At 50.9% G+C, this 54,184-nt stretch carries 51 protein-coding genes and 4 pseudogenes (1 of these 55 cut by a window edge); 18 read left to right on the top strand and 37 right to left on the bottom strand.

From position 1 onward, the window contains the following. The 9 genes from G5S52_RS17005 to fkpA form a co-directional block, all read right to left on the bottom strand. On the bottom strand, positions 1-100 hold a 100-nt coding region (locus tag G5S52_RS17005; RefSeq protein WP_135300427.1), incomplete at its 3' end, for a GTP-binding protein. A gap of 104 nt (positions 101-204) precedes the next feature. Next, complete coding sequence (gene fusA, locus G5S52_RS17000; RefSeq protein WP_002535160.1) at positions 205-2,301, bottom strand: elongation factor G; 2,097 nt, start codon at positions 2,299-2,301, stop codon at positions 205-207. Positions 2,302-2,373: 72 nt separating this feature from the next. Then, positions 2,374-2,844 (bottom strand): 30S ribosomal protein S7, encoded by a 471-nt coding sequence (rpsG, locus tag G5S52_RS16995; protein WP_002535161.1) that lies wholly within the window; start codon positions 2,842-2,844, stop codon positions 2,374-2,376. Positions 2,845-2,942: 98 nt separating this feature from the next. Further along, positions 2,943-3,317 (bottom strand): 30S ribosomal protein S12, encoded by a 375-nt coding sequence (gene rpsL / locus G5S52_RS16990; protein WP_002535163.1) that lies wholly within the window; start codon positions 3,315-3,317, stop codon positions 2,943-2,945. Positions 3,318-3,496: 179 nt separating this feature from the next. After that, entirely contained in the window at positions 3,497-3,787 is a 291-nt protein-coding gene (gene tusB, locus G5S52_RS16985; RefSeq protein WP_165016327.1) for a sulfurtransferase complex subunit TusB, read from the bottom strand. Between the two features lie 9 nt (positions 3,788-3,796). Beyond that, positions 3,797-4,153: a sulfurtransferase complex subunit TusC gene (gene tusC, locus G5S52_RS16980; protein ID WP_165016324.1), complete on the bottom strand. Its 357-nt coding sequence runs from the start codon at positions 4,151-4,153 to the stop codon at positions 3,797-3,799. An 8-nt stretch (positions 4,154-4,161) separates the two neighbouring features. After that, positions 4,162-4,554, bottom strand: coding sequence for a sulfurtransferase complex subunit TusD (tusD, locus tag G5S52_RS16975; RefSeq protein WP_165016320.1), 393 nt, complete (start codon positions 4,552-4,554; stop codon positions 4,162-4,164). After that, positions 4,551-5,273, bottom strand: coding sequence for a helix-turn-helix transcriptional regulator (locus tag G5S52_RS16970; RefSeq protein ID WP_002535169.1), 723 nt, complete (start codon positions 5,271-5,273; stop codon positions 4,551-4,553). Before G5S52_RS16970 ends, tusD begins: the two co-directional genes overlap by 4 nt. 165 nt (positions 5,274-5,438) lie before the next feature. After that, complete coding sequence (fkpA, locus tag G5S52_RS16965) at positions 5,439-6,215, bottom strand: FKBP-type peptidyl-prolyl cis-trans isomerase (RefSeq protein ID WP_165016318.1); 777 nt, start codon at positions 6,213-6,215, stop codon at positions 5,439-5,441. 122 nt (positions 6,216-6,337) lie between these two features. On the opposite strand from fkpA, the gene G5S52_RS16960 reads away from it, so the two are divergent. Both G5S52_RS16960 and G5S52_RS16955 read left to right on the top strand, forming a co-directional pair. Beyond that, entirely contained in the window at positions 6,338-7,315 is a 978-nt protein-coding gene (locus G5S52_RS16960; protein ID WP_046307176.1) for a WD40 repeat domain-containing protein, read from the top strand. Positions 7,316-7,329: 14 nt separating this feature from the next. Then, positions 7,330-7,553, top strand: a pseudogene (locus G5S52_RS16955) (SlyX family protein). 50 nt (positions 7,554-7,603) lie between these two features. On the opposite strand, the gene G5S52_RS16950 reads toward G5S52_RS16955, so the two are convergent. The 5 genes and pseudogenes from G5S52_RS16950 to kefG form a co-directional block, all read right to left on the bottom strand. Then, complete coding sequence (locus G5S52_RS16950; protein ID WP_165016316.1) at positions 7,604-8,569, bottom strand: isoaspartyl peptidase/L-asparaginase family protein; 966 nt, start codon at positions 8,567-8,569, stop codon at positions 7,604-7,606. A 143-nt stretch (positions 8,570-8,712) separates the two neighbouring features. Continuing rightward, entirely contained in the window at positions 8,713-9,288 is a 576-nt protein-coding gene (gene slyD / locus G5S52_RS16945) for a peptidylprolyl isomerase (protein ID WP_002535177.1), read from the bottom strand. A 98-nt stretch (positions 9,289-9,386) separates the two neighbouring features. Then, positions 9,387-9,596, bottom strand: coding sequence for a YheV family putative zinc ribbon protein (locus tag G5S52_RS16940; RefSeq protein WP_002535178.1), 210 nt, complete (start codon positions 9,594-9,596; stop codon positions 9,387-9,389). 26 nt (positions 9,597-9,622) lie between these two features. Beyond that, positions 9,623-11,421: pseudogene (gene kefB / locus G5S52_RS16935) on the bottom strand (glutathione-regulated potassium-efflux system protein KefB). Continuing rightward, positions 11,421-11,948 (bottom strand): glutathione-regulated potassium-efflux system ancillary protein KefG, encoded by a 528-nt coding sequence (kefG, locus tag G5S52_RS16930; RefSeq protein ID WP_165016314.1) that lies wholly within the window; start codon positions 11,946-11,948, stop codon positions 11,421-11,423. Before kefG ends, kefB begins: the two are co-directional and overlap by 1 nt. Before the next feature lie 573 nt (positions 11,949-12,521). Here kefG and G5S52_RS16925 point away from each other — a divergent pair. Beyond that, positions 12,522-14,444, top strand: a complete 1,923-nt coding sequence (locus G5S52_RS16925) for an ABC transporter ATP-binding protein (protein ID WP_165016311.1) — start codon at positions 12,522-12,524, stop codon at positions 14,442-14,444. Continuing rightward, on the top strand, positions 14,387-14,908 hold the full coding sequence (locus G5S52_RS16920; protein ID WP_165016268.1) for a TIGR02444 family protein: 522 nt from the start codon (positions 14,387-14,389) through the stop codon (positions 14,906-14,908). The genes G5S52_RS16925 and G5S52_RS16920 overlap by 58 nt, the downstream gene beginning before the upstream one ends. Here the strand turns inward: G5S52_RS16920 and G5S52_RS16915 are convergent. After that, positions 14,905-15,507, bottom strand: coding sequence for a LysE family translocator (locus tag G5S52_RS16915; protein WP_165016265.1), 603 nt, complete (start codon positions 15,505-15,507; stop codon positions 14,905-14,907). The two genes, G5S52_RS16920 and G5S52_RS16915, sit on opposite strands and share 4 nt — an antisense overlap. A 123-nt stretch (positions 15,508-15,630) precedes the next feature. Between G5S52_RS16915 and G5S52_RS16910 the strand changes: the two genes are divergently transcribed. The 8 genes from G5S52_RS16910 to G5S52_RS16875 all read left to right on the top strand — a co-directional run bounded on the left by G5S52_RS16910 (position 15,631) and on the right by G5S52_RS16875 (position 22,832). Next, positions 15,631-17,013: an aminotransferase-like domain-containing protein gene (locus G5S52_RS16910; RefSeq protein ID WP_165016262.1), complete on the top strand. Its 1,383-nt coding sequence runs from the start codon at positions 15,631-15,633 to the stop codon at positions 17,011-17,013. 9 nt (positions 17,014-17,022) lie between these two features. Further along, a complete protein-coding gene (locus G5S52_RS16905; protein WP_165016259.1) occupies positions 17,023-18,009 on the top strand; it encodes a hydrolase in 987 nt (328 codons plus the stop codon). A 42-nt stretch (positions 18,010-18,051) separates the two neighbouring features. Then, a complete protein-coding gene (locus G5S52_RS16900; RefSeq protein ID WP_165016256.1) occupies positions 18,052-19,029 on the top strand; it encodes a DUF3187 family protein in 978 nt (325 codons plus the stop codon). A gap of 14 nt (positions 19,030-19,043) precedes the next feature. After that, positions 19,044-19,259: a YheU family protein gene (locus tag G5S52_RS16895; protein WP_002535189.1), complete on the top strand. Its 216-nt coding sequence runs from the start codon at positions 19,044-19,046 to the stop codon at positions 19,257-19,259. Between the two features lie 71 nt (positions 19,260-19,330). Continuing rightward, positions 19,331-20,200, top strand: coding sequence for a phosphoribulokinase (locus G5S52_RS16890; RefSeq protein ID WP_062667067.1), 870 nt, complete (start codon positions 19,331-19,333; stop codon positions 20,198-20,200). 167 nt (positions 20,201-20,367) lie between these two features. After that, the gene (locus G5S52_RS16885) at positions 20,368-20,787 is read left to right on the top strand and encodes a rubrerythrin family protein (RefSeq protein WP_002535192.1); all 420 of its coding nucleotides are present in this window, start codon (positions 20,368-20,370) and stop codon (positions 20,785-20,787) included. Between the two features lie 107 nt (positions 20,788-20,894). Further along, positions 20,895-22,220 carry a heterodisulfide reductase-related iron-sulfur binding cluster gene (locus G5S52_RS16880; RefSeq protein ID WP_165016253.1) on the top strand — a complete coding sequence of 442 codons (1,326 nt, stop codon included), beginning with the start codon at positions 20,895-20,897 and terminating at the stop codon, positions 22,218-22,220. Positions 22,221-22,235: 15 nt separating this feature from the next. After that, a complete protein-coding gene (locus G5S52_RS16875; RefSeq protein ID WP_165016250.1) occupies positions 22,236-22,832 on the top strand; it encodes a DUF3501 family protein in 597 nt (198 codons plus the stop codon). A gap of 60 nt (positions 22,833-22,892) precedes the next feature. On the opposite strand, the pseudogene G5S52_RS16870 reads toward G5S52_RS16875, so the two are convergent. Continuing rightward, positions 22,893-23,299, bottom strand: a pseudogene (locus G5S52_RS16870) (OsmC family protein). A 236-nt stretch (positions 23,300-23,535) separates the two neighbouring features. Between G5S52_RS16870 and crp the strand changes: the two are divergent. Beyond that, a complete protein-coding gene (gene crp, locus G5S52_RS16865; protein ID WP_002535199.1) occupies positions 23,536-24,168 on the top strand; it encodes a cAMP-activated global transcriptional regulator CRP in 633 nt (210 codons plus the stop codon). A 126-nt stretch (positions 24,169-24,294) separates the two neighbouring features. After that, complete coding sequence (locus G5S52_RS16860; protein ID WP_235956342.1) at positions 24,295-24,528, top strand: hypothetical protein; 234 nt, start codon at positions 24,295-24,297, stop codon at positions 24,526-24,528. A gap of 23 nt (positions 24,529-24,551) precedes the next feature. Here G5S52_RS16860 and G5S52_RS16855 read toward each other — a convergent pair whose 3' ends face one another. The 11 genes and pseudogenes from G5S52_RS16855 to rpe all read right to left on the bottom strand — a co-directional run bounded on the left by G5S52_RS16855 (position 24,552) and on the right by rpe (position 40,324). After that, positions 24,552-25,346, bottom strand: a complete 795-nt coding sequence (locus tag G5S52_RS16855; protein WP_165016247.1) for a DUF1338 domain-containing protein — start codon at positions 25,344-25,346, stop codon at positions 24,552-24,554. Positions 25,347-25,524: 178 nt separating this feature from the next. Continuing rightward, positions 25,525-26,999: pseudogene (gene astD / locus G5S52_RS16850) on the bottom strand (succinylglutamate-semialdehyde dehydrogenase). 12 nt (positions 27,000-27,011) lie between these two features. Beyond that, positions 27,012-28,028, bottom strand: a complete 1,017-nt coding sequence (gene astA / locus G5S52_RS16845) for an arginine N-succinyltransferase (RefSeq protein ID WP_165016244.1) — start codon at positions 28,026-28,028, stop codon at positions 27,012-27,014. Between the two features lie 43 nt (positions 28,029-28,071). Next, the gene (locus G5S52_RS16840) at positions 28,072-29,289 is read right to left on the bottom strand and encodes an aspartate aminotransferase family protein (RefSeq protein WP_165016241.1); all 1,218 of its coding nucleotides are present in this window, start codon (positions 29,287-29,289) and stop codon (positions 28,072-28,074) included. Positions 29,290-29,613: 324 nt separating this feature from the next. Next, positions 29,614-30,204, bottom strand: a complete 591-nt coding sequence (locus tag G5S52_RS16835; protein WP_438590726.1) for an aminodeoxychorismate/anthranilate synthase component II — start codon at positions 30,202-30,204, stop codon at positions 29,614-29,616. Between the two features lie 67 nt (positions 30,205-30,271). Continuing rightward, positions 30,272-31,240 (bottom strand): response regulator, encoded by a 969-nt coding sequence (locus G5S52_RS16830; protein WP_165016238.1) that lies wholly within the window; start codon positions 31,238-31,240, stop codon positions 30,272-30,274. Further along, positions 31,230-34,562 carry a PAS domain S-box protein gene (locus tag G5S52_RS16825; RefSeq protein ID WP_165016235.1) on the bottom strand — a complete coding sequence of 1,111 codons (3,333 nt, stop codon included), beginning with the start codon at positions 34,560-34,562 and terminating at the stop codon, positions 31,230-31,232. The genes G5S52_RS16830 and G5S52_RS16825 overlap by 11 nt, the downstream gene beginning before the upstream one ends. A gap of 208 nt (positions 34,563-34,770) precedes the next feature. After that, a complete protein-coding gene (locus tag G5S52_RS16820; protein ID WP_165016207.1) occupies positions 34,771-37,584 on the bottom strand; it encodes an ExeM/NucH family extracellular endonuclease in 2,814 nt (937 codons plus the stop codon). Between the two features lie 268 nt (positions 37,585-37,852). Beyond that, on the bottom strand, positions 37,853-38,869 hold the full coding sequence (trpS, locus tag G5S52_RS16815) for a tryptophan--tRNA ligase (RefSeq protein ID WP_046303478.1): 1,017 nt from the start codon (positions 38,867-38,869) through the stop codon (positions 37,853-37,855). 78 nt (positions 38,870-38,947) lie between these two features. Then, the gene (locus tag G5S52_RS16810) at positions 38,948-39,646 is read right to left on the bottom strand and encodes a phosphoglycolate phosphatase (protein ID WP_165016186.1); all 699 of its coding nucleotides are present in this window, start codon (positions 39,644-39,646) and stop codon (positions 38,948-38,950) included. Between the two features lie 3 nt (positions 39,647-39,649). Then, the gene (gene rpe / locus G5S52_RS16805) at positions 39,650-40,324 is read right to left on the bottom strand and encodes a ribulose-phosphate 3-epimerase (protein WP_002535219.1); all 675 of its coding nucleotides are present in this window, start codon (positions 40,322-40,324) and stop codon (positions 39,650-39,652) included. A gap of 187 nt (positions 40,325-40,511) precedes the next feature. On the opposite strand from rpe, the gene G5S52_RS16800 reads away from it, so the two are divergent. Then, a complete protein-coding gene (locus G5S52_RS16800; RefSeq protein ID WP_368737480.1) occupies positions 40,512-40,745 on the top strand; it encodes a DUF2970 domain-containing protein in 234 nt (77 codons plus the stop codon). Here G5S52_RS16800 and G5S52_RS16795 read toward each other — a convergent pair. The 9 genes from G5S52_RS16795 to pilM form a co-directional block, all read right to left on the bottom strand. After that, positions 40,742-41,575, bottom strand: a complete 834-nt coding sequence (locus G5S52_RS16795) for a Dam family site-specific DNA-(adenine-N6)-methyltransferase (RefSeq protein WP_165016183.1) — start codon at positions 41,573-41,575, stop codon at positions 40,742-40,744. The genes G5S52_RS16800 and G5S52_RS16795 overlap by 4 nt on opposite strands. Before the next feature lie 102 nt (positions 41,576-41,677). Beyond that, positions 41,678-43,186, bottom strand: a complete 1,509-nt coding sequence (locus G5S52_RS16790; RefSeq protein WP_165016351.1) for an AAA family ATPase — start codon at positions 43,184-43,186, stop codon at positions 41,678-41,680. A 30-nt stretch (positions 43,187-43,216) separates the two neighbouring features. Continuing rightward, positions 43,217-44,293 (bottom strand): 3-dehydroquinate synthase, encoded by a 1,077-nt coding sequence (aroB, locus tag G5S52_RS16785; RefSeq protein ID WP_165016180.1) that lies wholly within the window; start codon positions 44,291-44,293, stop codon positions 43,217-43,219. 16 nt (positions 44,294-44,309) lie between these two features. Further along, positions 44,310-44,828: a shikimate kinase AroK gene (gene aroK, locus G5S52_RS16780; RefSeq protein WP_039849459.1), complete on the bottom strand. Its 519-nt coding sequence runs from the start codon at positions 44,826-44,828 to the stop codon at positions 44,310-44,312. 282 nt (positions 44,829-45,110) lie between these two features. Continuing rightward, positions 45,111-46,895 carry a type IV pilus secretin PilQ gene (locus tag G5S52_RS16775; protein WP_235956339.1) on the bottom strand — a complete coding sequence of 595 codons (1,785 nt, stop codon included), beginning with the start codon at positions 46,893-46,895 and terminating at the stop codon, positions 45,111-45,113. 12 nt (positions 46,896-46,907) lie between these two features. After that, positions 46,908-47,423, bottom strand: coding sequence for a pilus assembly protein PilP (locus G5S52_RS16770; RefSeq protein WP_165016177.1), 516 nt, complete (start codon positions 47,421-47,423; stop codon positions 46,908-46,910). Next, on the bottom strand, positions 47,420-48,013 hold the full coding sequence (locus tag G5S52_RS16765; RefSeq protein ID WP_165016174.1) for a type IV pilus inner membrane component PilO: 594 nt from the start codon (positions 48,011-48,013) through the stop codon (positions 47,420-47,422). The genes G5S52_RS16770 and G5S52_RS16765 overlap by 4 nt, the downstream gene beginning before the upstream one ends. Beyond that, on the bottom strand, positions 48,003-48,590 hold the full coding sequence (locus G5S52_RS16760; RefSeq protein ID WP_165016172.1) for a PilN domain-containing protein: 588 nt from the start codon (positions 48,588-48,590) through the stop codon (positions 48,003-48,005). The genes G5S52_RS16765 and G5S52_RS16760 overlap by 11 nt, the downstream gene beginning before the upstream one ends. After that, positions 48,580-49,518: a type IV pilus biogenesis protein PilM gene (pilM, locus tag G5S52_RS16755; RefSeq protein ID WP_205743945.1), complete on the bottom strand. Its 939-nt coding sequence runs from the start codon at positions 49,516-49,518 to the stop codon at positions 48,580-48,582. The genes G5S52_RS16760 and pilM overlap by 11 nt, the downstream gene beginning before the upstream one ends. A gap of 146 nt (positions 49,519-49,664) precedes the next feature. On the opposite strand from pilM, the gene G5S52_RS16750 reads away from it, so the two are divergent. After that, positions 49,665-52,175 (top strand): penicillin-binding protein 1A, encoded by a 2,511-nt coding sequence (locus tag G5S52_RS16750; RefSeq protein WP_165016141.1) that lies wholly within the window; start codon positions 49,665-49,667, stop codon positions 52,173-52,175. A 63-nt stretch (positions 52,176-52,238) separates the two neighbouring features. Here the strand turns inward: G5S52_RS16750 and oxyR are convergent, their stop codons facing one another. After that, positions 52,239-53,144 carry a DNA-binding transcriptional regulator OxyR gene (gene oxyR / locus G5S52_RS16745; RefSeq protein ID WP_165016138.1) on the bottom strand — a complete coding sequence of 302 codons (906 nt, stop codon included), beginning with the start codon at positions 53,142-53,144 and terminating at the stop codon, positions 52,239-52,241. 147 nt (positions 53,145-53,291) lie between these two features. Between oxyR and G5S52_RS16740 the strand changes: the two genes are divergently transcribed. Together G5S52_RS16740 and G5S52_RS16735 are read left to right on the top strand one after the other, a co-directional pair. Continuing rightward, positions 53,292-54,023, top strand: coding sequence for a glutathione peroxidase (locus tag G5S52_RS16740; RefSeq protein WP_165016135.1), 732 nt, complete (start codon positions 53,292-53,294; stop codon positions 54,021-54,023). Positions 54,024-54,095: 72 nt separating this feature from the next. After that, on the top strand, positions 54,096-54,184 hold the 5' portion of the coding sequence (locus G5S52_RS16735) for a dihydrolipoyl dehydrogenase (protein WP_165016132.1). 1,363 nt of this gene lie beyond the right edge of the window; the window shows 89 of its 1,452 coding nt (coding positions 1-89); its start codon is at positions 54,096-54,098; the stop codon falls past the right edge of the window.

The raw sequence follows: 54,184 nt of genomic DNA, 5'->3' as shown, positions 1-54,184 counted from the left end.
TACAGATTGCTGCAGTCAGAGTGGTTTTACCGTGGTCAACGTGGCCGATAGTACCAACGTTAACGTGCGGTTTCGTACGTTCAAATTTTTCTTTAGACACGATCGTGTTCCTTCCTAGTTGTGAGCCGCACCCACCGTCGTGAGTGCGATCAGAAGTTTTTATTAATGCGGGCCAATAATGCCAGCATTAAAACCACCTATCAATCAAGAACGCTCTGCGATGATTGAATCAGCGATGTTCTTAGGAATATCAGCATAGTCACTGAATTCCATAGAGTAAGATGCGCGGCCCTGAGTCGCTGAACGCAAGTCAGTTGCGTAACCAAACATCTCAGCCAGTGGCACCTGCGCGCGAATGATCTTCAAGCCAGCTGGACCTTCATCCATACCACCAATCAGACCACGACGACGGTTCAGGTCGCCCACTACGTCACCCATCCAGTCTTCTGGAGTGGTAACTTCCACTTTCATCATTGGCTCAAGAATGACAGGTTGCGCTTCAAGTGCACCTTTCTTGAATGCCATAGATGCAGCGATCTTAAACGCCATTTCGTTGGAGTCAACATCATGGTACGAACCATCGAAAAGGGTTGCTTTGATATCAAGCACTGGGTAACCAGCAAGTACACCGCTACTCATCTGCTCTTCAACACCTTTAGCAACAGCGCCGATGTACTCTTTCGGTACCACACCACCAACGATTTCATCGACGAAGACAAAACCTTCGCCTTTCTCAGATGGTTCCAGTTTCAGCCAAACATGACCGTACTGACCACGACCACCAGACTGCTTGACGAATTTACCTTCGACTTCAGCCGAACCACGGATGGTTTCGCGGTATGCCACCTGTGGCTTACCTACATTACATTCTACGCTGAACTCACGACGCATACGGTCTACGATGATGTCCAGGTGAAGCTCACCCATACCTGAGATCAGGGTCTGGCCTGACTCGTCATCGGTTTCAACGCGGAATGATGGATCTTCTGCCGCCAGTTTGCCCAGCGCGATACCCATTTTTTCCTGGTCTGCTTTAGAGCGTGGCTCTACAGCGATCTGAATAACTGGTTCAGGGAACTCCATACGCTCAAGAACCACTTTTGATTCTTGTGCACACAGGGTGTCACCTGTAGTGACGTCTTTCAGACCAATGGCTGCTGCAATGTCACCCGCGCGAATTTCTTTGATTTCTTCACGCTTGTTTGAGTGCATCTGAACGATACGGCCAAAACGCTCACGCTTTTGCTTCACTGAGTTGTACACAGTGTCGCCAGTGTTAACCACACCTGAGTAAACACGCAGGAAGGTCAAAGTACCCACGAATGGGTCAGTAGCAATCTTAAATGCCAGAGCTGCAAACGGTTCGTTGTCGTCAGAGTGACGCTCGATCTCGTTGCCATCTTCGTCTTCACCTTTGATCGCTTTCACATCAACAGGGGAAGGAAGGAACTCAATAACAGCATCAAGAACCGCCTGAACGCCTTTGTTCTTAAATGCAGAACCACAAGTCGCCAGTACGATTTCATTATTCAGTGTACGTTCACGCAGAGCTTGCTTGATTTCAGCTTCGGTCAGTTCACCCTCTTCGAGGTACTTATCCATCAGCTCTTCGTTTGCTTCAGCAGCGGCTTCTACCAGATTCTGGTGCCACTCATCAGCCAGCTCTTGCATGTCTGCCGGGATGTCTTCGTACGTGAAGCTCATACCCTGGTCAGCTTCGCTCCAGTTAATCGCCTTCATTTTGATAAGGTCGATAACACCGCGGAAGTCTTCTTCAGCGCCGATATTCAGATGAATTGGCACTGGAGTTGCGCCCAGTCGAACTTTAATCTGCTCAACCACACGCAGAAAATCTGCGCCTGCACGGTCCATCTTATTGACGAAAACCATACGAGGAACTTCATATTTGTCAGCCTGACGCCAAACGGTCTCTGACTGAGGTTCAACACCGGAAGAACCACAGAATACAACTACTGCACCATCCAATACGCGCAGGGAACGCTCTACCTCGATGGTAAAGTCAACGTGTCCTGGGGTATCAATGATGTTGATGCGATGCTCAGGGAATTGCGCATCCATACCGCGCCAGAAAGTTGTAGTCGCAGCGGAGGTGATGGTGATACCACGCTCTTGCTCCTGCTCCATCCAGTCCATGGTTGCTGCACCATCGTGCACTTCACCAATTTTATGAGAAAGACCGGTGTAAAACAGGATACGCTCTGTTGTTGTAGTTTTGCCTGCGTCTACGTGCGCACAAATACCGATGTTACGGTAGCGCTCAATAGGGGTCTTACGAGCCACAGTAGTATCCTCTTACTAAGGGTATCCTTAGAGTGTGGTTTAGGCGCGACCGAAGTCGCGCCCAAAAAGGTATTACCAGCGGTAATGAGCGAATGCTTTGTTCGCTTCTGCCATACGGTGAACGTCTTCACGTTTCTTAACAGCAGTACCTTTGTTCTCAGATGCATCCAGCATTTCGTTAGCCAGACGCTGAGCCATAGATTTTTCACCACGCTTACGCGCAGCTTCAACCAACCAACGCATCGCCAGCGCGTTACGACGTACAGGACGTACTTCTACTGGCACTTGGTAAGTTGAACCACCAACACGGCGAGATTTAACCTCTACCGCAGGGCGTACGTTTTCAAGAGCGGCTTCGAACACAGACAGGTGATCTTTACCAGAACGCTCTGCCATGATGTCCAGTGCACCATAAACGATTTTTTCAGCAGTCGACTTTTTACCGTCAACCATTACGATGTTTACAAATTTTGCCAGCAGCTCTGATCCGAACTTAGGATCCGGCAGGATTTTACGCTGACCAATTACGCGACGACGTGGCATGGAAATTCTCCGTTGTCTTCTTCAGGTTTTATCCAAAACTTTTCAGTTTTTTCAAAATTACAAATTAATTAGTGTTTGGCCTTACTTAACGGATTCCATTAAGACTTAGGACGCTTCACACCGTACTTAGAACGACCTTGTTTACGGTCGTTAACGCCTGCACAGTCAAGTGCACCACGAACGGTGTGGTAACGCACACCTGGAAGGTCTTTAACACGACCACCGCGGATCAGAACAACTGAGTGCTCTTGCAGGTTGTGACCTTCACCACCGATGTATGAAGTAACTTCAAAACCGTTGGTCAGGCGAACACGACATACTTTACGCAGTGCCGAGTTAGGTTTTTTAGGAGTAGTGGTGTAAACACGAGTACATACACCACGTTTTTGCGGACACGCTTCCAGCGCAGGCACGTTGCTTTTTGCAACTTGCTTGATGCGTGGCTTGCGTACCAGCTGGTTAATAGTTGCCATTAAATAGCTCCTGATATTACTTACGTATAAGTGTGAAAAATCTATGCCCCACAAAAGTAGGGACGCGAAATTTTAGGCGTCGTCAAATGGGGTGTCAAGATTTATACAACGATCTTTGCTTTGATCGTTTTATAACCGCAACAATCCCAGACTATTACGCTAGTAGATAGACGGCTAAATCACCATTTCATTTGCGTGACATGCCGGGCTGTTAGCTCTACAAACCCTTCCATATCAATAAGTTCAAATTGTGAGGCGATTTGATGCTCGATGCCGCGGGCCATAGCGTCCTCTTGAAGCACGTAAATCCTGCGCCCCGACGAAACCAGTTTTTCCTGCCACTGCCCTCCGAGAATCCCGGCAACAACCGCGTCTTCGAGCAAAAGGATCTCACTGTGATTCTCGGAATATCGCAGACAATTCGCCAGAGCAGATGAGGCATAAGGGGAAATATTAACGGTATGAAGCATTGACGATCCTTAAAACTGGAGCACTTTGGCACATTGACCCAGTGAGGCTGCAATGTCCGTTGGTGAGACTTTTTCTACCGTAATAACAAGGGGATGGTCACTCAACCCACGCTCAGCTAATGAGTCAGCACACACATAGATTTCCTCCACATCGCACAGTGACAGCATTTTGAAGGTAGAAATATAGTCGCGACTCAGCACCTCATCCGGCTTTTGGCCCGCCAGCAATTGCATCACACCATCACCGACGAAGAACAGGACAAGATCTTCACTGTAATTGGAAGTTGCCAACACCGCATCGAGCCCTTCTCGACCAGACGCGCAGCCATGAGGCGCAGAAGAGAAAACAAAACCTATCTTTTTCATACCAGCACCTAGAACTGAATCACGCGATCAGCAGTCAGCAGAGCTTCTGAAAGCGCGCCAAGACCCGCCTGAGAGAAGCTATCCGCCATGTTGGATGATGTGAGAGCATGCTGTTTCGCCTCTTCTTCGCTCACCTGACCACGACGCAGTGCAGCGGCAACACAGGTTTCCAGCTCTACGCCACTTTCATTTGACAGTGATTGCCAAGCAGCAACCAAATCAAATTCGTCATTGGCTGGCACTGTCAGTGAGGAAGCGTTGGACACACCATCTTGATAGAAAAACACACGCGTTAACGTGTGTCCTTTTTCTATCAGTGCTTTGGCAAAGCGGAACGCGGTCAGCGATGACTGGCGCCCGTATACTGGGCCATTCACCACCAGCACATAACTCAGGCTCATTTTTCGCCGTCCTCACCTTTTCGCTGACGGATGTAGAGATAAACCGTGTGCTTGGAAATATTAAGGCGATCTGCCACGCGGTTGATGGCATCTTTGATATCGAAAATACCTTTATCGAACAGCTCCATCACAATCTGGCGGTTCTTGGTATTGTTCGACACAGATTTGTCTGCGTTGATCTCTTCGATGGTGCGCTCAACCGTTTGGTCTACCAGCTCGTCCACATCGCTGGCAAAGTTCACGGAAGACACAGCCTGACGAGCTTCTTCTGTCGGCATGAAAGCTTGCAGCACTTGAGAGAAAGGCGCATCCAGATTGATATTGATACACAGAAGGCCAATCACGCGATTGTCCGCATTGCGGATGGCCACTGTGATAGATTTCATCAGGGTGTTGCCTTTAGCACGCGTGAAGTAAGCACGTGAGAAGTTTCGCTCAGATCCTTCAATATCACGCAACATACGCAGTGCCAAATCAGTGATAGGCGAACCCACCTGACGGCCAGTGTTCTCGCCGTTGGCAATTTTGATAGCAGAGGTGTTCAAATCTTCCAGCGAGTGCAGCACGATTTCACAGTGCTGACCAATCAGGGCTGCAAGACCATCTACCACGGCTTCATAAGATTTCAGGATTACGCGATCGGTGTCGGTGAAAGGATTACTCTCGATAAAGTCACTTTCGACGATCACGTCCGCACCAAAGCTGTCTGTCGATACCACAGGTTTATCTTCCTTTGTGATGGATTTCGTTTACCGCAGGCAAAGATAAACGAAAGCTGCAAACTTTAAAATCTAGCGATAAGTCTAACAGACTTAGATCAAGAAAATAAAAAAACCCCGACAAAAGCCGGGGTTCTCTTTGTAAGCAAACGTGCAATCGAAGGATTAACCTTTCGCTTCGTCACCTTTGCCTTTGATTTCCAATAGCTCAACTTCGAACACTAGCGTCGAGTTGGCAGGAATCGCCGGCGTATCCTGAGAGCCGTATGCCAGCTCAGGCGGGATAACGAACTTGAACTTAGAACCTACAGGCATTAACTGAACGCCTTCAGTCCAGCCCGGGATCACGCGGTTTAGTGGGAAAGTCGCTGGCTGGTTACGGTCGTAAGAACTATCGAACTGGGTACCGTCAGTCAGGGTGCCTTTGTAGTGAACCACAACAGTGTCTTCTGCTGCTGGTTTATCACCCTCACCCATTGTTTCTACCAGGTACATAAGGCCAGAATCTGTGGTATTCACACCGTCAGTCTTCGCAAACTGTGCACGGAAGTCTTCACCAACTTTCACTGCTTCTGCGGCTTTTTCCTGAGCTTTTTCTTGAGCCAGCTGAGCAACACGCTGATCCAGTGCTTGCAGCGCCATCTGCGCTTCTTCTTCAGTCAGCTTGGATTTGTCAGCAAATGCGTCCTGCACACCTTGCAGAACCAAGTCGTTGCTCAGTGACAAGCCCAATTCTTCTTGCTGGTCCAGATTGGCTTTCAGGTACTGCGCCAGGGACGCACCAATCGCGTATGCCGCTTTGTCATCTTCAGTGGCGAACGTTACAGCTTCAGCAGCAACGGGCGCTTCAACCTTTGCGGTTTCGTCTTTCGCTTCTTCCTGACAACCCACAGCTAGTGCAACAGTGGCAGCCAGCAGCGACATTTTAAAAACTGATTTCATTAGTGACTCCGTTGGTATAAAACCCACATTTCTTTTATTCGCTTACGCGATAACGATGCGAAAGCCCGAAACGATCAATATACTCGACGTTATAGGGGTCCAAGATAAGGAACACAAGGGCAATGCGACAATTCGTCCGCACAATTTGCTTATTTCTGACACTGTTAGCACTTTCCGGCTGCTTTCACTCTACCCATGAAGCCCAGCGCTGGACGCTGGATCCGGATGGCGTGACCAGTTTCAGCCTTAGCCGAGACGGCCGCTTCGCGCTCATCGCTTCCACGTCCCACGGCATTGATTTGTGGGATTTGGTACAAAATAAAAAGCTGGCCGAATTCGGCGATCAAGACCCGGATAAAAACACCGTGCTCGCCAGTCAGATCTCAGACAACAACCGCTACGCCATTACCGCCACATCGCAAAACTTTGCGGTATGGGATTTGGCATGGGGACAAGCCGAAGGTCTGTGGTCGATTTCCGACGGCATTATCCGCGACGTTGATATCAGCAATAATGGCGAAAAAGTCCTGCTTGCCCTTTCTAATGGCAAAGCCCTATTCGTGGACTTAGGCACAGGAAGACGCCTAGAGTTCCTTGCCCACCAAGATAAAGTGAACAGTGTGTCGCTCGCGCCCAATGGAAAATTCGCCATGTCAGGCGGTAATGACCACAATGCCTTTTTCTGGAGCACGGAAACCGGACAAATCCTCAATGAATTTCCTCATGAGCATCGTATTACCCGCGTAGAGTTGCACCGCACCGGTAAATTCGCTTTCTCTGCAGATGGTGATGACACCGCCATTATCTGGGATTTATCGACGGGCGAGCCGAAAACAGAGCTCAACATGTTCCACCGCCACCCAAATTTCTCAACCGCCCGTTTTTCAGATGATGGCACCAAACTAGTGACCGGCACGCCGGGACGACGGGTAGAGTTTTGGGATGTAGAAAGCGGGGACAATCTCGGCCGCTGGTTGGCGGAAGAGCAACAAAATACGCGTCCACCCAGTGCAGTCGTGTATGATGTCGCCATCGATCCAACTGGTCGCGTAATATCCGGCACTTCCGCCGGCATCGCTCAGGCGTGGATAGCAGAGTAATTTGAGATACCAAGATGACCGAGACAGAACTGCGTCTGCAGAAACAAATTGACGATCTGGAGATCAAACAGGCTTTTCAGGAACACACGATTGAAGAGCTGAATGATGCGATTACCCAGCAGCAAAAAACCATCGACAAGATGGCAACGCAAATCACCTTTTGGTAACCAAGCTGAAAGCGATGGAGCCGGCAAACATTGCCAGCATGTCGGAAGAGACACCGCCACCGCATTACTAAAAAACAGGTCCTAGGCTCCCAGGCTCCCAGGCTCCTAGGCTCCTAGGCTCCTAGGCTCCTAGGACCTGAAGCTCTTCGTCCGCAAAAATAGCCACCAACGCTTCACCTTTCTCGTTCACCGTCGCGCGGTACATGCCCGGACAATTCAATTCGAAATTCACCTGTCCGTCAGCATCAATGGCAATCACACCGCCTTCTCCGCCAAGGCTCAGGAAATCACCGTGAATCACATCGCGGCAGGCTTGCTCTATCGATGCCTTACCATATTGCATGCGCCCCGCAATATCGCCTGCAACCGTGCAGCGCATCAGAAGTTCGCCCATACCGGTTGCAGAAATCGCCACATTGCCGTTGCGGGCATAGTTCCCTCCGCCAATGATCGGTGTGTCACCGACTCTGCCCCAGCGCTTGTTGGTGAGTCCACCCGTACTGGTTGCAGCGGCTAGATTACCGTCTTTATCGAGCGCCACTGCACCGACAGTACCGTGTTTCTTTTCATCTGGATAGCGCGCTTCCGACAGTGCAACGCCACCGGTTTTTTTCATTGTTTTCAGCTCGTTGTAGCGACGATCCGTGAAAAAGTAATCTTGCTCGACGTACTCGTAGCCGCACTCTTTGAAGGCAAAGGATTCCGCGCCCTCACCCGCCAACATCGCATGGGAGCTTTTTTGCATCACATCACGGGCAAGTTGTATCGGGTTTTTGATATGGCGAATTAGGGTTACCGCGCCGGCTTCAAGGTTTCTGCCATCCATAACAGAAGCGTCCATCTCAACAGTTTCGTCGTGGGTTAGCACCGAGCCTTTGCCTGCATTGAAAAGCTCGCTGTCTTCCATCACTGTCACAGCGGCGACTGTCGCATCAACCGCAGATCCACCCTGTTCCAGCACAGCATGTCCTGCCAATACTGACTGCGCCAACGCCTTACGATAGGCAGCTTCCAACTCAGGCGTCATCAGACGGCGTTCAATGGTACCGGCACCACCGTGGATGGCGATAGAAAAGGGGCGAGTCATGATGATTCCTTTCGAAGAGAGAGTGGATATCCGATGAGATTAATATGAAATTGCCTAATAAAAAAGCGCCAACCGACTGATCGATTGGCGCTTTCTTTTCTGGCTCTGCAGCCAGCAATAGCTGCAATGGTATAAGCCTAGGCTTAGTGAGAGCCGCAGCCACCACCGCCACAACATTCGTGGTCGTCGCCTTTGTCTTCGCCGCCACAGCAACCGCCTTCGTCGTCATGGTCGTGACCACCGCAGCAGCCGCCAGACTGGTGGATGTGACCGTGTGCGATTTCTTCTTCCGTCGCCGCACGTAGTTCAACCACTTCCACATTGAACGTCAGGGTTTGGCCAGCCAGCATGTGGTTACCGTCAACCACGACTTCATCGCCGTCAACATCAGTCACTTCAACTGGGATTGGACCTTGGTCGGTATCCGCCAGAAAGCGCATACCAACAACGATTTCGTCAACGCCCTGGAACACGTCAGCAGGTACGCGCTGAACCATTGCATCCAGGTATTCGCCGTACGCTTCTTCCGGCGCAACAGTCACTTCGAAAGATTCGCCGGCTTCGCGACCTTCCAGTGCATTTTCCAGACCTACGATCAGGTTGTTGTGACCTTGCAGGTACTGCAGTGGCATTTCTTTGGTTGACTCGTCAACCACGATGCCGTCTTCGTTTTTCACTTGGTAAGCAATGCTTACTACCACGTCTTTAGTGATTTTCATCTTAACTCCGGAAGCGGTTCAAGGGTGTCGACACAGCGACACCTGCTCATTTCGGCGCCGATAATACAGAAATAAACTGACTTCGACTATGGGATTCGTTATTGCGGTTTAAATATCCCTATCACCTGAGCATCCTGCTGCTGCGCGACAGGCTGTTTCTCTTCCGCAGACATCGGTGAGCGCCTGTCGGTATGACCGCACTGCACGCACTCCACCACTTCCACGTGGTGCTCTTGCCACCAGCGCATCGTGTCCGTTGCGCTGCATGATGGACAGGTCGCGCCAGCGATAAATCGTTTCTTGGCCATGTACTTCCTTGACTTCGTTCTTATTGTTAGCTATCTCGGTTCCAGCTCTGGTGCCGCTCGGTATCCCCTTTCATTTCGAGGTCGAACAGCTCTTCCAGTTCAAGTCGGGCTTCTTTGGTTCGCGAGGCAGCCGTCACGTCTTCACTATGATGGGGCTGCATTTCATGTAAACGCATTTCATCGAGCTTTCTGAAAAATGCTTCAGCCCGTTTGGCTTTATACGGATGCATCCCAAGAGCGATCAGGGTTTGCTTACCAAGATCCAACGCACTTAAAAATGTTTCCCGGGAAATCCATCCACATTGTGGCCGAGCAACTGGTTCGCCTCAACACGGCTTCGAGCCCGTGCGAGCACCTTCAGATTCGGGAAGTGCTGCTGGCAAAGGTGAACTATTTCCATCACTTCTTCCGGCGAATCCGCACAAACAATGATGGCCTCGGCCGTTGCTGCGCCTGCGGCCCTCAGCAAATCAAGCTGGGTCGCATCCCCATAATAAACCTTGTAGCCAAACTTTCTGAGCAAGGCGATTTGCGATGGGTCGCGTTCCAGTATGGTCAGTTTAATCTTGTTGGCGAACAGCAATCTACCCACTACCTGACCAAAACGGCCAAAGCCGGTGATGATGACGCGCGCCCCATCGTGGTCAAACTGCTGAGCTTCTGGCGTCGAGGCTTCGGCATTAATGGTGCGGGCAAACCATTTGGATTGCAGCATCAGCAATATTGGTGTCGTCATCATAGACAAACTCACCACCACCAACAGGAACGCATTAAGCTCGGGCGTCAGCAAGTTTTCACTTCGCGCTGCAGTAAACAACACAAACGCAAACTCCCCACCTTGGCTAAGCAGTAAAGCTACGTGACTGCGGGATTTCTCGCTACCACCAAAGACGCGGGCTAACCCATATATGATGGCGGCTTTTACGCCAATCAAGCCAGCGACCGCAGATAAAATTTCCAGCGGATATTGGAGCAGTAAACCAAGATCAACCGCCATGCCTACGGCGATGAAAAAGAGGCCCAGCAACAAACCTTTAAACGGCTCGATGGCGATTTCCAGCTCGTGGCGGTATTCACTCTCTGCCAACAGCACACCTGCCAAGAAGGTGCCTAGCGCCATAGAGAGTCCAAGTGACTGCATACCAATGGCGATACCAATCACCAGCATCAGAGCAGTCACGGTGAACATCTCTTTGACGCGGCTGAGCACCACCCAACGGAGCAAAGGACGCAACAGGTAATGACCACCGACCAAGAGCACCAAGATTGCGCCCAGCATGATACCCACATCCAGCCAGCTGCCACCCGCTCCACCTGCCATCGCAGGAAGCACCGCAAGCATGGGGATCACTGCGATATCTTGAAATAACAGCACTGCAAAACCGGATTGTCCGGCTTCGCTGCGCATCAAGCGTTGTTCTTCGATAATCCGCATGGCGATGGCCGTGGATGAAAGCGCCAGTCCCATCCCGACAACCAAGGCATCTACGCGACCAACGCCCCAGTAATAGGCAATAAGAGCAATCACCACGGTACTGATAAAGACCTGAGAGCCACCAAAGCCAAGGATTGGCCGTCGCATCTGCAACAGCTTCTTTGGATTCAATTCCAGACCAATCAGGAACAACAGAAGTACCACACCAAGCTCGGCAAAGTGCAGAATCGCTTCTACATCTGTAATCAGGCCAAGCCCCCAGGGGCCAATCACCACACCGCCGATCAAATACCCCAGCACAGAGCCAATTCCGAGGCGCTGGGCAAGGGGAACTGCCACCACAGCAGCGGCAAGGAAAATCAGAGCGTCTAGAAGGTAGTTATGTCCCATTACACCACCTCCGACACAGGATGACAGAGCCAATCGGCGTAGAGTTCGGCATGAGCTTCCCTGTCTTCATCACTCACGCGGCGAGCCCAGTGAAGCACTAGTGGATCAACCCAACGCATCTGGCAAAGGAGCGCGGTCAGCTCAAACGGCTGCAACAGCTCTTCCATACTGTATTTGTTGTAACCGGTTTGGCTAAAGGCTTCCGCAGCACCGCCAGTCGTGATAACAAAGCGGCAAATCTTGCCAGCCAATGCATTACCGCCACCGTGGGCAAAGCCTTTACCAAGCACCACATCAATCCACTCTTTTAGAAGCGAAGGACAGGAATACATTTGAAGTGGGTGTTGGAACACAATCACATCGTGTTCTAGAAGAAGCTCACGCTCATGGTGAACATCAATAATAAAGTCAGGATAGGCCGCATAGAGGTCGTGTACTTTGACATGGTCAAATTGACGGGCAGCCTCAATCATCCGTTTGTTGGCGACAGACTCGTGCGGGTCCGGGTGAGCAAAGACCACCAGCACTTTCGATTTAAATAACGACGTTGTCGGGGGTTCCCATTTGGCAGCAAAATCCTTTTAAGCTTTCCAACGCCCAATTTAAGGTAGAGCGAAGAGGTAACATAATATTTTTTATAATCTTTTTATCATGACACAAAACTGCCAACTCTGCGGCTTTGGCGTCATATACCCAAACGACCTGAAGATACTCGCATTCAGAGGCCATCAATACGCTCAATTCGAGGCAAATTCCACGAGGAATAGTCTCGTTCTATTTCCGTGGTATTTAACAAAGAAGTGGGCGCATTGAAGGCCTCCCTCCGGGCGAGTTGACTGACGCCGTGCTCTTTGTTGCTCCTTTTTGATGGAGATGGCTACACCTACAAAGGAACGCCGCGATCACAACGTCAGTCAATCTCGCTGAATCCTGCATCTTCAGGTTGATTGGGTATACTCCAACCATACGGTAAATCGTCCCGCATTTCACCGCTCTGCCGTGGTCCATTTTTGCGCCTCTCTTAAGTAAATCGCCGTCGTGTGATATAACAGCGCCAGTTTTTCGACCCCACATTCCTGCGGCCGGAGCCGCCAAGAGTCATGATCACTATTTCTGATATTCAGCTACTTCGTGGTGGCAAACCGCTGCTTAACAATGCCTCTGCCACTATCCACCCGGGCGACAAAGTCGGTCTGGTCGGTAAAAACGGCTGCGGTAAATCCACCCTGTTTGCGTTGCTGAAAGGCGAACTGTCCCTTGATGCGGGTAGTTGTAACTTCCCAAGCGGCTGGCAAATGGCGTGGGTGGCGCAGGAAACCCCGGCGCTGGAACGCGAAGCGATTGAATATGTGATTGACGGGGACCGTGAATACCGCGCGCTGGAACAGGCCCTTCGTGCTGCTGAAGAAGCGGATGACGGCCACAAGGTCGCCACCCTTCACGACAAAATTGATGCCGTCGGCGGCTACAGCATTCGCGCCCGCGCAGCAGAGTTGCTGGATGGCCTCGGCTTTCGTCAGGATCAGATGAGCTGGAACCTCACCCAGTTCTCCGGTGGTTGGCGTATGCGCCTGAACTTGGCACAGGCACTGCTATGTCGCTCAGACTTACTGCTGCTCGACGAACCGACCAACCACTTGGATTTGGACGCCGTGATGTGGCTGGAGAAGTGGCTGCAAAACTACCGCGGTACACTGGTACTCATTTCCCATGACCGCGATTTCCTTGACCCAGTGGTTAACCGCATCATCCATATCGAAAATGACCTGCTAAACGAATACACGGGGAACTACTCGGCGTTCGAAACCATGCGCGCTGAAAAGCTGATCCTGCAACAGGCGATGTACCAGAAGCAGCAAAAGCAAATGGCGCACATGCAGTCTTACATTGACCGCTTCCGCTATAAGGCCAGTAAAGCCCGTCAGGCGCAGAGCCGTATTAAAGCCCTTGAGCGCATGGAAAAAATGCTGCCAGCACAATTTGATAACCCATTCAGTTTCGAATTCCGTGAACCATCTGCTCTACCGAATCCTATTTTGATGATGGAAGAGGTGTGCGCGGGCTATGGCGACACCATGATTCTGGAAAAAATCTTCCTGAATCTGGTGCCAGGCAGCCGAATTGGTCTGATTGGCCGCAACGGCGCGGGTAAATCAACGCTCATCAAACTGCTTTCTGGCACAGTACCCGCACAGGCTGGTGAGCTGCGTTATTCGCAGGGTGTGAAGATTGGTTACTTTGCACAGCACCAGTTGGAAACGCTACGTGATGATGAAACAGCCATTCAGCACATGATGCGTTTGGCACCGGAAGCGACAGAGCAACAACTTCGCGATTACCTCGGCAGCTTTGGTTTCCATGGCGATAAAGCGCTGGATGTGATTGCACCTTTCTCTGGCGGTGAAAAAGCACGTCTGGTGCTGGCATTAATTGTCTGGCAAAAACCGAACCTGTTGCTGCTCGATGAGCCCACCAACCACCTTGACCTCGACATGCGCGCTGCACTGACCATGGCGCTGCAATCGTTTGAAGGCGCGATGGTTATCGTGAGCCACGACAGATACCTGCTCCGTGCAACCACTGACGATCTGTATTTGGTGCATGATCGTAAGGTTGAGCCATTCAACGGCGACCTGAATGATTACCATCAGTGGCTGAATGAATTGCAGCGCTCTGAGCGTCGTCAGGAGCAGGCAGAAAACGCCAAACCCGCAGGTGCAAATACTCAAGCAGCACGTAAAGAACAAAAACGTCTGGAAGCAGAATTTCGCAAGCAGACTGCGCCTATCCGCAAGAAAATTGACACGCTGGATACAAAACTCGAAAAGTATTCTGCAACAATTGCGGAAGTAGAATCTCAACTGGCGGAACCTTCTATTTATGAAGCGTCCAACAAAGAGAAACTTACCGAATTGCTGCGCCAGCAGGCAGACGCGAAATCATCGCTCGAAGAGGTCGAACTGGAATGGATGGATCTTCAGGAACAACTGGAGCAAATGGAAGCGGAGTTCCAAGGCCGCTAAAACAGCAAGCCGCAGCCGATGGACTGTGGCAATTTTGTCTGCATCATTACGGACAGCAAGAGGTCAAACACGCCTGCCTTAAACTTCAGGATCAGTTCAAAGGCAATGTGAATCTCGCGCTGCTATTAGCCTGGTTGGAAGACGCCGGGTTTTCTCTTTCGGCCTCATCACTCGCTCAACTTCGCCAATCATTGGTTCAGTCAGAAACCCTGCTCACGCGCTATCGCTTGATGCGGCGCGATCTCAAACCGCAGCTCTCACGCGGGGCTTACCAGAAAATGCTTAACTATGAGCTGACATTAGAGAAGTTCCAGCAGCAGGAATTGCTCACCTGTATAAACCAGCAATTTTGGGAAGAAAACGCCTCTTCCTCTTTGGAGATGTACTGTTCGCAACTGGACGGTGACGCACACTATCTTTACCCTGCACTCATGAAAGGCTTGAACGTCATCAATCAGCGCTAGCCCCAGATAAAGATCAGACAGGATGCCGTCAGCGTACCCATCACCCGGTTAAACACCACCCAGCTCTTGTCTGTTGAAAGCACCTTGCCAACCCAGACGCCAAAGCCCGCCCAAATTGATGTCAGAGATAAACCCACCACCAGAAACGTCATTACGATCACCGCTGCCGATAGCCAATAATCCCCGCCTGACAAAGTGAAAGTACCCACTGCGCTGACTGACATAGCCCATGCTTTGGGATTCACATATTGGAACAAGGCCCCCTCTATTAAAGTCATCGGTCGGCGATCTGCCGAAGCATCTTTAGAAGGCGCCCCCGCCTTGGCAATGCGCCATGCCAGATAAAGAAGATAAGCGCTCGCCAGCAGCTTCATCCCCTCTTGCACCCAAGGGTAAATTTGAAACACCGCCCCCAGTCCTGCTGCAACCACGCCAATTAAAGACGCAACACCAAGGGAAATACCAACAAGATGAGGCACAGTGCGTCTGAATCCAAAGTTCGCTCCCGATGCTGTCAGCATCATGTTATTCGGTCCCGGCGTCCCCGTCATGGTCGCCGCAAAAAGCGCCAGTGTCGCCAGAAAAGATAGTTCCATCATGAATTGTCTCCCCGCTCACATTGTATCGATACAATTCAGGCTAAAATTTGAAATTGACCTACTTATTGTTCAAAATTCACGCTAACAGGGATCAAAAATTAGATCAAAAGGTTTATTGTCACCATGACAATCATCAATATTGCATTGGAGAAGTCCGGCGCTCCTATGTATCGGCAAATAGCCGATGCCATTGCGGATAAAGTGGTTAGCAAAGAACTGGCACCCGGCACCAAGTTACCTACCCACCGCGCACTGGCGGATGCTTTGTCAGTCACCGTAGGAACAGTGACCCGCGCCTATGCGGAAGCAGAGCGTCGCGGCATTGTCGAAGCCAAAGTCGGTGCAGGCACTTACATTTGCGAGAACAACCGCCCACTTTGGTCTTTTTCCGATCCTGATCGACAAGATGTGCTGAGCTTTGGCTACAACGTGCCGCCAACGATTAACCGTGCCGATCTCTTCGCAGAAGCATTGGAGCAACTTGCTGCCCACCCGCAGGAACTCAACAGTCTGATGCTGTATCAGCCGCCTTCCGGCATTGTGCGTCATCGTGAAATTCTGGCCGACTGGTTGAATGGGCATCAGGTGAACGCCGATCCGTCACGCTTGCTGTTCTGTTCCGGCGCGCAAAATGCCATGCAGCTTTGCCTAATGACCCTCTGCCGGGCTGGCGATACCATTCTTACCGACAAGTTCACCTATCCCGGTTTACTCAGTCTTGCCAGACAGCTGCAACTTACGGTGAAACCTGTAGAGATGGATGAAGAAGGCATGTTGCCAGAATCCTTAAGCGCAGCCTGCCAGCAATACCAGGCGAGATTGGTGTATCTCACGCCAACCCTACAAAACCCGACGACAGCGACCATGAGTGAAGCACGCAGACATGCACTCATCGAAGTATGTGAACAACAGCAATTGATGATCGTGGAAGATGACATTAATGGCCTGCTTCCCCGCGAACGACCTTCGCCGATGGTCAATCTAGCGCCTGACAGTGTGATATATATTGGTGGGCTGGCGAAGACACTGGCGCCCGGTCTTCGTCTGGGTTTCTTGCATCTGCCGGAGCGTTTCTATCCCCACTTCGTTAACGCGCTGCAAAACCACAGCTGGATGATCAGCCCGCTTTTAACCGCCATGGCGGCGATCCTTTTGGAGAATGGCTCAGCAAACCAGATCCTCGAAACCATTCGTACTGAAATGGAAACACGGTGGGAGATCGTTACCCGCTATCTTGGTACTGATTCACTGCGTTATCACCCCAACGCGTTTCACGGCTGGCTAACATTGCCCGAAGGTTGGTCTCTCAGTGAGTTTCTTTCGGCGAGCAAAGCAGAAGGTCTAGAGCTGAAATCGTCTGAGCTTTTTGTTCCCGCAGGATATTCCGCGCCACCGACGGTGCGGATTGCTGTGAGCGCACCGCCTAGTCGCGAGTTACTTGAACAGGGCTGCGAGAAGCTCGCCAGGCTTTTGGCAAATCCACCAATGACTGAATTTGCGTTGTAAGAGATAGACATGGAACAAACAGCAAACACACCTTTCGTGCCGATGAAAGGCGCCAAGAATCCACATGTTCAAACCCTGCTTCCGCGCTTTTTGCGCAGGAAAGCGGTATTTGAACCTGTCTGGCAACGTTTAGAAACGCCGGATGGGGATTTTCTGGATATCAGCTGGACACAAGACCCGACAACTGTCGGTGGCAAACCTATCGTAGTGTTGTTTCACGGTCTTGCCGGGTGTTTTTACAGCCCTTATGCCAACGGTTTACTCAACGCCTTCAAGCAACAAGGCTGGGTCGGCGTTTTAATGCACTTTCGCGGTTGCAGCGGCTCGCTGAACAAAATGCCACGCAGCTATCACTCAGGTGAAACGGGGGATGCCCGCTTTTTCCTCGAGTACCTCAAACGGCGATTCCCTGAAAACGCCAAAGTCGCTACCGGCGTTTCCCTCGGTGGCAATATGCTGGTGCGCTATCTGGCAGAGTTTAAAGACGATCCCATCATTCAAGCCGGATGCGTCATCAGCCCACCTTTGGATCTGGCAGCATGTTCCAGCCGCATTCGTCAGGGTTTTTCCCGCGTCTATCAAGCGTATCTGCTCCGCTCAATGAACCGCACCCTCGGTAACAAGCTTGCCCGTCACCCGCAAATCGGGCACTGGAAAAGCGGGGAGAAAGTGGCGATATCGAATCTCTATCAGTTCGACCAAACCGTCACTGCACCACTGCACGGATTCAACGATGCTGAGGATTATTATCGCCAATGCAGTGGCTTAGGTGTGTTGCAGGAAATTGCGGCTCCGCTCAAAGTGATCCATGCTAAAGATGATCCCTTTATGACGGAAGCGGTGATCCCGAAGGCCCCGCTTCCGGACAACATTGACTATCACCTGACCGAATATGGCGGTCATGTCGGATTTGTCTCCGGTACCTTGAATGTTCCAGACTTCTGGCTGGAAAAAGAGGTGCCACGCTGGTTAGCCCTGCACATCGACGCCGAATAAAGGCGCAATAACACCAAGAAAGCAGGGCGAGAGAGGTGGACGATGGCAATATCTCGCACTGCTTTTATGCTGCTTTGGTGGCTCTCCTTCGCTGCGCAGGCAGAAAACACAGACCCTTTGCGCTTTGGGCCGCTGATTGCCCAAAGTCAGGCACCGCTGCAAACCACTGGGCTCACACCGATACTCCAAGACCCGTTTCAATTGAAAGCAGGAGAAACAGATGTCTTCGCTTCCGTCGCTATTGGCAGCGTTTGGGCACCTTCACAGGAATACAGCTTCGACTACTACCACAACCAGTTTATGGGTGGCTTCGTTCACGCGCTGGATGAGGAAAAACGGGTTGGGGTTTGGCTGCAATACCGTTATGCAGCTAACAACCGATTGGACGGCCTAACGGAAAAGTTCCATAGCATTTTTGGCATCGACCAAAACGGTCGCACCGAAGTCGATGAAGACAGGTTCTACATCTATGTCCCCAGCACCATGGACGCGCCAGTCGAAGACTTCACTGGCGACCCCTTACTCAGTGCCATCAATCTGTATGGCGAGCAAACACTCTATGAAGACATGCACCATGCGGTGAGTGCGGGTGTCACCCTGTTCTTTAACCGGGTCAGCCATGGCGTGTTTGCCAACACTTCCTTCGAGCAGTCTGCTCAGCTCAACTATGGCTACCAAAGAGAGAAACACCGGCTGACCGCCATGGTGTCGCTCGTACACCGACCGGATAAACCCCAGCATTTTGTTGAGGTAAAACCCTGGGGTATTAACGCGGGTATCAGCTACCAATATCAATGGTTCACGCATCATGAGCTGATAGGTGAATACCTGATATCGCAAGGCAAAGCAGCCGGGGCCGGGCTGGGTGAGCTTAATGCCTTGGTGCACGAGTTTGCGCTGGGTTATCGCTACCTTTTTAATAACTGTGCGATAGAATTGGTGTCTATAGAGAATATGTTCAATCACGATAACAGCACGGATATCGTGTTTAACGCCACCTTCCGGCACCGTTTTTTGTAGTAGGTAAAGCCACCATGATTGTTCCCTGGCAAGAGATCCCCGAAGAGACCCTGAGAAACCTGATTGAGCACTTTGTGCTGCGTGAAGGGACAGATTACGGCGAGCAGGAAGCAAGCTTCGAGGAAAAGGTGGAGCAGGTCTATAACCTGCTTAAAAACAAAGAAGCCGTTGTGGTGTTTTCTGAGTTGCACGAAACGGTGGATATCAAACCTGTGCGATCACTTGCCTAATACCCATCGCTTGACCAAGTCATCGAGACCCTGTTAACTGTTGCCATCTTTCTAAATTGACAGGGTTTGTCATGTCTGCAAAGCACCCCATTATTGCAGTTACCGGTTCGTCCGGCGCAGGGACGACCACCACCTCAGACGCATTCCGCAAGATTTTCAATATGATGAAGATTAGCGCCGCCTGGGTGGAAGGTGACAGTTTTCACCGATATACCCGTCCTGAAATGGACGTGGAAATCCGTAAAGCTAAAGAGCAGGGCCGTCATATCAGTTACTTCGGCCCGACTGCCAACGACTTCCCAAGGCTCGAATCTTTCTTCAAAGAATACGGCGAGGAAGGCACGGGGCAGTTTCGCCGTTATCTCCATACCTTTGATGAAGCAGTACCATATAACCAAATGCCGGGCACCTTCACGGCATGGCAGGATTTGCCCGAGCACACCGACCTCATGTTCTATGAAGGGCTGCACGGCGGTGTGGTAGAAGGCGAGATTAACGTCGCCCAGCATGTCGACCTACTGATAGGCATGGTGCCAATCGTAAACCTGGAGTGGATCCAGAAGTTTGTCCGCGACACCCGCGACCGTGGGCATTCCCGCGAAGCGGTAATGGATTCCATTGTTCGTTCGATGGACGACTACCTGAACTACATCACACCGCAGTTCAGCCGAACCCACATCAACTTCCAGCGTGTCCCGACGGTAGATACTTCAAATCCACTCAACGCTAAAGGCATCCCAAGCTTGGATGAAAGTTTTGTGGTGATCCGTTTCCGTGGCATCAAGAAAGTCGATTTCCCTTATCTGCTTTCAATGATCCAAGGGTCTTTTATGTCCCGTCATAACACCCTGGTTGTGCCGGGCGGCAAGATGAGTTTCGCCATGGAACTGATTATCCGACCTCTTATTCAGCAGCTCATTGAAACTGGCAAAATCAGCTAACACTCTCCTCTCCCCTTAATTTGAAGACGTAATCTGTTATCGAAAAATACGATGACAGATTACGTTTTTATTCATTAGACCGAATAACGAACCTGTCCTTAACTTAATCTTGCTGGTTATTTTTTAACCAACAGAAGCAAGACAATGTCATAAAAGAGGACAGAGCCATGTCACTGAAAGGAACCAAAACCGAGCAAAACCTCAAAGACGCCTTTGCCGGTGAAAGTCAGGCAAACCGTCGTTATCTCTATTTCGCATCAAAAGCAGACATTGAAGGCTACAACGATGTCGCCGCCGTTTTCCGCTCAACGGCCGAGGGTGAAACGGGCCACGCACACGGTCATCTGGAATACCTGGAGGAGGTGGGCGACCCTGCGACAGGGTTACCTATGGGTAACACCGCAGAAAACCTCAAAGCGTCGATTGCCGGTGAAACCCACGAATACACTGATATGTATCCGGGCATGGCCGCCACGGCGCGCGACGAAGGTTTCGATGAGATCGCAGACTGGTTTGAAACGCTCGCCAAAGCAGAGCGAAGCCACGCGAACCGCTTCCAGAAAGCACTCGACAACCTCGACAGCTAGTCGCACAAAAGGGCGGCCAGTCCGCCCTTTCAGAGCGCAATAGGCGCTAATGACGATAACGCACAGTGACTGCCGGAAACCGGCACAACCAGTAGCAGGGACACGTCATGAAAGAAAAACGCGAAGGAGGCATTGAAGCCCCCACCCGCCACGCCATTGAGTGGCAATCCCCAGACTTTTACGATCGCGAAAAGCTCGAAGCAGAAATGGAGCGCGTCTTCGACGTTTGCCACGGCTGCCGCCGCTGCGTGAGCCTCTGCGATTCATTCCCCACCCTGTTTGACCTCATTGATGAATCCGAAACCTTCGAAGTCGATGGCGTTGATAAGAAGGATTACCAGAAAGTCGCAGATCAATGCTACCTCTGTGACATGTGTTATATGACCAAATGCCCCTACGTGCCACCGCATGAGTGGGAAATCGACTTCCCTCACCTGATGCTACGCGCCAAAGCAGTGAAATTTCGAGAACAGGGGGCATCACTGCGGGACAAACTACTTTCCAGCACAGATTTGGTGGGTGGTATGGCAACGATTCCTATTGTGGATGTCACCGTGAACGGGATGAACAAAAACAATGCGTTTAGAAGCATGCTGGAGAAAGCCGGCGTGCACAAAGACGCTATCGTGCCGACATACGACAGCAACACCATGCGAAAACGTGTTGCCTCCATGGTGAAAGACATCACGCCAGAACCTGTTGGCGAAACCACAGGGAAGGTGGCTATGTTCACCACCTGTTACGGCAACTACAACAGTCCAGAACTCGGTGAGGATTTCTACAAGGTCTTTCAGAAGAACAATATCCATATCGAAGTGGTCGGCAAAGAGCGTTGCTGCGGTATGCCCAAAATGGAACTGGGCGATTTAGAAAGTGTTCAGCGCGCCAAAGAAGAAAATATTCCGCAGCTTCTTGCGATGGTAGAGAAAGGGTTCGACCTTATCGCACCGGTGCCATCCTGCGTGCTGATGTTCAAACAGGAGCTTCCGCTCTTGTTTCCCAATGACCCGGATGTCGCCAAAGTCCGCGATGCCTTCTATGACCCCTTCGAATACCTGATGCTTCGCCACAAAGCCGGCAAGCTCAACACCGAGTTCGATACGCCGCTTGGTGACATCAGCTACCACGTCGCCTGTCATCTTCGCGTGCAGAATATTGGCCTAAAAACCGCAGATCTGCTCCGTTTGGTGCCTGGCACTCAGGTTGCACCGGAGCAACGCTGTTCGGGTCACGACGGGACTTACGCGGTGAAAGTGGAAACGCATGATAAGGCTGTGAAAATTGGTCGTCCCGTGGCAAAGAAAGTGAAACAAGCCAACGCCGACTATTTTGCCAGTGACTGCCCGATGGCAGGTGCACACATTGCTAAACTGGCGGAGGTGGATAAGCCTATTCACCCCATGACCTTATTGAGGAAGGCCTACGGCCTGTAACAGGGAGCGAAAACCATGGAAAAACTGACTGCAGATGACTTAATGACGCTGGAGGATTACGCCCGCGCACGCGCCCAGTTCCGCCACCAAATCATGGAGCACAAAAAACACCGCTTCGTAAAGCTTGGTGATCATGCAAGGCTGATTTTTGAAAACCGTCAGACCATCCAATACCAAATTCAGGAAATGCTGCGTATTGAGCGCATCTTCGAGCCAGAGGGCATTTCGGAAGAATTGGATGCCTACAATCCGCTGATCCCTGATGGCAGTAATCTGAAAGCCACCATGATGATTGAGTATGCTGACCCTGACATCAGGAAAGTAGAACTCGCCAAACTTATCGGCGTAGAGAATAAAGTCTGGCTGAGAGTCGGAGACGACGCGAAGGTTTACCCTATCTGCGATGAGGACCTTGAGCGCGACAATGACGAAAAAACCTCGAGCGTGCACTTTATGCGATTCGAGCTGACACCCCCGATGATCACCGCCCTGAAAAAGGGTGAGGCGCTGACCGCGGGCGTTGATCATCCCGCACTCGAACTCAGCGTGACGATCAGTGATGAGGTGAGAAATGCGCTGTCTGATGATCTCGACACACCACAAATAAACTAAAGGAGGGCTCCCCCTCCTTTTCATTCTTACCCTTTGATGTTCAGGCTTTTTGTTACATGATCAAGCCGCCTTAACCACCTCATAACTGTGGGTCATTTCCACTCCTGCACCTAGCATCAAGCAAACAGAGCAGTATTTCTCGAGGTGTCTTTCACCGCAGAGGCTACCCGGCTTTCATCAAGCGCTTTACCTGTCACGACAAAGTGAATATTGATTTTGGTAAACAGCTTTGGTGATTGCTCACGGCGTTCAGCACTTAGCTCAGCCACACAAGAAACCACCTGCTGTGCACCTTCTCTCAGTGCTGCAACCACGTCGACAGAGCTACATCCGCCCGCGCCCATCAGCACCATTTCCATCGGACTTGGGGCATTTGCACCACCGTTTCCATCCATCACAATGCTATGGCCGGAATTTGACAGTCCGAGGAATGTCTCATTTCCACACCATTTGACGCTCGCTTGCATTTATTACCTCCATTTACTTTCAGGGTCGTGATCTTGTCCACGTTTTTAGCCTTTAATAGGGGGAGAAGTCCATATCAAAATCAAGAAATCGTGCTGGAAAAAGGATAAACTCAATGACTCAAACAGAGAGCTTGTAGCCTGACTGCCGACACTTTATGCTATCCAACGGACTTGTGCCGCAGGACGGTGGGCTAAGGAAGACTCATCAGGCAACAACTGCAGAGGAAATGAGATATATGGTTCCAGGAAAACCTCAAACAGACCCAACACTAGAGTGGTTCCTTTCACACTGCCACATTCATAAGTACCCTTCGAAAAGTACTCTTATCCACGCGGGTGAGAAAGCAGAAACGCTGTACTACATCGTGAAAGGCTCTGTGGCTGTACTGATCAAGGATGAAGAAGGCAAAGAGATGATCCTCTCTTACCTCAACCAGGGCGACTTCATTGGCGAACTTGGCCTATTTGAGGAAGATCAGGAGCGTACCGCTTGGGTTCGCGCAAAATCTCCATGTGAAGTTGCAGAAATCTCATTCAAGAAATTCCGCCAGCTGATCCAGGTTAACCCAGACATCCTGATGCGCTTGTCTTCTCAGATGGCTCGCCGTCTGCAAGTGACCAGCCAGAAAGTCGGTGACTTGGCGTTCCTGGACGTAACCGGTCGCATCGCTCAGACGCTGTTGAACCTGGCAAAACAACCAGACGCAATGACCCACCCAGACGGTATGCAAATCAAGATCACCCGTCAGGAAATCGGTCAAATCGTTGGCTGTTCACGTGAAACCGTTGGCCGCATCCTGAAGATGCTGGAAGAGCAGAACCTGATTTCTGCGCACGGTAAAACCATCGTGGTATACGGTACTCGCTAAGCGTACCCAGCCTAAAAAGAAAGCCACCGGTTACGCGGTGGCTTTTTTGTTTGCAGCGTGATCTTGGTCACGTCGATTTTCCAGCGAATGTCATCATTCGGTGCTAATTTTCAATGCAAGCTATGTATGCATTCGCATGCAGTCGTTGTATTAGGGAACATCGACATGGACATGGAAATCCAGCACTTTTCGCAACCCACTCAGCAAACGCCAGTTTCTGCTGCCCCGGGCCACCTCAGCACTGAGTTGACCGGCTTTAGCGACCCATCGCACTACCACATTCAGTGTATGCTGGGCGAGGACAGACGTCGTTTAGACACGCCTTCAGCGGAAGATTGGCCAACCGCGCAAACCTACTGAGTTAGCCTTTCACTGATGAAGCGTTACTGATCGGTGCTCTCGAAGATTTTGTCTGCTGATGCTTCGACAAAACCTTGGTAGAGAGAGCCGTCAGCCAATGGGTAACGCTTGGCAAATTCGTAGAATCCGCCAGGAATGGTTTGTTCACCGTCGCTGAAAACCACACTCACTTTGTCAGCCATGGTCGAAGACTGCTCCAGACACACTTCAGGGCTACCTTTCACTTCTCCGCCAGATTCGTTAATCGCAAAGCCTGATTGACGCAACAGGTCATTGACGCCTTTTACTGTGTCCAACGTACTCAGCTGATTCACACTGACAGTAAAGTGGTTGGCGCCAAAGCCATGCGCTGACAACCAGCCTGCATATTCACTTTCATCAGCCAGTTTCTTGTAGGTATCAAAGTCGATATCCCACAAACGGCCACCGTAAAGGAAAGCAGGATCATTTAATGCGGCATCATCCACTTGGTCCACCAGCGAGCGAACTGCCAGTTGAAGTTCAGATGAACATTGACCAACCAAAAGCTCACTGATGAAGACTTTAGGTGCATCAGGGTTCGGATGTTCAAAATGGCGTGCGAACAGCTTCTTAGCTTTGAATTCATATTCGCCCTTTGGCTCATAGCCGATAGCAATGAAAGGCGCAGCCAGCCTGTCGAGACCCACTTTTGGCAACGCAAAGGTACGTAGCGCAATGTGGTCATTCAGCAGCGGCGTGCCTTCTTCCAGCAGCTGATGCACTTTTGCTGCTGAAGGGCACAGGCGTGCAGTATAATCTTTCCAAAGTCCGTCGAATAAAGCCTGAATGCGTTCCATCACATCCTCCTGAATGCTTGTGATTGCGGAATATTGATACCAATCGTAGTAAATATCTGCTCATCCTAGCTTGTTAAAATGCTCGACACCTGCGTTAAAAAATTTGATTGTAGAATAACTACTTATCGAAATTTTCCGCCTTGTTCTCTAGCATTTTTCCTGCGCTATTTCTGATCACCTACCTACTGTGATTGGTATGAAGCGAGAGCCCCGGGCTCAATTGTGCTGGCAGTGAAACGTCTTCACCTTCCATCGATGCCATCGGGTAAGCGCAGTAGTCTGCCGCGTAGTAAGCGCTTGGACGAAGGTTACCCGACGCGCCAGGTCCACCAAACGGTGCATCACCGCTTGCGCCCGTCAGCTGTCGGTTGCGGTTCACGATGCCCGCGCGAATGTGGTCGAGGAAGTAATCCCACTCCGCATCATCCGTCGACACGAGGCCTGCGGACAGCCCGTAGCGGGTGTCATTGGCAAGCTCGACGGCCTGTTCCAGCGAGTCATAACGCACCACCTGAAGCAGTGGGCCAAAGTATTCTTCATCTGGAAGTTCTGCAATTTTGCTCACTTCAATGATGCCAGGAGACACCACAGCATCGTGCAGCAACTCTGCTTTCAGCAGTGGTTCGCCACCCAGAGATTCAAGATTCGCCTGCGCAGCCAGAATGCCTTCTGCGGCGCGAACAGAAATCTGCGCGCCCATAAACGGTGCTGGCTCATCGAACTGACCGCCGACGCGGATATTCTTGGTCATCTCGACCAAACGGGAAAGCAAGGCATCGCCCTTGTCGCCCTTAGGTACATAGAGTCGGCGGGCACAGGTACAACGCTGACCTGCACTGATAAAGGCTGACTGGATGATGGTGTATGCCGTGGCATCTACTTCGCCGTAGTCATTGGAAATCACCATCGGATTGTTGCCGCCCATTTCAAGCGCCAGCATTTTGCCCGGCTGACCCGCGAACTGGCGGTGAAGGATATGGCCAGTATTGGCACTGCCGGTAAACAGCAGGCCATCAATGCCTTTTGATTGCGCCAGCGCTTCACCGGTTTCACGGCCACCCTGAACCATATTGATCACGCCCTCAGGTAAACCCGCTTCAATCCAAAGCTTGAGGGTTTCTTCGGCCGTTTTCGGGGTCAGGTCTGATGGTTTGAACACCACTGTGTTGCCTGCCAGCAATGCCGGAACAATGTGTCCATTCGGCAAGTGTCCAGGGAAGTTATAAGGGCCAAACACAGCCATCACACCCAGTGGGCGATGACGCAGCACTGCTTGTGTGCCCGCTACGTCTTTTGCGCGTTCCCCTGTACGTTCCTGATAGGCACGCAATGAGATACCGATTTTGCCGACCATGGCCGCCGCTTCTGTGCGGGTTTCCCACAGTGGTTTACCGGTCTCTTCGGCGATCACTTTCGCAATGTGCTCGCTGTTTTCTTTTACTTTTTCTGCGAAACGCTCCACCAGCGCCTGGCGCTCGGTAAACGGCGTTTTTTCCAGCTGATAAACGCACAACGCGCGGCATCAACGGCCGTTTCCACTTGCTCGGGCGTGGCCGCTTTGCCGGACCAGACCGCTTCGCTGTTAAATGGGTTGAGCGATTCGAACGCGTCGCCCTTACCCTCAATGGCTTTATTCTCAATCCATTGTGTCATTGATCGTTTCTCCTAAACCGACACCAGACGCACGGTATCTCCATCTTGTACAAACAGCGCTTCTGCCACTTCCTTGCTGATGAGCACTTCATTGCGTTCCTCATCGACACCAACCTTGGTTGCGGTGGCGCGGAAGTTTTCAAAGTCACTGTTACAGATCAGGTAATCCTGTGTGCTGCTGTGCTCGGCGATCTTCACTCTTGCGGTGAATGACCGACGAATAGAATCTATGTTCTGGCGAAGGCACTCTACCGTCGGGCCCGCATCGAAAATGTCGACATAGCCACGGCAAGTGAAACCTTCTTTTTCCAGAAGGCGAAGTGCCGGACGGGTTTTCTCATGCACCTGTCCAATCACTTCACGCGCTTCTTCACTCAACAGACTCACGTAAATTGGTAGCTTAGGCATCAGATCAGCGATGAAACCTTTCTGGCCCGTTCCTGTCAGGTAGTCTGCCAAGGTGAAATCAATCGAAAAGAAATGTTCTTTAAGCCAAGCCCAGAATGGCGAGTTTCCGTCTTCATCAGACACACCGCGCATTTCTGCGAAGATAACGTCGGAGAATTTTTCCGGGAACTGGGCCAGCATCAGGAAGCGGCATTTAGACAGCAATTTACCGTTCAGTCCCTGACGGAACTCAGGGCGCAGGAACAGGGTGCAAATTTCCGTCGCACCCGTGTAGTTGTTCCCGAAGGTCAGCACTTCCACCACGTTATGCACATCCAGACGACGTGAATGGTGAACGATTTTGCTGATGTGATAGCTGTAAAACGGGTTATCCAACCCAATAGCTGCTTCAATGCCGGTGGTGCCTGCCACTTCGCCGGTTTCGGTGTCTTCCGCTACCATCAGGTAACCTTCCATACCCGGTGCTTGTGCGTTACGGGCAAAACTGTCCAGCGAGTGATCGATACGGCCTTTAATCAGGGTTTCGTCAACAGGGAGAGACGTAAAACCGTGTCCGGACTCCTCTGCACAAAGCATTAAGGCGTCAAAATCCGTTTCTCTGATTGGTCGAATTACCAGCATCTTACTTCCTCCTGATGCAATGAGTGGTCAAAACCTCGGGCGATCATGCCGCCGTCAGTTTTGCCAGTGCGCGATCCAGTCGCGCTAAACCTTCTTCTGCTTCTTCTTTGGTGATGACCAGTGATGGAGTCATACGCACCACATTGGTACCCGCCACCAGCAGCAGCAAGCCCTCTTCCCCTGCCGCCAGCAAAACATCACGGGCGCGGCCTTTCCACTCTTCATTGAGAGCAGCACCAATCAACAGGCCTTTGCCGCGAATTTCGCTGAACATCTTGTATTTGGCATTGAGTGCTTCCAGCCCTTCACGGAACCATCCTTCACGCTCTTTCACACCTGCCAGCACGTCCGGCTTGCTCACTTCGTTCACCACCGCTTCTGCAACAGCACATGCCAGCGGGTTACCGCCGTAAGTGGAGCCATGAGTACCGACTTTCATGTGAGCAGCCAGTTTTTCAGTGGTCAGCATGGCACCGATTGGGATACCACCGCCCAGCGATTTCGCAGTACTCAGGATGTCTGGCGTCACACCGGTTTGCTCATACGCGTAGAAAGTACCTGTACGGCCATTACCTGTCTGAACTTCATCGAAAATCAGCAGCGCATTGTGCTTGTCACACAGCTCTCGAACGCCTTGAACGAAAGCGGGATCTGGGGTGACGATACCGCCTTCACCTTGCAGAGGTTCCATCATGATGGCGCAGGTTTTGTCAGACATAGCTGCAGCCAGTGCATCCAAATCGTTGTAAGGCAGGTGGGTGACGTTGCCTGGTTTTGGTCCGAAGCCATCGGAGTATGCAGCCTGACCACCCACGGTGACGGTGAAGAAAGTACGGCCGTGGAAACCTTGGGTAAAGGCGATGATTTCGCTCTTCTCTGGGCCGTGGACGTCCACTGCCCAGCGGCGTGCCAGTTTCAGCGCCGCTTCGTTAGCTTCTGCACCAGAGTTAGCAAAGAAAACACGCTCAGCAAAACTTACTTCAGTCAGCTTTTTCGCCAGACGCAGTGCAGGTGCATTGGTCATCACATTACTGAGGTGCCACAGTTTTTCGGCTTGGGCTTTCAGTGCATCCACCATCACTGGGTGGCAATGTCCCAAGCAGCTCACGGCAATACCACCGGCAAAATCGATGTACTCGCGATCATCTTGATCCCAGATGCGGGATCCCTTGCCTCTGTCCGGAATCATATTCATCGGTGCATAACATGGCACCATTACTTCATCGAACAGTTTACGTTCTACTTTATGTTCGGCTGTCATCGCTCATATCCTTCTGTCGATTCTGCTATAAGCATAGTATTTACATTTCATTAACCGCATCAATAGCAGAAAATTTTATAATCTAGCGCAATAAACTATGGGAAATTCACACAAGTGCCATATTTATGCGTGAAGAAGGGTAAATGATTAATAGAACAAGCGGTAAGACTGTCTTTCCTGATGGGAAATAAACGAGTGATGACACGAAGAGAGTGAATAAGGTTTCACTGTTAACAACAGGAAAACGGCGACACAAAAATGTAAAAAGAGTGATAACGATCGGCTTTCAACACAGGTTATGAGCACTGTAAACCAAACGAGGACTCAGTTGCGGGAGAGGAAGTTCTGCAGCAGTTGGTGGCCTTGTTCGGTCAAGATGCTTTCTGGGTGAAACTGCACGCCTTCAAGGTCGAGGGTTTTATGGCGAATCCCCATGATTTCATCAAACTCACCATTCACTTCTGTCCATGCCGTCACTTCAAAACACTCAGGTAGTGTATCCGCTTCAACCACCAGCGAGTGGTATCGGGTTACCGTGAGCGGATTGTTGAGCGAGTGAAACACGCCTAAATTACGATGGATAACCGGACTGGTTTTCCCATGCATGACCTGCTTAGCACGGATCACTTTACCACCAAACACTTGCGCCAGCGCCTGATGCCCCAGGCACACGCCAAGAATCGGCAGTTTTCCAACAAAGTGTTCAATCGCTTGAAGGGAGATCCCCGCATCATCCGGCGTGCAAGGGCCTGGAGAGATGACCATATGTGAAGGAGACATGGCTTCAATGTCGGCCAGGGTAATAGCGTCGTTGCGGATCACTTCGACCTCGACACCCAACTGACAAAAGTACTGATACAGGTTGTAGGTAAATGAATCGTAGTTATCAATAATCAGCAGCACAGTGGTTCCCATCACGTCCTGCCCGCCATACATCAGCGGGACTGGGCGCAAATGCTAACACAGGCTTATTCACACTGCATCAGAACTCGTTGATAGGGAGAATGGGCGTTGGCCACGGTGAGGCCAGCCAATCAAAGTAGAGGCCACAAAGCTCTTCGCTGTTTTCGTCCAGAATGTGGATGAGCCTAGGATCGGCAAGGGTTCCCGCTTCTTGGGAGAGCGCTGAAATCGCCCCTTTCACCCTCTCTGAGACGCTGCCTTCGAGGTTTTCGATCTCTTTGTCGATCGCCTCAGCCACCGTTACCACCCGGCATTCTTCAGGAATTTTGTCCCCTTCAATTTCGGGGAAACCAGAGCCATCCCAGCGGGTATTTTTGTAGGTCAGCAAAGTTGCGGCGACACAGGCAAATCCTTTAGTGGCCTCAGAAAGCAGCAAAAGGCTGCGGCTCTCGGCAGAAGTATTATTGCCACCATCGTCCCAAAGCTCGCCAATCTGACAAAGGGGATAAGCGAGGCCAATGTCCTCAGCTTTGGATTTGGTGAGACCATATTTTACTGCCAGCCATTCACAAAATTTGGCAATACGGGGCGCAGTGATTTCCACATAATTGTTGTGAAGCGCAGCAACTGCTGCAATCTGGTTCATCACCAGTTGGTAGTTTTCCCGCATGATGGTGGCTCGTGCTTCCCCTAAAAGGTTCGCGACCCGGCTTTTTACCAGTTCTGGCGACACGGGCTTTATCAGAAAATCTGCCGCGCCGCTTTTCAAGCCTTCCACTTCACTTTGGTATTCATCCAGTGCCGATACGATGATGATCGGAATATGGCTGACTGCTTTTTCGGTTTTCAGTGCGCGGCAGACTTCGTAGCCATTCATACCAGGCATCATGATATCCAGAAGAATCAAATCCGGGCGCTGTTGCATCGCCAATTCAATCGCCCGCTCGCCACTTTTGGCGAAAATCAGCGTGTATTGATCCTGCAAGATGGTTCGCATCACATGGAGATTGCTTGGTTCATCATCCACCACAAGCACTTTATACGCCATAGCCTTGTACTCCTGTGTTCTGTGACATTGGCATTTGTTCTGTCACGGCCAGAATCAGGTGATACGCTTCATCCAGCTCAAAACTTTCTATCGATGCCACAAACTGCGACAGCAACGTTGGGGGAACCAGCCCCGCCATCATTGGTACCAGTTCTTTATAGAGTTCATCGTCATACTGGCCTTCAGCCAGTTTGCTGACGAAGACCTCGGTTTTGCGTTCAAACTGTTCCTGGGACATTGGGCTACCCAACGTGCCTTCTTCCAGCTCGTGAGCCCTAACGCCAAGGTAAGCCAGCGCCCGGTCAAAGGTTTCATCCAATGTTTGCTGCAGGGCTTCTAACTTAGACTCCGCTTTTGCAACATCACCGGCTTCCACATATCCCAGCAACTTAGTCACTCGCTGCTCTATCGCTGGAAAACCGATGCACTTCGCCGATTCTTTGGCCTGCTTCAATAAAGGCTCCAGTGCTTCCGGCTGCTCTCGTAAAAGATGCTGGATGGTCTCCGGTAGCCCGCCATAAGTGGTGTAGAACTCTCGGATCACACTGAGCAAAATGTCGGTGGTAGGCCAATGCTGGAATGCCCATGCATCATCAAAGAGTTCAGCCTCATCAGTGGGAGGGGTAAGTACAGCAACATTGCCAGCGCCTTCTCCGCCACAACAGTTCGCCAGCATGGCGAAAACATCATTACTGATAAACGGTTTGTCGATGGTGTAATCAAACCCTAGCGCCTCCCACTCGCTGTCGGTCGTGGGGTCTGCCGCTAGCTTCATCGCGACCACTTTCAGTCGTTCACTGCGGCACACCTCAGCCCAGGCACGCAGGGTTTGCGGGGACGGATAATGTTCTTCACTGAGGTAAGCATCGAGAAAAACCGCATCCACAGGTTGTGTTTTCAACACATCTTCCGCCGCTTCAAGGTCGGTAAATGTCAGTACCTTCACACCCTGACGGAGCAACATATCCCTGAGTTCCTGCTGGTTGCGCTGCACATCATCGATGACCAACACTTCCAGCGGCGGCAAGGCGTAATTGGCGGCAGGCACCTCGCGCATTCTCGAGGAACTTTGCGCCGGGATCAGGGGCAAATCGGCATACACCACAGAGCCATGAATCGATTCGCCATCAAACCACAGGTGTCCTCCCATCAACTCAATGAGCTGGGTCACCAGTGTTGCAGAAAGTGTCTGTCCGGTGTTCACCGCTTCTTCCGGGGTGGTTTCTTTCTGGTTATAGGCGTAACTGGCAACCGCGAAACGCACCATGTCATTGGTTGGCACGACATGGAGGGCGACGTTGCCCTTTTCCGTTTTGGTCAGAGCGCTTCGCATCAGGTTTTGCAGTAACTGCTTAATGCGTCTTGAGTCGCCGACATAGTGCTCCCAGAGCGCGTCGTTGTAATGCAAGCTGACGTAAAGGTCGCGTGCCTGCACCGTCTCTCGGGCGATGAACTCAATCTGGCGGCAAAGCTGCACCAGCGAGAAATCAGCAATATCGAGCGGCAGGGATTGGCTTTCTAACTTGGATGTGTCGAGAATATCGTTGATAAGCTTCAACAGACTGTTGCCAGACTCACGAATCACTTCCAGATGATGTCGATGAGCAGGACTTGCCGTTTCTTCAATCAAGACTTCCGTCAGGCCAAGAATAGAATTCATGGGTGAGCGGAACTCGTAGCTCATGTTGGCAAGGAAAGAGGCTTTGGATTGAGTCGCCTTTTCCGCGAGACGCAGTTTTTCCTCGAACGCTTCTTCTGCTTCGTGCTTTTCGGTCACATCAATGATCACACCGTCTATCCAGGTGCTGCCATCTTCCGCACGGTAACTGTGACCAATTTCCCAGAACCATTTCTCTTCATCATCCCGGGTCAGAAAGCGGTATTCACAGTCGTACTTTCCATTGCGCCGTGAAGCCAGCTCCCGCACTTTTCGATAGCTGGCGGTATCACTGGGGTGAATGCGATCGACAAAATGGGAAACGCCATTTTCCCCGGTCAAGATAGACGCGCTATACCCGGTCAAAGATTTCGCCGCGTCACTGATATAAACGATATGTCGGGTCGCTCCGGTCATTTCCCTGAACGCCATACATGGCAGGTTGGAAACCAATGCCCGGTACTGTTTGGCATTTTCCCGAAGTGCCCAAGCCATACTGCGTTGTTCAGAGATATCTGAAATCACGGCAACAAATTCATGTTGCCCCTGAGAGCCATGATGACCGATAGACAACCTGACGGGCAATTGCGAACCGTCGCGCCGTTTGGCCGTGACTTCCCGCACCGATCCCACCACGGATGCGTCTCCCCTTTCGAGGAAGTTATGAATGTACATATCGTGGCGGTGCTGATGCTCATCGGTCACCAGCAGACGCACATTTTTGCCAAGCACTTCTGTGGTGTGCCAGCCGAAAATACGTTCGGCGGATTTGTTGAAATAGGTGATATTGCCTTTGCGATCAATCGCCACAATGGCTTCCGTCGCGGTTTGCAGTATGGAGGAAAGCTGCTCCTCCCGTTTACTGAAAAGGTGCGCCTCGGCATGGCTGCAAAGCCAGGCATTAGCCAATTGATTGAAGATCACCACAAACATGGCAAGAAATGCCTGCACCAGCACCACATCAAGAATCGTGAACAGAAGGGCTTCATCACGAAGAGGCTGACGCGATAACACGACCGCTTCTGAAGACGCCAACGCCATCACCAGCGAGCCAACCGTTAAGCAAGCACCGCTGAGTAGCCCGGCAGTCAGGTTTTTGTCCCAAAACCCGGTTTTCTCTGTTGAAAAGCGGCTCCAAAGGGCAATGGTCACCAGAAAACCTGAAATCACAACAGCGAGAGAATAAATCGCGGCGTCAAGCTGGTAGATTGACGTCAGATTCACGCCAGTAAAAGCCATCAGATTCTGCAATACCATGGCCAGCGTGATGAGGCCTGATGCCACCAGGATACGAAATGGACTGTTCTTGGCAAACGAGATCATCCTGAGTGCAGAAAAGTTAAGCCCGAAGGTCAACACCAATGGCAGATATAAAAGAGCTGGCTGGAAACCCAAGGACTGGTAGGTCGGGCTGGCTGTAACGTTGGCAACATGAACCAACGACATGGCGATCGTCAGTGTCAGTGCATTGATAGGTACAGGAGACACCTTGAGCCAATGCAGTTTCTTTTCTTCCAGCGGACGATGAATGAAGGTCATGGAAGCAGCAATAAACGCAGCCATGGCCGCCAACAGTTGGAGCCAGGGGTCAATATAGCCCATTGGCAATAGCTGCTCGCTTGCCGCCGGTAACAGGAACATCGATAGTGATTCAATGATCGACATGAAAGCTTCCGAAGCCAAAATGGTGATGCCTCACCTGTGCACTGACAGCCGGAATTTCTCGGGTGCCTGACACGCAGCATCACAAATACAAGACATTGATTTGTCCGTGAGACATTTCTAAAGCTTAGTCAAGATTCTGCAGGCAACCCATTAAAAGGGCGGAAAAAAACAGGCTCCCGAAGGAGCCTGTGGCAGGATAAGTCGACGACTATTTGATCTTACACTGGAATCCTTTAAACACAGCGCGTGTGTTTTCTTCCAGTACTGCGTCACCACAAGGGATGGCGATAAAGCCCCACAAGCGGTAGCCCAGCTCAACGGTATCGCCGTAACTCACGCCGAGTTCTTTCAGGAACTCGCTGTTTTGATTATATTTACGGTTAGTTTTCCAACGCAGCCACGGACGATCTTCGTCAACATAACCATTCACCGTTGGCTGAACCCAGAAGATGCTCTTGTTCTTGAAGCGAAGTTTGAACTTCTGAACCGGATCTGGGTAGTTCAGACTAACAATCACAGGATCGTGATCTGAAGAGGAGTAAGGGTTGGTCGATTTGACCAAATCACCGGTGAAACGGCTGGAATACTCAAACAGGGTGCTTTCCACCGAGTTGATGTGCCAGTCCTCCACGCCTGTGATTTTCTCCAGCACGCTGGCATTACCCACTGCGTGGTCGAGACTGCCGAGCTCACCATCAAAAGTGTAAGAGAAGGCTTCATCGCCCAATACGTAGCTGGCGAGGTTGATGTAACCAAAACCATCACCCACTTCTCGCGCGGTTTCATCCAAAGTTTCACCGGCGATAGAAGTCCCTGCTGCGGTCACAATTTTACGCTCTGCTGTGTCTGCATCGTAATCTGTCATCACACGCATCGGATCTTCCTGGCCGTAAGCATTGAAGTCACCCAAGGCGATGATATCACCTTCAACACCTGCCAGTGCATTACCCAGTGTTTCTGCCGCCGAAACGCGGAACTCGTTACAACGACCCTGAAGATCTGCCGGGTCATCGTCAAATTCACCGGCGACCCAGTCTTCGTAACAACCTGACCCCTTAGACTTGAAGTGGCTGACCGCAATTGACAGGCTTTGATCTTTCACACCAAAGGTTTGCAGTAAGCTATCACGCTGGAATTTGTCCAACTGGCGGGTTTCACCGTCTGGGTTTTCACCACTGATATGTTGCTCTGGCATACGGATAACCATGGCATCATCTTTCAGCTCTACGCGCGCTGGACGGTAAATCAACGCTACCTGAATGGCGTCACTGCCAAGGAATGCACCTTCGGTCAAATCGGCTTCTGCAGGGGTCACATACGCGTAGTGATCCGCTCCATCAGCAAACTGGGCGTTCAGCTCAGTCACCAAATTTGCCAGTGCACCATTTTCACCGAAACCGTTATTTTCGATTTCCATTAGGCCAACGATGTCTGCATCCATGGCGGTCAATGCATTGACAATTTTTGCCTGCTGCAGCGCGAACTCTGCGGCGTCTTTGGTACCACGGTTACAACCTCTGGAAGCATCAGCATCTGCCTGATCCTGACAGGTCACGTTGAGATCGCCGCCAATCGCACTCGCACTGGTGAAGTAATTCAGTACGTTGAAGCTGGCCACTTTCAGGTTGGTGTCAGCAAACGCTTCTGGCGCTGCGGTGCGGTCTTCTTCACGCACGAAGTCACTCGCCACCAGCTCATTGGTCACCACCAGACGGTAATCACTGAAGCTGTAACCAATCACACCCTCAAGGTTGGTGACGGTATCGCCAACACGGATATAACCTTGCTCAGCATCGAGACCCGGGAAGTAAGGCACGACACCGTCAGGCGCTTTGCGGTCAGACTCCACAAACAACTGGTTGGCATCATTTGCTGCCGCCAATGCCGCTGCTTCCTCAGAGCCCGCGATGTAAAGTTGAGTCGGCTTGAAGTTTGGCGCTTCGTATGACAGTACCATGTTGTTACGGAAAGCATCGAAGTCGAAACCGAAGTTACGGGTGACAACCAAATCGCTTTCCTGTGTCAGACGCACTTTCATGCCTTCGTGACGCTCAAGCGCTTCATCCAGTGTTTCGCCGTCTTCTACCGCGAAATCAGTCACTGGCAGTTCACCCACGGTATCAATCACTTCCCACTGCTTGTCAGTGGCATCCAGTTCAGTCAGGTTGAAGAACTCTTTCACTGTACCCGCGACACACACCTGCATACCCGGTTCAATGCCCTGCGGCGCATCACCCGTGAAGATGAATAAGCCGTCAGAGGTCGCGCTATCACCATCACCATTGGCATCTTGCAGCCAGAAACCTTTGTAAAGGCTTTCGGTAACCGCTGTTACCACACCTTCAACATAGTAGGTTCCTTCTGCTTCAAAGCTGCCATCCGGTACCAACGGGCTGCGATCACCACTGCCTTGAATCGCATAGGTTGGCGTCAAGGTTTCACCTTCACAGCTGAAGGTGCCGCCACCTCCACCACCGCCATCACAAGCGTCAACACCGCCACACCCCAGACCATCAAAAGTGTTCTGAGCAAAAGACTGCCATTCATCTGAGGCGTCAAAGGCTGAAGACGCATCTGTACGTCCGGTGCTGCCTTCTATGCGACGCAGCGTGACATCTTTGCCATAGTTGCTGCTGTTACCGAGTTGGCCAAGGCTGTCGAGCACATTGTCATTTTCATCGACCAAGGCCACCACATCATTGCCATTGAAAGAAAGCGAACCAGAAGTTTGTTGACTGACGCCGGTGACTTCACCCGTTGCACTGCTATTGGCAACGACATAACTTTCGCCAGCAGCCAGAGTGCCGGAAAGTGCAATCGTGTTACCAAAACTGGTGGCACCATTGAAGGCTAATTTAAGCGAGAGGTTGTCGAGAGAAGCTTCCGTTGAACCGGTATTGGTCAGTTCGATAGCTTTATTGTTAGAGGAGCCTTCGACATATTCCGTGATGATCACATCAGCACTGACCGGGAGTGCTGCACTGAGAGCTAGAGCCAATGGGCTCCATGTAAAGATCTTCATTTGCTGTCCTTATTTGCGAGTGAAGTCATAAACACTGCAAATGATTTAACAGCTCAACATGTCATTTAAGTGATGAAATCCCCAAGTTTGCATTTCAGGAGTGAGGCGTCACTCAATAATCAGAATGGCGTTCCGCAATCAACAGTTTCAGATAACAACAAAATAGCCATAAGGCGGAGGAATTGGAGAAGAACGTGAAGGGAATGGTGTCGAAAATAAAAAAAGCAGCGAGAATTCGCTGCTTTTTTTTCATGTTTCCATCTGGTGATTATGGACGAGCAACGAAGCCTACTGCCTCATACACTTTCTTCAGTGTTTCGGCTGCGCGTGCAGACGCTTTTTCTGCACCGGTTTTCATCACCTGATCCAGATATGCTCGGTCAGCACGGAACTCCTGATAACGGGTTTGCACTGGCTCCAACATAGCAACCACAGCATCAGCAGTGTCAGTTTTCAGGTGGCCGTACATCTTGCCTTCGTATTCCGCTTCGATTTCTGCGAACGTTTTACCGGTCGCCACAGACATCAGACCCATCAGGTTGGCAACACCCGGCTTGCTCTCGATATCAAACAGCACACGTGGTGGCTCGTCGGAGTCAGTCACTGCACGTTTGATTTTCTTGGCAATCGCTTTCGGGTCTTCCAGCAGGCCAATCACGTTGTTGCGGTTATCATCCGACTTTGACATCTTCTTAGTCGGATCCTGCAGGCTCATCACACGCGCACCCACTTGTGGGATGTAAGGTTCTGGTACTGTGAATACCTCGCCATACACATTGTTGAAACGGGTCGCGATATCGCGCGCCAGTTCCAGGTGTTGTTTCTGGTCGTTACCGACTGGCACCTGATTCGCTTGGTACAACAAGATATCCGCTGCCATCAGCACAGGATAACCAAACAGACCGGCATTGATGTTTTCCGCGTGGCGTGCTGATTTGTCCTTGAACTGGGTCATGCGGTTCAGCTCGCCCATTTGGGTGTAGCAGTTCAAAACCCAACCCAGTTGCGCATGCTCAGGCACGTGAGACTGGATGAAAAGGTTACTTTTCTCTGGGGTTACGCCCACAGCCAAGCACAGTGCCAGTGAGTCCAGTGTCGCTTCACGCAGCTTTTCTGCTTCCTGACGAACAGTGATCGCATGCAGGTCTACGATGCAGTATTGGCAATCGTAATCATCCTGCATTTGCTCCCACTGACGCAAAGCTCCAATGTAGTTGCCGATACTGAGTTCGCCTGATGGCTGAACACCGCTAAGTACAATGGGTTTGGTCGTAGGATTACTCATGTTCTTTCTGTTCCTGTCAGTCAATTCAGCCAGCATCGCTGCTGGCTGTCATTTCGAGAAAATAGTCGAAGCTTTAATTTACGCTGTTTTTTCGGTGCTGAGAACCGTTAAAAGCTGGTTGAAGTGGTCAGCGACAAATTCCGGTGCACTGTCGCTGATTGGCTCACCATAGTTATATCCGTAAGTCAGGCCCACAGAAGCGAAACCTGCATTTTTCGCGGCGAGGATATCGTTTTTCGAATCGCCTACCATCAGCATGTTTTCGTTGTTCAGGCCATGCTTGTCACGCAGACTGAACAAGCCTTCAGGGTCCGGCTTGTTGGTTGGCAGGGAATCACCGCCAATCACGTCAGTGAAGAACTGCGCCAGATTCAAATCCGCCAAAATCTCTGGCACGAACTGATACGGTTTGTTGGTCACAATGCCCAGGGTGTAACCCGCCGCTTTCAGAGCCGTCAGGGTTTCTTTCACGCCCGGGTAGACGATGGTTTTGTCATGGCCATTGTTTGCGTAGTGGAAATCAAAACGCTCACGGACTTTTTGATACAGCGCTTCATCAATATCAGCCTTGATAGTGACGCTTTGGCTCAGGGCACGCTTGAGCATGATTTCTGCGCCGTTACCAATCCAGTTACGCACTTCATCGTCAGTTGGTGAATGCAAATCATGATCTGCCAATGCCATGCGAATACCTTCCGCCAGATCCGGCACGCTGTCTACCAGCGTTCCGTCCAGATCAAAGGCAATGTATTTGATGTCGTCAAAGTTTACCGTCACGGTTTATTTTCCTACTTTGCTCAGTTCCGCGCGCATTTCGTCAATCACAGCTTTGTAATCCGGCTGACCGAAGATTGCCGAGCCTGCGACAAACATATCTGCGCCCGCTTCTGCGATTTCACGGATGTTATCTACTTTTACGCCGCCGTCGATTTCGAGGCGAATATCGCGACCGCTCTCGTCAATACGACGACGCACTTCGCGCAGTTTATTCAGGGTTTCAGGAATGAAAGATTGACCGCCAAAACCTGGGTTAACGGACATCAGCAGGATCATGTCGAGCTTGTCCATCACGTGATCCAGATAGTGCAGCGGCGTCGCTGGGTTAAACACCAGACCTGCCTGACAGCCATGCTCTTTGATCAGCTGCAGGCTACGGTCGATGTGTTCGCTCGCTTCCGCGTGGAAGGTGATCATGCTGGCACCGGCCTTGGCAAAATCTGGGATAATTCGGTCAACAGGTTTCACCATCAGGTGAACATCGATGGGTGCAGTAATGCCGTAGTCGCGCAGCGCTTTACAGATTGGCGCACCAAAGGTGAGGTTCGGGACATAGTGATTGTCCATCACATCGAAGTGCACCACGTCAGCACCTGCTGCCAGTACGCGTTCAACGTCTTCACCTAAACGTGCGAAATCCGCCGAGAGGATCGACGGTGCAATGAGAAAATCCTTCATCCTATAAGCCTCACTGTAAATTGGCATTACCCGAAAGTGGTGTCGGTGTTACCCGAATTTCGGCGCAATTCTACCCGATTGCATGGCATCTGTCTTATCAGATCCTCTGATTCAAACCATAACCTCTGAATTTTGAAGCTGGGACAGACGCTGCCCTTGCCCCTGTTCTAAGCTGGGATTAATCAAGATGAATGGCGAAGATCACTCAATGGATAACGACAAACCGCAACAGGATAAAGTGGGCATGATGGATGTAGTGAAAAGCGTGTTTGCAGCGATGTTTGGCGTGCAGTCAGACAAAAACCGACAACGGGATTTTCAGCAAGCCAGCATGGTGCCTTATATCGTTGTCGGTTTCGTGTTTGTCTTGGTGTTTGTGCTGGGGCTGATGGGCTTGGTGTCGCTCATCACGCCAAATTAAAGAAGCTCTGATACGTCTGGAGCAAACAGTGCCAGCAATTCATCCACTTTATTGCGCCCACCACCATTACGGCTAATGGTGCGTTTTACTTTCACCATATTGAAGTGAGAGCCATGATACAAGCTTCGGGTCAGCGCAGTGTCGTGATTTGAAATCAGCACCGGAATATTTTTCTCGATACTCACTTTGCGCGCCCACTCACCCAGCAATGCCTGGTCGTCCAAACTGAAACCGCCGCTCGCATAGGTCGTGAAGTTGGACGTCGTCGACAGAGGCGCATAAGGTGGATCGCAGTAAATCACGCTACCACGGCGGGCACTTTTGAAACTCTGCTGATACCCTTCACATACAAAGGTCGCTTTCTTTGCTTTCTCAGAAAAAAACTCGAGCTCAGCCTCAGGAAAGTAAGGTTTCTTGTATGAACCAAACGGCACGTTGAAGCCGCCTTTTTTGTTGTAACGACACAGGCCGTTAAAACCATGGCGGTTCATGTACAGGAAGTACAGGGAACGAAGGTACGGATCTTTCGTTTGGTTAAATTCTTCACGAATCGCCAGATACGCTGATTTCTGGTTGTACTCTTGGGTAAACAGGCGCTTGGCGTCTTCGATGTAACGCTCCGGCTCTTTCTTGAGAAGATTATAGAGATTAATCAGATCCGGATTGATGTCCGCCAGACGGTATTGGTCGTAGTCTGTGTTCAGAAACACAGAGCCTGCGCCAACGAATGGTTCAATCAGCTTTTTTCCTTCCGGCAGGTGCTTGCGGATATCGTCGACCAGAGAATACTTACCCCCGGCCCACTTAAGAAAGGCACGATGCTTTTTCATTAATGTGTATCCACCACCACTGCTGCTCGAAAGGTGGCGGATTGTATCTCATTTTTAACCATCAATCAGCGTAAATTCGTGCCTTGTCATTACCAAGGCGGATTAGTTAACCAGTCCGATTTCTTTATGGATCTGAACGAAAGATTTAGCCCAAGGGGTCAGCGCCTGAATATTCGCCGGAAGCTGCAATTCTGCACGTCGCGCCTCTGTGACCGAAGGGTAGTCACCCAGCAGCACCATAAACCATGGTTCACCGTTTCGGCGGGTTTCGTACACCAGTGCGCGGTCAGCAATCGCATATTGTTGCAAAAACTCGTTTACCGCCTGCTTGGATTGCAATGCCGCGAGTTGAAGGGCGTAGCGCGATTCAGGAACCGTCAATAGCAACTGATTAGCCAGAGGCACATCGGCATTGGTTGCCGGCGGCGACAAAGGTGCCACCGCAGCCGCTTCTTCAGTCACAGCCTCTGCTGTCGCTTCTGGCTGTGTGGGTTCAACGCGCACAGTGGTTTCAGAAGGTGGCACCAACTCAGGGATAAGCGGTTCTTCAACCGCGCTCGTGCCGTCACCTCCGACAGCCTGCTCATCAATGATGGCGTCTACCACGCGATCAGGCACCACAATACGGCGGTTTTCATCGCGGCGTCCAACCGTCATGCCTTCAACCGATGGCGTCTCCGGCAAGGCCGCAGTGTCGTCTGTCACTTGCGCATTGCTGTTCAGTGCCTGTTCACCATCTTGATCTTCACCTTGTTGCGCCGCCATTTCCTTTTCTTTTTCATCCAGAATAGCGGAAAGCTCTTTCACGCCATCCGGCACAACAGACTCAGTCGTCTCTTCCGATGCCATCTGGGGATTCAATGCCCACCACACCAAGCCACCACCCAATACTAACAACAGCACCACCAGCAAAATCAAAGGGAGGGGCGAGCGACGTTTCTTTTCTTCCATTGCAGTGGTCTCCTGCTGTTCCAGCCCACGAAGGGCTCCGGGTAAAGAAGGCAATGATGCGGCTTTTTGTTTGAGCGCGCGCCGTTGGGCAGCATCAAGCTGGCGACTGACCATCATGACTTCAATGAACATTTCTCGCTCATTGTCTGCCAGCGGGCTGATTTCCAACTCCAAAGGTTTCACACCCTGGCCATAAGACACTTTGTGAAGCCACTTGTTGAGCTTGCCACGCAGGCTAAATAACAGGATGTTAATCTGCCAGTTGTCACGCTGCTGCGCTTCGGTCACGAGCGCCCAAAGCTCTGCGATAAGATTGGCACTCAAGCGCTGCGCGTCATCTATCACGACCAAAGCGTGAACACTTCGGCCTTCGAGCATGTAATCGAGGCTTTGCAGCATCGAGTCTTGCTCGTTGAAGACACCATCACGCACGATTTGTCTGAGAATAATGGCACGATGCTGAGCATCCTGCTGGCTCGGATTACAGATTAGAAGAGATTGGATGGGTTCGTTTGCCCAGTTTTCGAGGTATCGTTCGCTGAGCCACGTTTTGCCCGCCCCAGGCTCACCAGTGATCTGAACAAGGTTGGAGCTGAATCGGGTAAGAAATTGGATTCTAGATAAAAGTTGGATCTGGCTATCCAGATCCAACGCAATCATTTCATGGGAGCCTGTCATATACAAACCCGCTTAGTGTGTCTTAATGACCTCAGCAAGCGTTTCAGGAGTCACGTTCGCAACCACTTCGGCTGTACCAATGGAGGTTGGCAGCACGAAACGTAGTTGCCCGGAAAGCACTTTTTTATCGCGTTTCATGTGTTTAATAAAGGCATCATAGCCCATGGTTGCGGGTGCTTTCACGGGGAGATTGGCTTTTTCGAGCAAGGAAGTGATACGGCTAACATCTTCTTGTGTCAGCAATTGTTGATGTACCGCGGTAACAGCAGCCATGACAGTACCCGCAGAAACGGCTTCACCGTGTAGCCAGTTGCCATAACCCATTTCCGCTTCTATCGCGTGCCCGAAGGTATGTCCGAGGTTCAGTAAAGCACGAACACCGGATTCTTTTTCATCTTCTGCCACCACATCTGCCTTGATTTGGCAGCAACGCTTGATCGCATACACCAAGGCTTCAGCCTCTAAGGCGTTGAGTGGCTGGTAGTTATCTTCTAACCAAACGAAGAATTCTGGATCGGCAATGATGCCGTATTTGATGACTTCTGCCATACCCGCTGCAAACTCGCGTTGAGGCAGGGTTTGCATGACATCGATATCGATGACAACGGCTTTAGGTTGGTAAAAAGCACCAATCATGTTTTTGCCCAGAGGGTGATTCACTGCGGTTTTACCACCAACAGAAGAATCTACTTGGGAAAGCAAAGTGGTTGGAACCTGAATAAAGTCCACACCTCGCTGGTAACACGCTGCCGCAAAGCCGACCACATCACCAATCACACCGCCGCCCAAAGCAACAATCAGCACATCACGGCCGTAATTGCCTTCGAGCAGGAAGGTATTAATGGTGTTAAAGGTGTCGAGAGTTTTGTATTGCTCGCCATCCGGCAGGGTCAACAAAGCTGGCTCACCGCCAGCTTTGTTCAGGGTTTCCATAAGAAGGTCCGCATAAAGCGGTGCGACGGTGTCATTCGAGACCACCACCACGCGACGACCTTGGGCATCAGAAAAATACGCGGGATCGGACAGCAATCCTGCACCGATAGAAATAGGGTAACTTCTGTCGCCTAAGCTTACGTCAATCCTTTCCATGGAGTTCCTTTAACGATTAGTGATTTTCCAGCAGTTCGATGATCTGATTAGCCACGACCTTGGCGCTTTGATCATCAGTGCGTACCACATAGTCTGCAATCTCTTCATAAAGAGGGTTACGCTCACCCGCCAGTGCTTCCAGCACTTCACGTGGTTGCTCAGTTTGCAGCAGAGGACGCTTTTTATCGCGTTGAGTACGCGCCAGTTGTTTCTCAATGGTGGTTTCCAGATAAACCACGATACCACGAGCAGACAAACGGTTACGGCTTTCACGGCTCTTAATTGAACCACCACCGGTTGCCAGAACGATACCTTGTTTTTCTGTCAGGTCGTTGATGACGTTCTCTTCGCGAACGCGGAATCCCTCTTCACCTTCAACATCGAAAACCCATGCAATGTCTGCACCTGTGCGCTCTTCGATCACAGTGTCAGAGTCGAAAAATTCCATGTGTAGTTGTTGTGCCAGGTGTCGACCAATTGTGCTTTTGCCAGCCCCCATTGGACCTACAAGAAAGATATTTCGTTTTTCAGCCATTTTAAGCAGTTTACGCGCGGTTAATGAAAACAACACCGCCCGCAGGCTCGCTATCAGAAAGCCCGAGGCGCCAAATTCCTCACAGTATATTCGTGATCAGACCAAAAATTATCTCAGGTCGACTGGGCGTTTGGCAACTTAAAATACGTTTCGCTTCGCCTTTAAATTCCCGATTGACGACCAAAAGGACAAGAAAAGGGCAGAAATTCACACGAATGTGGATTCCAACCCTCACTACATATAACGATCAATAAACAAGCTAATTCAATGAATTACTTCAATTCATTGCGTCATAATCCTAGGCGTAACGAAGATCAATAGCTCACGTTTACCCATGGTTTCGTAGTTACGACGAAAGAGTTGACCAAGACCTGGAATGTCCCCCAACAATGGCACCTTATCCACGCCTTCCATCATCTCATGCTGGTAAATTCCCCCCAGCACAACCGTTTCTCCATCATTTACCAATACCTGAGTACCAATTCGCTGGGTGTTAATCGCCATTGCCTCACCTGTACCGGCTTTGACCGTGCCTGCCGGTTTATCCTGGGTGACCTGAAGATCGAGCACCAATTTGTTATCCGGCGTGATTTGTGGTGTCACCGATAAACTCAGTACCGCTTTTTTAAACGACACTGCTGCTGCACCGCTAGAAGAAGCTTCCAAGTATGGCAGTTCGGTACCCTGTTCAATGTAAGCTGGGCGTTTGTTGGTGGTCAAAAGGCGCGGACTGGAAATGATTTCAGCTTTGGATTCAGCCTGAAGGGCTGACAGTTCAAGGTCCAAAAGCAAATCTTTACCCAAGCTTGCTACTTGGAAGGCAATGCTCGCAGCGTTAGGGCTGGTCGCTGCCAAGTTAACATTCAAGAAGTCATCGATGTTACCCGTCGACGATTCAACACCATCTAAATTGCTAATGTTGAGGAAGTCACCGCTATCTGTATCAAAGCCAAGGCCATTCTCCCAGCCGAGGTTGCCCTCAATAGACCCACCTTGTGTGAATGAACCGTTTCTGTTTACAACCCCCCAACGCACACCAATTTCATCCAGCGTGCCTTCGTCCACTGTCACAATACGCGCTTCGATTTCCACCTGGTCGACAGGCACATCCAACGATTCGATCAGGGATTTGACCACGTCAATATTGTCGGCCAAATCTTTGATCACGAGTGAGTTAGTTCGCGGATCGACAGCTAGGCTGCCACGCTCAGACAACAGACTGATCCCTTCATCCTCACCTTCTCCGCCGCTACCGCCGCCCAACATGTCTTTTAGGTCGACAGCATTGGCGTATTTGATTTGAATCACCTCAGAGCGTAGCGATGCCAACTCACGTTCCTGACGGCGTTTTTCAAGTACCAAACGTTCCTGCTCATCCAGCTCAGCTTTAGGTGCAACGAGCAGAATGTTGCCCATCTGGCGTTTATCCAACCCTTTCACGTTTAAGATAGTCTGCAAGGCTTTTTGCCAAGGCACATCGTCAAGGCGCAGTGTCAGGCTTCCCTGTACCGTGTCTGACACCACCAGGTTAAACCCATTGTGCTCTGCCACCATCTGAAGTACTGAACGCACAGGGATATCCTGAAAGTTAATGGAGATGTTCTTGTTTTTCTGGTTCTTTGCAGCGGCGGACTTTTCTTTCGAAGGCAGTGAGGCAAACGGGAAAATCTCTACCGTCAATACATTGCCCGTCTGATAGTAGTCGTAACCGAAATGCCCTTCGGTGGAAACATTGAGTTCAACATCATCATCGACGGGTTTCACTTCCAAATTCGCGGTTGCTTTACCCATATCCTGAAGGCTTCTGACACCAATCAGATTATCTTCCACTGACGTGCCTTTCAGGCTTATCGACAGTTCCCCATCGCGCTTATTGAAGTTGGTGACCACTGACTTATCTTCAAGCGTCAGTGTCAGCAAGGTTTTACCTCTTTCCCCTGCTTTAACATCGATGTGCTGCAGCTGATTGGCCGCGAACGACCAAGGTGCCGCCAGCAGGCTGACGATCACTATCAAGCTGCGGGAAACTGCTCCCAGACCCCGGCATCCTTTCCTCAGGCTTATCATGAGTTACCCTTTTTAGTTATTGTTGAGTGCCAATCTAACGTTTCGTACCTGCCAGCAGCCTAGTCCGTCAGGCAGGTGTTCTGTGATGGAGAGCGTGTGCTGACTGATACTGTCGACACGCCCACGGTTGTTGCCAAGCATGCGCCCCAAACCGACTCGGTGAATACTTTTGTCCGGTGTAGAGACCAACGCCCAGTAGCTTCCCGGCAGACCAATCACGCCTTTAAATTCAAGCGACGACAGTTCATAGCTTTCAAGCGGGTCTTTCCCCGGCAGATCTTCCGGCTGCCAACAGTCTCCTTTCACCAATTGCTCTTCCTCCATGGCAATTGGTAGCACGAAAGGGTCAGTATCAATGCCAGGGTTAAATGGTGTTGGAAAGTAAGTCGGCTCAGGGGGAAGTGGCGTTGCCGTGACCTTGGCAGCGGCATAGGTTTGAACGATAAAACGTTCAAGATCCTGCGTTTTCGGCTCCTGCATGCAGCCTGACAGCAAAAGCAGACTCAGCGTCGCAATCAGGTATCTCATTGCGAGACCTCCTCTTGCTTTTCATAGCGATAGGTATGGGCATTCACCGCGAATCTTAGTGTGTCGACTTTCTCGTTTTCACGGGACAGTGTGAAATCCTGTAAAGCCACGATACGAGGCATGCGCGCAAGCGCAGCAGAGAACTCCCCCATGTCGGCATATTCACCCGTCAGTTCAATATCTAGTGGCACCTGATACAACCAGCCAACGTGTTGACCCGGTTTCCAGTTCAGCTTTTGGAAATTGAGATTGTATTGAAGACCCGTATCGTTAATACCAGCAAGTAGCAGCGCTAACTCATCTTCGGCAGGCAATTGTTTGGTGAGGTGACTGTAAAAGCGCTGCAACTCTTCAACCTGCTCATCGACATTTGGCAACGCAGCCACTTGCTCAGCCTTGATGCGGAACTGGGTACGAAGCAGGTTTTCATCTTGTTTAGCCAGCTCCACGTCTTGCTTTGCAGGGAGGACGACAAAGAAAACAGCGGCGGCCAACACCGCAATGGCCAAAAGGCCTAGCAGCACATTTTGTGCTGTGGCTGGCCATTCTGGGATTTCATCGATTTCCCAATCACGCCAATCAGCGGCCATTGCTTTCCTCCTTTGGCAACTCGAGCGACATGTAATCTGCCAGATCAAAGGTCGCCTTAAAGTTTTTGGCGATCAGGGACGATTTCGCTGCGTTGTTAATAATGGAATGGATCTGCACGTTCTTGGCACCAGAGTCAGCTTCAAGCAGGGCTAACAGACTGGCGAGTTTCGCGTTATCGCGGCTTCGTCCTTCAATGGTTACCGTACCTGCGGTCATCGACACTTTATCGAGCACCACCCCATCCGGTGTAATTTGTGGCAACAGATTGAAAAGCAAGGTGGCGTTGTTGCGCTGCTTTTGTAACGAATTGACGAGGGTCAGGCGGCGATGAAGCTCATCACGCTCCACTTCTCGCTTAGCAAAATCCCGGAGAGTGGCATTCAGCTCATCGATTTCCTGCTGCAAGCGCGCATTTCTTTCCTCTTGGAGAGTGAGTTGGTTGTAAACAACCCAACGACCACCAAGGACGCAAAGGGAAACCAATACCAAGACCACTACGGATTTGTTGAAAAAGCGTCGACGAGTCGCCTGACGCTGCATTTCACGCCAAGGGAGGAGGTTGATACTAACGTTCATCTTCCACTCCCCTCAGTGCCAGTCCAATCGATGTGGACCAAGCCGCCGCTGATTCATTCAGATTGTCGACAAGCTTTGGCGAATAGCTCAGCCCTTGAAGTGGATTCAATGCCCTAACCCGCCAACCGAGTGCGCTTTCCAGTTTAAAGATGTCTATCTTTTTCGCCCCATCGCCTGAGAGCCAAACCGTTGATACACGGGCTCCCTGCAACTGGGTAGAGGCCAGTTGATATTGACGTTGAATGGTCTCAGCAAGCTGCTGGGTGTATTGCTCCCGAAGATCCTCGGCGCTCTGCTCACCTTGATCAAAGGGTACTGGCAACTCTCGGTAGAAATGGCCGTCTTTGGTGTCACCCAAACAAATCTGAAGACGCTCTGTGCCGACATCCACCATCAGCGAAGCGCCGACATCCGGCCGGGCAGTCATATGCTGTTTATAGAGACGCATCAGAGCATGGGTTTGAAGCTCAATCACTGAAAGCGAAAAGCCAGCAGATTCAAGACCGGAAAGGGTTTCTTTGAGCATGGGCTTGCGGCAGGCATAGACCTCCACCCCATCACTTTCCGGCAGAGGGCGGTAATCATAGAGCAGTTCATCCATCGGCATCCCCAAGCTCTCACTAAGCTGGAGGCCTACCTGAACGTATTGCTCATGCTCCGGAATATCGAGTGCTATCGGGAATCGCTTCATCGCCACACTGCTTTGAGGGACGCCCATGATCTGAGCTTGTGGCCAGTTCCAAGGTACACCACAGGCTTTGCGAAGTTGCTTCTTAACCAACTTTAGGGTGTCATTGAGAGAGGAGGATTGTCGCGGTGCTACAACGAGAGCCTGAAGCCTTAATGCTTTGCCACGTTTTTGGATCATCGCAGCACGAATAGAATGTGTGCCAACATCGATCCCCATAGCCGTTTTTCCAGCAAACATTTGAAATGCCACCTTCTTAAAAGTCAGCATCAAGTAACTTTTTTGAAAGTTCTCTCCGCAGGTTCGTTATTTTTTGTTCAGTTCTCTTTATACTACGAGCACTAATGGTTTGAACGACTCGACTGAAAACTTACGGGAAATATCAAGTGAAGTTCATTAAGCGACTGCTTATCCTTGCAATAATTTGCATATTACTTGGAGTGGGTACAATTTTTGGTTTTTACGTTTACGTAAAACCGGAATTGCCAGATGTTGCCACACTCAAGGATGTTGAACTGCAAACTCCGATGCAGGTGTACAGCGCAGACGGCAAACTGATTTCCCAGTTTGGTGAAAAACGTCGTATTCCAGTAACTTATGACGACATCCCACAAGATTTGATTGATGCGCTGATCGCCACAGAAGACAGCCGTTTCTACGATCACCCAGGTATCGACCCAATCGGTATCACCCGTGCTGCGATCGTGGTCGCCATGTCGGGCAGCGCCAAACAGGGTGCAAGTACTATCACCCAACAGTTAGCTCGTAATTTCTTCCTTTCTAACGAAAAGAAGATCATGCGTAAAATCAAAGAGATATTTATCGCGATCCACATCGAGCAATTGTTGACGAAACAGGAAATCATGGAGCTTTACGTCAACAAGATTTTCCTTGGTTATCGTTCGTATGGCTTTGGTGCCGCAGCACGTGTTTACTTTGGTAAAGACTTGAAAGACCTGACGCTGAGCGAACTCGCTACCCTTGCCGGTATGCCTAAAGCGCCGTCAACCATGAACCCGATTTACTCGGTAGAGCGTGCGACTAACCGCCGTAACGTGGTGCTGAAACGTATGCTGGATGAAGGCTATGTCACCCGTTCTGAGTACGAACAAGCGAGAAACGAGCCGATTGTTTCCCGCTACCATGGCGCAGAAATCGAACTGAACGCACCTTATATGGCAGAAATGGCGCGCGCATGGGCGGTAGAGAAATACGGTGAAGACGTTTATGAATCCGGCATGAAGGTTTATACCACGCTCGATTCACGTCTACAGAATGCCGCTGAAAAAGCCGCCATCAACAACCTGTTGTCCTACGACGAACGCCACGGTTACCGAGGTGCGGTCGCAACACTTTGGAAAGACGGCGCTGAACCTTGGGATTCAGAAAAGATTGCTAACCACCTGAAAAAGCAACCCACCTATGGTGTGCTCAACCCGGCAGTTGTCATCAAAGTAGAAGGGAAAACGGCTGAGGTGGAGCTGCAAGACGGCAAGACAGTTTCTCTGCCTTGGGATGGCATGAAGTGGGCGCGTCGCTACAAAACCGACACCCGTCAAGGCACTGCCCCGAAACAGGCCGCAGATATTCTGGCTGTGGGTGAGCAAATCTGGGTACGCAAGGTCAATGACGCATGGAACCTGAGTCAAGTGCCGGACGCCAACACCGCCATGGTAGCCATGTCACCGGAAAACGGGGCAATCAAAGCATTGGTCGGTGGTTTTAACTTCGTTCACAGTAAATTTAACCGTGCCACCCAGTCCGTCCGTCAGGTAGGCTCTGCTATCAAGCCATTTATCTACTCGGCAGCATTGGACCAGGGAATGACACTCGCAACCTTGATCAATGACGCTCCCATCAACAAATGGGACTCAAGCCAAGGTACAGCGTGGCGTCCGAAAAACTCACCACCAACCTACATTGGTCCAACCCGTGCACGCATTGGTCTGGCAACCTCTAAAAACGTGATGGCGGTTCGTGTGCTGCGAAAAGTTGGCTTGGATGAGACCATCGACTTCCTAACCCGCTTTGGCTTCAAACATGAAGAACTGCCGCGTTCTGAAACCCTGGCTTTGGGTGCAGGTAGCCTGACACCAATGCAAGTAGCACAAGGCTTCAGCGTGTTTGCTAACGGCGGTTACTACCTCAAGCCATATTTTATCAGCAAGGTTGAAGACCCGTTTGGACAGCTGCTTTTCACCGCACATCCACAAACTATCTGCCGCGATAACTGCGACAGCAATGCGTCTAAACTCAGCTCCGATAACCTGATGGAAGAGGAAAACCTGCTGGATGAAACCGCAGCAATGGAAAACGAGCCAGAGTTCGCACCACAAGTCATCAGTGAACAGAATGCCTTCCTGACCCGCGAAATGATGGAAGCGAACATCTGGGGTGGCGGCGACTGGCGTCAAGGCACTGGCTGGAACGGTACCGGCTGGCGCGCGCAGAAACCGCTTAACCGCCGTGATATCGGGGGTAAGACGGGCACCACCAACGATTCCAAAGATGCATGGTACAGCGGCTTTGCGCCAGGCATGGTCGCAACAGTATGGGTTGGTTTCGATGACCACTCACGTGAGCTCGGCCGAACTTCCCGCAACGCGAACCTGGATAACTCCCAGATCTCCGGTGCGGAAGCGGGGGCAAAAACCGCGCAACCCGCCTGGATAGACTTTATGGTTGATGCGCTGGTTGATGTACCAGAGCAACGCAAAGAAGTTCCCGCCGACATCGTAAAAGTGCGCATTGACCGTGATACCGGTTTGCTGACACGCAAAAACGATGCAAGCTCAATGTTCGAATACTTTGAGAAGGGCACCGAGCCAACTGACTATGTATCCTCTGCGGCCAGCAGTGGAAATATTTACGAGTCGGAAGGTGAAGAGCTTTTCTAAGTACTCAAGAAACCACAAAGGCGCCCATCGGCGCCTTTGTTTTTTCTGCGTAACCGGTTGGGTTTAGCCTATCGGATTACAGACTTTTCCCATGACATCAGCAATGACTTTCGCCAGTTTTTCATAGCGCGCCCGCAGTGGCGAACCCGGACGGTAGTCCAAAGTGATCAAGCGTTGGGGCTCTGGATCCACAGCTTTTACATATACCACACCATCACGCTGCATACTCTCAGGGACAGACAGCTTCGGCAGCAGAGTGATCCCCGTCTCAGCGGCCACCATGTTTCGAAGGGTCTCCAGACTGGTCGCACGGAAACGCGAGTCTTCCTTCGCGCCCGCCGCAAAACAAAAGCCCATTGCCTGATCGCGAAGACAGTGCCCATCTGCCAACATCAACAATGTTTCGCCACGAAGGTCATCCATCGGCACGGCTTCAGCCTTTGACCACTTGTGATCTTCCGGTAACGCCAGCAACATCGGCTCAAGATACAGTGGGATTTCCTTAAAGTGCTCAGTTTCTTTAACGGATGCCAGAATAATGCAGTCCAGTTTCCCCTCTTCCAACTGCTGCACAAGTTGATGGGTCTGTGCTTCGTGAAGGAAAAGTTCAAGCTCTGGGAATGCCTCTTTCAGCGCTGGCACAATATGGGGAAGCAGATATGGGCCGACAGTCGGAATAAACCCAATGTGCAGCGGCCCCGCCATTTCTTCGCCTTGCTGACTTGCCATCTCTTCCAGCACTTTCACTTCCATCAGGATTTTTTGTGCTTGACGGACAAGCTGCATGCCAGCATCAGTGAACAGCACTTTTCGGCTGGTGCGCTCCAGCAGCACCACACCCAATTCATCTTCCAACTTGCGGATCTGGCCGCTCAATGTTGGCTGGCTGACAAAACAGGCTTCCGCTGCCTTTCTGAAGTGCTGGTGCTCAGACAGAGCCACCAGATATTCGAGATCGCGAATATTCACACCAAACCTCTTTGATAGATTTTACTTATTAAAATGATAAACCCAATCAATTAGAACTATCTACCCCTTTCGCCCTAATATAAACACATCAACCGGGAACACCGGATTAAAGAACTGAAAAACAAAATGTATTTAAGGGGTATTACCATGGAATTTATTAACAAAGAAGGTCAGAAAGTACCAAGCGTTACCTTCCCAACTCGCAAGGGTGATGAGTGGGTTAACGTGACCACTGACGAGCTGTTTGCCGGTAAAACGGTTGTTGTATTCAGCCTGCCAGGTGCTTTCACTCCGACGTGTTCTTCAACACACCTGCCTCGCTACAACGAGCTGTACTCAGTGTTCCAAGAGCACGGTGTTGATGACATTCTTTGTGTGTCTGTCAACGATACGTTCGTGATGAACGCTTGGAAAGCAGACCAGGAAGCAGAAAACATCACTTTCATCCCAGACGGCAATGCTGAGTTTACCCGTGGCATGGGTATGGCAGTAGCGAAAGACGATTTGGGCTTTGGCGAGCGTTCATGGCGCTACAGCATGCTGGTAAAAGACGGCGTGGTAGAGAAGATGTTCATCGAACCAAACGAGCCAGGCGACCCGTTCAAGGTTTCTGATGCAGACACTATGCTTGGTTACATTGCACCAAACCATAAACTGCAAGAATCAATTACGGTATTCAGCAAACCAGGTTGTCCTTTCTGTGCGAAAGCGAAACAAACGCTGATCGATAACAAGCTACAGTTTGAAGAGATTGTGCTGGGTCAGGATGCTACCACTGTGAGCCTGCGTGCAGTATGCGGCCGCGCTACAGTGCCACAAGTATTCATTGGCGGTAAGCACATCGGTGGAAGCGACGAGCTGGAAGCATACTTCGCATAACACCGAACAGGGCAGCTTAGGCTGCCCTACTTAATCCTAAAGCTTGTAACCGGATTTACCTGGAGAATAATAATGAAAACCTTGAATGTAGATGTCGCCGTCATTGGTGGAGGTACCGCGGGGCTGGGTGCCTACCGCGCAGCCAAAGCACACACCGACAA

The organism is Grimontia sedimenti (assembly GCF_011045095.1).
Taxonomy (GTDB): domain Bacteria; phylum Pseudomonadota; class Gammaproteobacteria; order Enterobacterales; family Vibrionaceae; genus Enterovibrio; species Enterovibrio sedimenti.
Note: the sequence above shows the minus strand (reverse complement) of the source record. Positions and strands in the feature narration are given on the sequence as shown.

Bases quoted from the DNA above. Each gene is read 5' to 3' on its own strand.
- rpsG (WP_002535161.1), bottom strand. From the start codon at position 2,844: ATGCCACGTCGTCGCGTAATTGGTCAGCGTAAAATCCTGCCGGATCCT.
- rpsL (WP_002535163.1), bottom strand. From the start codon at position 3,317: ATGGCAACTATTAACCAGCTGGTACGCAAGCCACGCATCAAGCAAGTT.
- tusB (WP_165016327.1), bottom strand. From the start codon at position 3,787: ATGCTTCATACCGTTAATATTTCCCCTTATGCCTCATCTGCTCTGGCG.
- tusC (WP_165016324.1), bottom strand. From the start codon at position 4,153: ATGAAAAAGATAGGTTTTGTTTTCTCTTCTGCGCCTCATGGCTGCGCG.
- tusD (WP_165016320.1), bottom strand. From the start codon at position 4,554: ATGAGCCTGAGTTATGTGCTGGTGGTGAATGGCCCAGTATACGGGCGC.
- fkpA (WP_165016318.1), bottom strand. From the start codon at position 6,215: ATGAAATCAGTTTTTAAAATGTCGCTGCTGGCTGCCACTGTTGCACTA.
- G5S52_RS16960 (WP_046307176.1), top strand. From the start codon at position 6,338: ATGCGACAATTCGTCCGCACAATTTGCTTATTTCTGACACTGTTAGCA.
- G5S52_RS16950 (WP_165016316.1), bottom strand. From the start codon at position 8,569: ATGACTCGCCCCTTTTCTATCGCCATCCACGGTGGTGCCGGTACCATT.
- slyD (WP_002535177.1), bottom strand. From the start codon at position 9,288: ATGAAAATCACTAAAGACGTGGTAGTAAGCATTGCTTACCAAGTGAAA.
- G5S52_RS16940 (WP_002535178.1), bottom strand. From the start codon at position 9,596: ATGGCCAAGAAACGATTTATCGCTGGCGCGACCTGTCCATCATGCAGC.
- G5S52_RS16925 (WP_165016311.1), top strand. From the start codon at position 12,522: ATGATCACTATTTCTGATATTCAGCTACTTCGTGGTGGCAAACCGCTG.
- G5S52_RS16920 (WP_165016268.1), top strand. From the start codon at position 14,387: ATGGATGGATCTTCAGGAACAACTGGAGCAAATGGAAGCGGAGTTCCA.
- G5S52_RS16915 (WP_165016265.1), bottom strand. From the start codon at position 15,507: ATGATGGAACTATCTTTTCTGGCGACACTGGCGCTTTTTGCGGCGACC.
- G5S52_RS16910 (WP_165016262.1), top strand. From the start codon at position 15,631: ATGACAATCATCAATATTGCATTGGAGAAGTCCGGCGCTCCTATGTAT.
- G5S52_RS16905 (WP_165016259.1), top strand. From the start codon at position 17,023: ATGGAACAAACAGCAAACACACCTTTCGTGCCGATGAAAGGCGCCAAG.
- G5S52_RS16900 (WP_165016256.1), top strand. From the start codon at position 18,052: ATGGCAATATCTCGCACTGCTTTTATGCTGCTTTGGTGGCTCTCCTTC.
- G5S52_RS16895 (WP_002535189.1), top strand. From the start codon at position 19,044: ATGATTGTTCCCTGGCAAGAGATCCCCGAAGAGACCCTGAGAAACCTG.
- G5S52_RS16890 (WP_062667067.1), top strand. From the start codon at position 19,331: ATGTCTGCAAAGCACCCCATTATTGCAGTTACCGGTTCGTCCGGCGCA.
- G5S52_RS16885 (WP_002535192.1), top strand. From the start codon at position 20,368: ATGTCACTGAAAGGAACCAAAACCGAGCAAAACCTCAAAGACGCCTTT.
- G5S52_RS16880 (WP_165016253.1), top strand. From the start codon at position 20,895: ATGAAAGAAAAACGCGAAGGAGGCATTGAAGCCCCCACCCGCCACGCC.
- G5S52_RS16875 (WP_165016250.1), top strand. From the start codon at position 22,236: ATGGAAAAACTGACTGCAGATGACTTAATGACGCTGGAGGATTACGCC.
- crp (WP_002535199.1), top strand. From the start codon at position 23,536: ATGGTTCCAGGAAAACCTCAAACAGACCCAACACTAGAGTGGTTCCTT.
- G5S52_RS16860 (WP_235956342.1), top strand. From the start codon at position 24,295: ATGCATTCGCATGCAGTCGTTGTATTAGGGAACATCGACATGGACATG.
- G5S52_RS16855 (WP_165016247.1), bottom strand. From the start codon at position 25,346: ATGGAACGCATTCAGGCTTTATTCGACGGACTTTGGAAAGATTATACT.
- astA (WP_165016244.1), bottom strand. From the start codon at position 28,028: ATGCTGGTAATTCGACCAATCAGAGAAACGGATTTTGACGCCTTAATG.
- G5S52_RS16840 (WP_165016241.1), bottom strand. From the start codon at position 29,289: ATGACAGCCGAACATAAAGTAGAACGTAAACTGTTCGATGAAGTAATG.
- G5S52_RS16835 (WP_438590726.1), bottom strand. From the start codon at position 30,204: ATGGGAACCACTGTGCTGCTGATTATTGATAACTACGATTCATTTACC.
- G5S52_RS16830 (WP_165016238.1), bottom strand. From the start codon at position 31,240: ATGGCGTATAAAGTGCTTGTGGTGGATGATGAACCAAGCAATCTCCAT.
- G5S52_RS16825 (WP_165016235.1), bottom strand. From the start codon at position 34,562: ATGTCGATCATTGAATCACTATCGATGTTCCTGTTACCGGCGGCAAGC.
- G5S52_RS16820 (WP_165016207.1), bottom strand. From the start codon at position 37,584: ATGAAGATCTTTACATGGAGCCCATTGGCTCTAGCTCTCAGTGCAGCA.
- trpS (WP_046303478.1), bottom strand. From the start codon at position 38,869: ATGAGTAATCCTACGACCAAACCCATTGTACTTAGCGGTGTTCAGCCA.
- rpe (WP_002535219.1), bottom strand. From the start codon at position 40,324: ATGAAGGATTTTCTCATTGCACCGTCGATCCTCTCGGCGGATTTCGCA.
- G5S52_RS16800 (WP_368737480.1), top strand. From the start codon at position 40,512: ATGAATGGCGAAGATCACTCAATGGATAACGACAAACCGCAACAGGAT.
- G5S52_RS16795 (WP_165016183.1), bottom strand. From the start codon at position 41,575: ATGAAAAAGCATCGTGCCTTTCTTAAGTGGGCCGGGGGTAAGTATTCT.
- G5S52_RS16790 (WP_165016351.1), bottom strand. From the start codon at position 43,186: ATGATTGCGTTGGATCTGGATAGCCAGATCCAACTTTTATCTAGAATC.
- aroB (WP_165016180.1), bottom strand. From the start codon at position 44,293: ATGGAAAGGATTGACGTAAGCTTAGGCGACAGAAGTTACCCTATTTCT.
- aroK (WP_039849459.1), bottom strand. From the start codon at position 44,828: ATGGCTGAAAAACGAAATATCTTTCTTGTAGGTCCAATGGGGGCTGGC.
- G5S52_RS16775 (WP_235956339.1), bottom strand. From the start codon at position 46,895: ATGATAAGCCTGAGGAAAGGATGCCGGGGTCTGGGAGCAGTTTCCCGC.
- G5S52_RS16770 (WP_165016177.1), bottom strand. From the start codon at position 47,423: ATGAGATACCTGATTGCGACGCTGAGTCTGCTTTTGCTGTCAGGCTGC.
- G5S52_RS16765 (WP_165016174.1), bottom strand. From the start codon at position 48,013: ATGGCCGCTGATTGGCGTGATTGGGAAATCGATGAAATCCCAGAATGG.
- G5S52_RS16760 (WP_165016172.1), bottom strand. From the start codon at position 48,590: ATGAACGTTAGTATCAACCTCCTCCCTTGGCGTGAAATGCAGCGTCAG.
- pilM (WP_205743945.1), bottom strand. From the start codon at position 49,518: ATGTTTGCTGGAAAAACGGCTATGGGGATCGATGTTGGCACACATTCT.
- G5S52_RS16740 (WP_165016135.1), top strand. From the start codon at position 53,292: ATGGAATTTATTAACAAAGAAGGTCAGAAAGTACCAAGCGTTACCTTC.